Genomic DNA, 57,671 nt, shown 5'->3' with positions numbered 1-57,671 from the left:
CGCGCCCGCCGTTTGGGCCTGCCCCAGGACCAGCTGCGGGTCATGACCGAAACCTGCATCGAAAGCATCATCGCCACGGCGCGGATTGAAAAGCCCAAGGTCATGGTGATTGACTCGATCCAGACGATTTTCACCGAGCAACTGCAATCGGCGCCGGGCGGCGTGTCCCAGGTGCGCGAAAGTGCGGCGCTGTTGGTGCGCTACGCCAAGCAGAGCGGCACGGCGATCTTCCTGGTCGGCCACGTGACCAAGGAAGGCGCGCTGGCCGGGCCACGGGTGTTGGAGCACATGGTGGATACCGTGCTGTATTTCGAAGGTGAGTCCGATGGCCGCCTGCGTTTGCTGCGGGCGGTAAAAAACCGCTTTGGCGCCGTGAACGAGCTGGGTGTGTTCGCCATGACTGACCGTGGGCTGAAAGAAGTCTCCAACCCCTCGGCGATTTTTCTCACTCGCGCCCAGGAAGAAGTCCCGGGCAGTGTGGTGATGGCGACGTGGGAGGGTACCCGGCCCATGCTGGTGGAAGTCCAGGCGCTGGTGGATGACAGCCATTTGGCCAACCCGCGGCGGGTCACGCTTGGCCTGGACCAGAACCGTCTGGCGATGTTGCTGGCGGTATTGCACCGTCACGGCGGCATTCCGACCCATGACCAGGATGTTTTCCTTAACGTAGTGGGCGGCGTCAAGGTGCTGGAGACCGCCTCCGACCTGGCTCTGATGGCGGCGGTGATGTCCAGCCTGCGCAATCGGCCGCTGCCCCATGATCTGCTGGTGTTTGGTGAGGTCGGCCTGTCGGGTGAAGTCCGCCCGGTGCCCAGTGGGCAGGAGCGGTTGAAGGAGGCGGCCAAGCATGGGTTCAAGCGGGCGATCGTGCCCAAGGGCAATGCGCCGAAGGAAATGCCGGCAGGTTTGCAGGTGATTGGGGTGACGCGCCTGGAGCAGGCGCTGGATGCACTGTTCGAATAATCACCAGCATTGCAAATCCAATGTGGGAGGGGGCTTGCTCCCGATTGCGGTGAATCAGTAACAGATAGGCTGACTGACCCACCGCAATCGGGAGCAAGTCGAATCGTCGCACCGCCCCTCCCACATTTGAGTTGTGTTGGCTTCTAGATTTCCAGCAATGCCGCCAGCTCTCTGTGTAGCTCTTCCTCATCACCCAGGTTCAATTCAATCAAGCGCCGCAAATGGCTGATCGAATCCAGGTCGATATGTTGGCACACGAAGCCCAACTGCCCCTGATCCTCGTGGCTCAGCTTCACTTGCATCTTTATATGCGCTTTCGGATCCAGGCGTATGTCTACGTCGAACGGCAGCGCCTTGTTCCCCTTCCAGTCTTCGGGGCGCTCGACCAGTAGACCCTTTAGCGAGAGATCCACCAGTTTCACCGGAAAATCCCATCCGTTTTGCCGAATTTCGGTTTTGGCATCAAAAGCAATCCGGCGAAAACGGCGGCGATCAGACGGTTGCTCAGTCATGGTGAAGTCCTCGGTGGATAGGGGGATTGTAGCCTTGCGCCATCATTTGGCATTTATTTCGTTTTTTTGCCGCATAGAAGGCTCTAGACCAACGTAGGGGGCTGGTCTTTGAGGCCAACAGCGCTAAACTCGGGCTGGCTGTCCTTTCTGTCCACCCTGGCTGGAATACAAAAATGAAAAATAATAATAGCCTGCTACGCCACCTACCCTGGCTGGTGCTGGCAATCGTAGGAGCGTGCGCCCTGGGCGTAGTGGCCTTGCGCCGCGGCGAGGCGATCAACGCCTTGTGGATTGTGGTCGCTGCTGTGGCCATCTATCTGGTTGCGTACCGTTACTACAGTCTGTTCATCGCCAATAACGTGATGCAACTCGACCCTCGGCGGGCCACCCCCGCAGTGGTCAATAACGACGGTCTGGACTATGTGCCGACCAACAAACATATTCTTTTCGGTCACCACTTTGCGGCGATTGCCGGTGCAGGCCCGTTGGTCGGTCCGGTGCTGGCGGCGCAGATGGGCTACCTGCCCGGCACCCTGTGGCTGATTGCCGGTGTGGTGCTGGCGGGTGCGGTGCAGGACTTCATGATCCTGTTCCTGTCCACTCGTCGCAACGGGCGTTCCCTGGGTGACATGGTTCGCGAAGAGATGGGCCGCATTCCCGGGACCATCGCCCTGTTTGGCTGCTTCCTGATCATGATCATCATCCTCGCGGTGCTGGCACTGATCGTGGTCAAGGCCCTGGCCGAGAGCCCGTGGGGCATCTTTACGGTGATGGCGACCATCCCGATTGCGATGTTCATGGGCATCTACATGCGCTACATCCGCCCGGGCCGCATTGGTGAAATTTCGATCATCGGCGTGCTGTTGCTGCTGGGTTCGATCTGGCTGGGCGGGCAGATTGCCGCTGACCCGGTCTGGGCCAAAGCCTTCACCTTCACCGGGATCCAGATCACCTGGATGCTGATCGGCTACGGCTTCGTTGCCGCTGTTCTGCCGGTATGGCTGATCCTGGCGCCGCGTGACTACCTGTCTACCTTCCTGAAAATCGGCACCATCATCGCTCTGGCGATCGGCATCCTGGTCACCATGCCTGACCTGAAAATGCCGGCACTGACCCAGTTCATCGACGGCACTGGCCCGGTATGGAAGGGCGGCCTGTTCCCGTTCCTGTTCATCACCATTGCCTGTGGCGCGGTCTCGGGCTTCCACGCGCTGATCTCTTCGGGCACCACGCCCAAGTTGCTCGCCAGTGAAAGCCACGCCCGTTACATCGGATACGGCGGCATGTTGATGGAGTCGTTTGTGGCCATCATGGCAATGGTTGCCGCTTCGGTGATCGAGCCAGGCGTGTACTTCGCCATGAACAGCCCGGCGGCGATTGTCGGTACTGACGTGGTCACCGTGGCGCAAACCGTCAGCAGCTGGGGTTTTGCAATTACCCCTGAAGCGCTGTCGGCTGTTGCCCACGATATCGGTGAAACCACCATCCTGGCGCGTGCCGGCGGTGCGCCGACGCTGGCGGTCGGTATCGCACAGATCCTGCACAGTGTGCTGCCAGGTGAAAACACCATGGCGTTCTGGTACCACTTTGCGATCCTGTTCGAAGCGCTGTTCATCCTCACGGCGGTCGATGCCGGTACCCGTGCCGGTCGCTTCATGCTGCAGGACCTGCTGGGTTCGTTCGTGCCTGCGCTCAAACGCACCGAGTCCTGGACCGCCAACCTGATCGCGACGGCCGGTTGCGTGGCGATGTGGGGTTACCTGTTGTATCAGGGCGTGATCGACCCACTGGGAGGCATCAACACCTTGTGGCCGCTGTTCGGTATCTCCAACCAGATGCTGGCGGGTATCGCGCTGATGCTGGCGACCGTTGTGCTGATCAAGATGAAGCGCCAGCGCTACATCTGGGTGACCATGTTGCCGGCCGTCTGGCTGCTGATCTGCACCACCACCGCAGGCTTCATCAAGCTGTTCGACGCCAACCCGGCGATCGGCTTCCTGTCGCTGGCCAAGAAATACAGCGATGCCCTGGCCAACGGTCAGATCCTCGCCCCGGCCAAGAGTATCGACCAGATGCAGCATGTGATCTGGAACGCCTACACCAACGCAACGCTGACGGCGCTGTTCCTGTTCGTGGTATTCAGCATCCTGTTCTATGCGCTCAAAGTCGGCGTAGCCGCCTGGGGCAACAAAGAGCGTACGGATAAAGAAGCGCCATTCCAGGCCGTACCGGACGCATAAGCGAGGATTGCCACTATGTTCAATGACATCAGTCGCCTCGGTAAATACCTCGGTCAGGCCGCGCGCCTGATGGTCGGCATGCCCGACTACGACACCTACGTCGAGCATATGCAAACCAAACACCCGGACAAGCCGGTGATGGACTACAAGGCGTTCTTCCGCGAACGCCAGGAGGCCCGTTACGGCGGCAAGGGTGGGCCCAAGTGCTGTTGACCCGGTAACGCGGGCCAATGCGATACCCCTGTGGGAGCAGGGCTTTCTGTGGGAGCTGGCTTGCCTGCGATAGCATCACCTCGGTCTGACTGAAGCACCGAGTTGTCTGCATCGCAGGCAAGCCAGCTCCCACAGGGGCCTTTGCTCCCACATTTGTTTTGTGTTTATTCAGTTATCAGGAGAATAGTTTTGTCCTCTCCCATCCCCGTCACCATCCTCAGCGGCTTCCTCGGTGCCGGCAAGACCACCTTGCTGCGCCATCTGCTCAAGGCCGAGCACGGCTTGAAAATCGCCGTGATCGAAAACGAATTCAGTGACGCCGGCATCGACACCCAGCTCTTGGGCGACGAGCCGGTACAAGTCATGACCCTGTCCAACGGCTGCGTGTGCTGCACCATCCACACCGACTTGACCAAGGCCCTGTACCTGCTGCTTGAGCGTCTGGACAGTGGCGAAATCGCCTTCGACCGACTGGTGATCGAATGCACCGGCCTTGCCGACCCGGCACCAGTAGCCCAGACTTTTTTCATCGACGAAGAACTGCGCGAGCGCTACATCCTCGACGGCATCATTACCCTGGTGGACGCCGCCCACGCCGAGCATCACCTGACCCAGACCATCGCCCAGGCCCAGATCGGCTTTGCCGACCGCCTGCTGGTGAGTAAGCGCGACCTGGTGGACAACGCCACCTTCGACGCCCTCAGTCAGCGCCTGACCCGTATCAACCGGCGTGCGCCGATCCGTGTGGTGGATCACGGCAAGATCGACTTGGCTGAGCTGCTGGATGTGCGCGGCTTCAACCTCAATGCCGGCATGAGCCTGCGCCCGGTCAGCGCTGCGCCATCGGTCGACCGTATTTCCAGCCTGGTGCTGCGCACCGACCAACCGCTGGATATCGACCGCCTCAGTGAGTTCATGAACGAACTGCTGGAAGACCACGGCAAGCAGCTGCTGCGCTACAAGGGCGTGCTGAATATTGCCGGGGAGGATCGACGCATGGTGTTCCAGGGCGTGCTGAAACTCTATGGTTTTGACTGGGACACCGAATGGGCCGAGGGCGAGGCGCGGGAGAGTGTGATTGTGTTTATTGCCGATGAGCTGCCGGAGGACAAGATCCGCGAAGGTTTTGCCAAGGTCTACCAAGCCTGACTTGAAATGCGATCAACTGTGGGAGGGGGCTTGCTCCCGATTGCGGTGGGTCAGTAAACATATAAGTGACTGACACACTGCTATCGGGAGCAAGCCCCCTCCCACAATTGAATGCATTTCAAATTGAAATAAAAAAGCCCGGCTCAAGAGCCGGGCTTTTCATTCAAGCAACTGCAATCAAGCGCCGTAAACCGGCAGCTTCTTGCAGATGGCCTTGACCTTCTCACGTACCGCGTCGATCACGGCTTCGTTGTTCAGGTCAGCCAGGATGTCGCAGATCCAGCCGGCCAGTTCCTTGCACTCTGCTTCCTTGAAGCCACGGGTGGTCACTGCCGGGGTGCCGAAGCGCAGGCCGGAGGTGACGAACGGCGAACGTGGGTCGTTCGGCACGGAGTTCTTGTTCACGGTGATGAAGGCTTTGCCCAGGGCGGCGTCAGCGTCTTTACCGGAAATGTCCTGTTTGATCAGCGACAGCAGGAACAGGTGGTTTTCAGTACCGCCGGACACCACGTCAAAACCGCGCTCGATGAACACAGATGCCATGGCCTGGGCGTTCTTCACCACTTGTTGCTGGTAGGTCTTGAACTCAGGCTGCAGTGCTTCCTTGAAGCAGATCGCCTTGGCGGCAATCACGTGCTCCAGCGGGCCACCCTGGGCGCCGGGGAATACCGCGGAGTTGAGCTTCTTCTCGATCTCGGCGTTGGCGCGAGCCAGGATCAGGCCGCCACGTGGACCGCGCAGGGTCTTGTGGGTAGTGGTGGTCACCACGTCAGCGTAAGGCACTGGGTTCGGGTACACGCCCGCTGCCACCAGACCGGCCACGTGGGCCATGTCGACGAACAGGTAGGCACCGACCTTGTCGGCGATTTCACGGAAGCGTGGGAAATCCAGGATCTGCGAGTAGGCAGAGAACCCAGCCACGATCATTTTTGGCTTGTGCTCGACCGCCAGGCGCTCGACTTCGTCGTAGTCGATCAGGCCGTTGGCATCGATACCGTACTGGACGGCGTTGTACAGCTTGCCGGAGGAAGAAACGCTGGCGCCGTGGGTCAGGTGACCGCCGTGGGCCAGGCTCATGCCCAGGATAGTGTCGCCGCCTTGCAGCAGGGCCAGGTACACGGCGCTGTTGGCCTGGGAGCCGGCGTGTGGCTGGACGTTGGCGTAATCGGCGCCGAACAGCTCCTTGGCACGGTCGATGGCCAACTGCTCAACCACGTCGACGTACTCGCAACCACCGTAGTAGCGCTTGCCCGGGTAGCCTTCGGCGTACTTGTTGGTCAAAACCGAACCTTGAGCCTCCATCACCGCAGGGCTGGTGTAGTTTTCCGAAGCGATCAGCTCAATGTGCTCTTCCTGGCGCACGGCTTCTTGCTCCATGGCGGCGAAGAGATCGGCGTCGTACTTGGCAATAGTCAAATCACGGCTGAACATGGCGGTCCTCAAGGATCGGGGGCAGAAAAGGAGGGCATTCTAACCCAATGGGTTTTAGATGGCATATGAAAGGACATCATGTCGCGGACAAGTGGGGCTCATCTGGAGATGAGTGGTGACTGTGCTGGCCTCATCGGGAGCAAGCCCCCTCCCACATTCGAAGGTATTCACAGTTCAAAGGTGGGAGGGGGCTTGCTCCCGATGGAGCCATAAGCCTCACAACAGCAGGTCAGTCGAACATGAAGAGAGCATCATTGCTGAACTGCGCCTCGAACCGATTCGCCGGCATCGGCCGCCCGAACAGGTAACCCTGTACCTCATCACAGCCATGCTCGCGCAAAAAGTCCAATTGCTCGTGGGTTTCCACACCTTCGGCGATCACCGCCAGGTTCAGGCTGTGGGCCATGGCAATGATCGCCCGGGCGATCTGTGCGTCCTGCTCACCGGAGGGCAGGCCATCGACGAAGGTGCGGTCGATCTTCAGCACGTCGATGGGGAATTGCTTGAGGTAGTTAAGCGATGAATAGCCAGTGCCAAAGTCGTCTACCGCGATGCTCAGGCCCAGGTTCTTCAAGCTGGCGAGGATTTGCAGCGCTTCGTTGACTTCGCGCATCAGGATACTTTCGGTCAGCTCCAGCTCCAGGCACGCCGGCGGCAGGCCGGTGTCCTTGAGGATGGTGGCGATGCGTGTGCCCAACTGGCCGTCGGAGAACTGTCGCGCCGAGATGTTTACCGAGACTTTGGGCACCCGCACCTTGTTCTGGTGCCAGGTCTTGAGTTGGCGACAGGCTTCGCTGATCACCCAATCGCCCACGTCCACCACCAGCCCGAGTTCTTCCAATACCGGAATGAAATCCCCCGGCGGCACCAGCCCGCGACGCGGGTGGCGCCAGCGCAGCAGGGCCTCGGCGCCGGTCAGGCGTTTGCCGTCGCCGCTGAATTGCGGTTGGTAATACAGCACGAATTCGTTCTGGTCCAGGGCGTGGCGCAGGTCGCTCTCCAGCTCCAGGCGCTCCAGGGCGCTGGCGTTCATGTCGGCCTGGTAGAACTGGAAGTTGTTCTTGCCGCGCTCTTTGGCGTGATACATCGCCGTATCCGCGTTTTTCATCAGTTGGCTCAGCTCGTTGCCGTCTTGGGGACTGAGGGCGATGCCGATACTGGCGGTCACGAAGAACTCGCGGCCTTCGAGCACGAATGGCTTCACCAGGCTGGCCAGAATCTGTTCGGCCACATGAATCGCGCGGTTCAGCGCCATTTCGCGGCTGACCCGTGGTTGCAACAGCAGGGTGAACTCGTCGCCGCCCATGCGCGCCACGGTGTCGTCTTCGGCCACGCAACCGAGCAGGCGCGTCGCCATTTCCTTGAGCATACGGTCGCCGGCGGCGTGGCCGAGGGAGTCGTTGATCGGCTTGAAGCGGTCGAGGTCGAGGAACATCAACACCACCCACGACTTCTGCCGTTCTGCCGATTGCAACGCCGTGTGCAGACGGTCCTGGAACAGCGTGCGGTTGGGCAGGTGGGTCAGGGCGTCGTAGTAGGCCAGGCGGTGGATGCGCTGTTCGCTGGCCTTGCGCTCGCTGATATCGCTGAAGAAGCACACATAGCTGGCCAGGTCGCCTTCATCGTCGAACACCGCCGTAATGCCGACCCAGGCCGGGTAATGCTCGCCGTTGCGGCGCTTGAGCCACACTTCGCCTTCCCAGGTACTGTGCTGGTGCAGTTGCTTGAGCACATAACGCAGGTGGGCTTCCTGCTGCTCGTCGACGGTGAGCATGTTCGGCAATTGGTCGAGCACGTCCGCCACTTCATACCCGCTGACCCGGCTGAACGCCTCGTTGGCTTGCACGATATAGCCGGCCGGATCGGTGATCAGGATCGCCGAGGTGGAGTGCTCGAAGACCGTGGCCGCCATGCGCAGGTCTTTTTCGGCGCGGCGTTGCTGGCTGATATCGCGGCCCACGCCGAGGATGCCCTCAAAGGCGCCATGTTCATCCCACACCAGCACCAGGCGCAGTTCGATCGGTACTTTGCGCCCGTCGGCGCGCAGGCAGTCGAACAGGAACAGTTGGGTCTGGACTTCATCGCGCAAGGTGTTCAACGCCTCGGGGTTGCCGAGGGCGCGACTGACCTGTTCCATCAGGCTATAAATGCCGGTCAACTGTTGCGGGTTGGCAACGATCGACTGCCAGCCATGCTTGAACACCCAATCCACGTCATAGCCCAGCACGGTGTTGACCGATGGGCTGATGTAATTCAGAGCCAGTTGGCTGTCGGTAGAGCAGATCACGTCGCTGATGCTTTCAGCCAACATGCGGTAGCGCTGTTCGCTGTCGCGCAGGGATTCGCTGGCTTCGATCTGGTCGGTAATGTCCTTGGCCACACCGATGATCCGAGTGACCACCGTGGACGTATCCCGGGCCAGGGCCTGTTCGCGAATATCGAAGCGGCGCCATTGGTTATTGCGGTGGCGAAAGCGCAGTTGGCAGTGCAACTGGGTCGTGTAAGCGGCCTGGCGTTGCTGTTCACGCGAGTCGTGGTAGTGCTCGGCGTCTTCGGGGTGCAGCAGGATCTCCCAGAAGTACTCACCCATTTGCTGCAGTTCGGCTTTGTTGTAGCCCAGGGTGTGGCCCAGATGATGGTTGCTGAAAATCATGCGCTGGCTGATCACGTCCTGCACATACAGGTGATCGGGCACGGTGCGCACCACATCCGACCAGAAGCTCTCGCGCTCCACCAGCGACAACTCGATCAGTTTGCGGCTGGTGATGTCGCTGATGCTGAGGATCACGGCGTTGACGTCATCCTGCTGCTCCGGCAAACGCATCACCAGCCACAGGTACTGTTCGTTGCCGGCCACGTCGTTGAGCTGGATTTCCAGCTCCAGCTGTTTTTGCCGGGTCAATACGGCTTCCAGCACCTGATAGCCGATGGACGTGGCATTGCGCGGGCAATCATCGATCAGGCGCTCCCACGCCTGCTCGCAGGACACGACGTTGAGCAGGCGCACGGCCATCTGGTTGACCTCGGTGACGCGCAACTCCTTGAGCAGTTGCTTGCGCTCGGCGGGGTTGGCCTGCAACCAGGCGTGCAACTGCTCGCGGCTTTGCACCTGGGTCTTGTTGCAAAACGCCTTGAGCCCGGACAGGTCAAGCACGCACAAGGCCACGCCTGTGCCTTCGAAGATGTCCTGATAGCGTCGCCGGCCTTCATGCACCTGGCGTTGGCGGCGGCGCATGTTGAGCAGCACGATCACCGGGACCAGTGAAAACGCCAGGCCCAGCAGGCACTTGCCGATAAAGGCAGGCAGCAGTTGTTCCAGCACCGCGCTGCGGTCAAACAGGCCGCGCAGTTGCCAGTCGCTTTTGCTCAAGGGCGTGACCAGCACACTGCGGTTCAATTCTTCCGGCGTCAGGGCGCTGGGCCACTGCGCGGGCATCCCGCTGTCACGGCTGACCACACGATGGTTCAGGCTGTTCTCGATCGCCCACATCGGGCGCTGGCCCTGAATGTCCTGCCGTGTGAGGTTGGCCAGGTAATTGGGGGCCAGGCGCAAGGCCCAGTACACCTTGGAGCCACCGCTGGGTTGGTGCAGCAACAGATAGATGACCGTGCCGTCATTGTCGTTGCTCAGGTAGTAAGACTGGGCGTGACTGCGCTTGACCAGGTCTTCGAGCAGGGCATTGTCTTGGCTGCCTTCGGCAGTGTCGCTGATCAGTGCGCCGTTGGGGGTGAGCAGGGCGAAGCTGCGTAGGTCCGGCAACGAGCGCTGCAACGTGCGCATCAAGGCCTGCTGCTGTTCGGCATTGCGCGGCGGCTCGACAATGGGCAGCAGGTTCAGGGCGATCTGCGCGCTCAGTGCCATGCTCTGGCTGATCTGCTCGGCCAAGTCAGCACTGTAGTCGATGGTGTATTGCTGCTGGTTTTTCTGGTTTTGCTGCAACTGGTCAAGCAGTTGCCAGAACAATAACGCGAGCAACATCAGCACAAGCGTCGCCAATGCGCCCTTCAAGGTACCGTGCAGGGGCGCTCCCGGCGCAATATGAGCGGCGCGCAAGGGAGTGGGCGGCGTGACTTTGGACAAGCTGTGATCCTGCGGTTGGCTGGACTGGCGCGCGACGTGCACTATAAGCCGGACGCCCGGAGGGCGGCTAGCATGCCTTGAGTTGTGGCAAAGTGCCAGTCCTGCCTGGCTGGACTGCCCCAGCGCATTCAGGTAGCTTTGCCGGTTACGCGGGGGCGTTCCAGCCCCAGACATTCAGGCTTTTTCCCCACGCAGGCATTGATGATAGTCAAAGGCCCGCGCGGCGCATGGCCTGGCACGGGCTTCGTCCGCTTAATTCATCAGTCACTGACGCTAGGTTCACCATGGCTCAATACGTCTTCACCATGCATCGGCTGGGAAAAGTTGTTCCGCCGAAGCGGGAAATCCTGAAAAACATTTCGTTGTCCTTCTTCCCAGGCGCCAAGATCGGCGTGCTCGGCCTCAACGGCTCGGGTAAATCCACGCTGCTGAAAATCATGGCCGGCGTCGATACCGAGTTCGAAGGCGAAGCCCGCCCGATGCCGGACCTGAATATCGGTTACCTGCCGCAAGAGCCGATCCTGGATCCGACCAAGACCGTGCGCGAAGTGGTTGAAGAGGCCGTCAGCGTGATCAAGGACGCCCAAGCGCGCCTCGACGAGGTGTATGCCGCCTACGCCGAACCGGATGCCGACTTCGACAAGCTGGCCGCCGAGCAGGCCAAGCTCGAAGCCATCCTGCAGGCTGGCGACGGTCACAACCTGGAGCGCCAACTGGAAGTCGCCGCCGATGCGCTGCGCCTGCCGGCGTGGGACGCCAAGGTCGAGCACCTGTCTGGTGGTGAAAAACGTCGTGTGGCCCTGTGCCGCCTGCTGCTGTCGGCTCCCGATATGCTGCTGCTCGACGAACCGACCAACCACCTGGACGCCGATTCCGTCGCCTGGCTGGAGCACTTCCTGCACGATTTCCCGGGCACCGTGGTTGCAATCACGCACGACCGGTACTTCCTGGACAACGTTGCCGGCTGGATCCTCGAGCTCGACCGCGGCGCCGGTATCCCTTACGAGGGCAACTACTCCGGTTGGCTGGAAGCCAAGTCCGACCGTCTGGCCGCCGAATCCAAGCAGCAATCGGCTCACGAAAAAGCCATGAAGGAAGAGCTGGAGTGGGTGCGCAAAGGCGCCAAGGCCCGCCAGTCCAAATCCAAGGCCCGTCTGCAACGCTTTGAAGAAATGCAGTCGCAGGAATTCCAGAAGCGCAGCGAAACCAACGAGATCTACATCCCGGCCGGTCCGCGCCTGGGTGACAAGGTCATCGAGTTCAAGAACGTATCCAAGGGCTATGGCGACCGCGTGCTGATCGACAACCTGTCGTTCTCCATGCCAAAAGGCGCGATCGTCGGCGTCATTGGTGGTAACGGTGCGGGTAAGTCCACGCTGTTCCGCATGTTGATGGGCAAGGAAACGCCGGACTCCGGCAGCATCGAGATCGGCGACACCGTGCAACTGGCCTGTGTAGACCAGAGCCGCGACGACCTCGACGGCAGCAAGACTGTATTCCAGCAGATCTCCGACGGCTCCGACCAGATCCGTATCGGCAACTATGAAATCCCGTCGCGCACCTATGTCGGCCGTTTCAACTTCAAGGGCGGCGATCAGCAGAAGTTCGTCAAGGACCTGTCCGGTGGTGAGCGTGGTCGCTTGCACCTGGCCCTGACCTTGAAAGAGGGCGGCAACGTGTTGCTGCTCGACGAACCGTCCAACGACCTCGACGTTGAAACCCTGCGTTCCCTGGAAGAAGCCCTGCTGGACTTCCCGGGCGCCGCCATTGTGATCTCTCACGATCGGTGGTTCCTTGACCGCGTCGCGACCCACATCCTGGCGTACGAAGATGACTCCCAGGCGGTGTTCTTCGAAGGTAACTACACCGAGTACGAAGCCGACCGTAAAAAGCGCTTGGGCGAAGCAGCTGCCCAGCCGCACCGTGTGCGTCACAAAAAACTGGCCTGATTCGGGCTGGTTTGAAAAAAGCGGAGCCTTCGGGCTCCGTTTTTTTTGGGGCGCTGTTCAGGTGGACCGAGGCGACTTCATCGCAGGCAAGCCAGCTCCCACATTAGATCGAGTACCTCTGCTACGACACGGTCCAATGTGGGAGCTGGCTTGCCTGCGATAGCGGTTTAACTATTGGTGCATATCTCGCGTTGAAATCCCTGTTAGAGGGCAAAAATCCTGATTATTTATATCCAATGCACCATTTAAATTCACAAAAGCGACATTTTGCCCTGTCACGGTGCGAAATGAATTGATAAAGTCCGGCTCATTCTCTGTTTAACAACAATCAATTTGCCGAGACTTTTCATGATCGAATCCGTCGAATCCTTCCTGGCCCGCCTCAAGAAACGCGACCCCGACCAGCCGGAATTCCACCAGGCTGTAGAAGAAGTCCTGCGCAGCCTGTGGCCCTTTCTTGAAGCCAACCCCCACTACCTGACCTCGGGCATTCTGGAGCGCATTTGCGAACCGGAACGCGCCATCACCTTCCGGGTATCGTGGGTGGATGATCACGGCAAGGTTCAGGTAAATCGCGGTTTCCGTATCCAGATGAACAGCGCCATCGGCCCGTACAAAGGTGGCTTGCGCTTTCACCCTTCGGTCAACCTGGGCGTGCTGAAATTCCTCGCCTTCGAGCAGACCTTCAAAAACTCCCTGACCTCGCTGCCCATGGGCGGCGGTAAAGGCGGCTCGGACTTCGACCCCAAGGGCAAGAGCGATGCCGAAGTGATGCGCTTCTGCCAGGCGTTCATGAGCGAGTTGTACCGCCACATCGGTGCGGACGTCGACGTGCCGGCCGGCGATATCGGTGTGGGCGCACGGGAAATCGGCTTTCTGTTCGGCCAGTACAAGCGCCTGAGCAATCAATTCACTTCAGTGCTGACCGGCAAAGGCATGACTTATGGCGGCAGCCTGATTCGTCCGGAAGCCACCGGTTTCGGCTGTGTGTATTTCGCCGAGGAAATGCTCAAGCGCCAAGGTCAGCGGGTCGAAGGCAAGCGGGTGGCGGTGTCCGGCTCCGGCAACGTGGCGCAATACGCGGCGCGCAAGGTCATGGACTTGGGGGGCAAGGTGGTTTCCCTGTCGGACTCCGAAGGCACCCTGTACGCCGAAAGTGGTTTGACCGAAGAACAATGGTCGGCCCTGCTGGAGCTGAAAAACGTACAACGCGGGCGTATCAGTGAATTGGCTGAACGTTTCGGCCTGGAATTCCGCAAAGGCCAAACCCCTTGGGAGCTGGCGTGCGATATCGCGCTGCCATGCGCCACCCAGAACGAACTCGACGCCCAAGCCGCACGCACGCTGTTGCGCAACGGCTGCATCTGCGTGGCCGAAGGCGCCAACATGCCGACCACCCTGGAGGCTGTGGATATCTTCATCGACGCGGGCATCCTGTTTGCGCCTGGCAAGGCGTCCAACGCCGGCGGTGTGGCAGTGAGCGGCCTGGAAATGTCGCAGAACGCCATGCGCCTGCTGTGGACCGCCGGGGAAGTGGACAGCAAACTGCACAACATCATGCAGTCGATCCACCATGCCTGCGTGCATTACGGTGAGGAAAACGGCCGGGTCAACTACGTCAAGGGCGCCAACATCGCAGGCTTCGTGAAAGTGGCTGACGCGATGCTGGCCCAGGGCATCGTCTAAACCTCGGGTTCGATGCTCAGCACTTCGATCAACTGATCGCCGACGGGGCGCTTCCACAGCACCTCGTCGCCCACCTGGGCCCCCAACAAGGCGCGGCCCAGAGGCGAGCCCCAGTTGATCAAACCGGCGTTGGCGTCGGCTTGATCCTCACCTACCAATTGAATGCGCTGTTGCTCGTCCTGCTCATTGGCGAACGTGACCCAGCTGCCGATCTGCACCTTGTCGGTGGCTGTCGCCGGCGCGACCACCTGAGCGCTTTGCACCCGCTGGTTGAAGTAACGCAGGTCCCGCTCAAGATCCGCCTGGCGCTGCTTATCGGCCTGCTCACCTTTGGCGGACTCGGCGCTGTACTCAAGCTGCAATTGCGCCACCTTGGCTTGCAACTGCGCCAACCCTTGCGCGGTCAGGCGGTTGGGCTGTTCGCTGACCTGACGCTCCACCGGCTGGTCGGCCTGGGCGGCGGCGTTGTCTTCATTTACAAAAGCTCGGCTCATGGTGTTCTCCCTCTATGGCATTTGGGCCATGTTCGCCGTGCTTTAGTTTCGATGGATGTCTGCAAACGACCTATTGCGAGCGATACGCCTTGGCCGCATCGCGGTCTTTTTCCTGCTGCCACTCGCGCTCGCGGTCGTTGTTGCGGTTTTCCTGGTAGTCGCGCAGCTCTTCGTTCTCACGCATGGCTTTGCACTGGCGAAACCCGTCTTCCCAGCCTTCGGCGTATTGCCGGTCTTTCAAATAGCGTGGAACGTTCTTGCGAAACTCCCCGGTAATCACCCCAGCGGCCTGGCGACCGCTGCTGCAACCATCGTCAAAGCCGTCAGCGAAGGCGGGTGGATAACCCTTGGCCAGTAAATCCTGATGGGTTGTTTGGCAACCCACCAGCCACACCACTGCACACAGCATTAGCGCATACCGCCACATGGCGTACTCCCTGGCCGGTTAACGGCTGATAAGGAGAGTCTAGAAGGGGATTTGTCAGCTGTATGTGAAAGAGGTGTCAGAGGGATGTGCAGGACTTTTGGCCAAGCACAAAATCAAATGTGGGAGGGGCGGTGCGACGATTCGACTTGCCCCCGATTGCAGGGTGTCAGTCAATCTATTTGTTACTGACCCACCGCTATCGGGGGCAAGTCGAATCGTCGCACCGCCCCTCCCACAGTTTTATCCATAACTCCGGTCTCCCGGTGCAGCCTTTATTCGTAGTAACCCACTGTCTTTTTTAGCTGATCGGCGTATTCGTAAATTTCATCAATGGATGAAATAGCGTGTCGGGTCTCATTCTTTTCCTCGTCGAATACCCCGAGGTACTTTTGGCTACGATTGAAGTGGAGTCGGCAGATGGGCTTACGATTGTTGTCGTCCAGTAATATCCCAAAATAGCTTTGGGTATCACGTTGAACGATTCGTTTGGCATCGACAACGGACCGGACGACAGCACGGACGATGTGGTAACCCTCCATTTCTTCAAGGGTTGTCAGGATTTTATCTTCTGCCTCGTCTCGATCCTGCATGTCTACATTTGTACTATTCGCGACAGTCAATGACGTTATCGCCGGCTGAATTGCACCGCTCATGGCAGACTTCAGTCGCTCATTAATTTGGTCATTCAAAAATTGAGCTAGCGCTTTGCGTGTTAGTTCGAAAAATTGCTCCCGCACTTTCTGCGTGATCACTCCTTCGTAAACGCGGGATGCGAAAAATTTTACGAAGTCGTCTTCTGGTTTACTGACTTGTGCGCCAATGAGCTTCTTGAGTTGGCTGACGTATTTCAGCTCTCCCGCTGCGCTTATGATCGAGTCCACATCGAAGGCTGATTTGGTAAGTTTTATCAGCTCTGGTACGGAGTATTCATCAATGTCCAGCAGATCCAGCTCTAAAAATGGCTTTTCGTCCATTTTGTTAGGGGCGTCCAGATCGGTGAAAAATCTGTAGACCTGGCCGTTGGTAAGAATTGAGATTCTTGCGCTTGTAACGTGAAAGTACCGAAAGAGCTGCGACGCGTGGTTAATGCTCAATGACTCGCCAATCTTTTTGCATTCAATGAGTATCTGAACCTCGCCATCTTTCATGATTGCGTAGTCGATTTTTTCACCTTTTTTCGTTCCGACATCGCAGACAAATTCGGGCGTCACCTCTTGCGGGTCAAACACGTCATAACCCAACACGGTGTTGATAAAAGGCATTACAAAAGCATTTTTTGTAGCTTCTTCTGTTTGGATGGCGGGGCCTTGCAGACGGACTTTTGCTGCCAGGCTGGTGAGTTTTTCAAGAAATTCCATATAAGCCTCTTACCCTATTCGGATCCGTGTATAGAAGTGGTGGCAAATTGATTGCCACTCGATACTAGACACAAAACCTCACAAAGAGAATGAGGTAAGAGGCGGTTTGTTTCGACTGAAAAAAGCTAAAAAGACGTCCGAAATTTCTTGCCTATTTTTCAATGGGTTGCAAGAGCGCCAATAATTTGTGCCTGGCGGCGAAAGACTGGTAATCCTGAGCAGATAATATGGATGGATCAGGCTTGTGGCTTGCCGACTTTGTCCAGCACAGCATATTCAGCCAATTCCTGTCGGATAAACGCCGCAATCATCGCGCGATATACCTGCTCAGTGACCTCAGGATTAGCCCCCGCCGCCAGGGATAGATCCCGCACTTTCGCAATCACCTGTTCAACCCGTTGCGGCGCCTTGACGCCATCGGTGTCTTTTTTGAAGCGTGCGGCTTGGGATACGTAGTGCCCGCGTTCGGCGATCAGAGTGACGATTTGCTGGTCAAGTAGGTCGATGTTAGTGCGGACTTCTTCAAGGGTAGTACAGTAAACGGCCATATTAAGTGGGCTCCTGATTAGGCGAGCAATGCTAACAAAGTGTGGGAGGGGCTTGCCCCGATGACTATGGGTACCTACACAATTTTGTAGGTTGTAGCAGCCGACGGTAACTACGATGCGGAGCGAGTCGCTTTGGATCTGCTTTTGATCTTAGGCGCCCCGTTAAACCACGCTGGCCGGAATTCGACAGGGATTTGGGGGGTAAACCGGCAGGGATGCCGGTTTAGCCGCCCCGCGCCATGGATGGCGCGTGGCGGCGGCCCCCCAAATCCATGGCGGATTACGGGCACACCGAGCCTAAGCGAGGTGCCGAGTGGTGGGGCAAGAGCGTTTTGCTTACTTTGCCGCTTTTGCAAAGTGAGCCGCCGTCAGGGCGGAACCCTAAGTAGCCGTTACCGCAAGAATGGATATGTACTCGGTATAACGGTGTCGGCTGTCAGGCCGCCATCGCAGCGATGCGGCGACCCGACAAGCCAGCCACAGTTTGATCGTGGGGTGTCAGGTAGATAAGCGTCGGCTGTCCGTCGTCACGGGAGCAAGCTCCCTCGCCACAGGCTTAGCGTCGTACCGAAGGTGTGTAGATACCTATGCCCCGATGCCAAAGTGTCAGTCACTGAATGCTGGACTGAAACACCGCAATCGGGAGCAAGTCGAATCGTCGCACCGCCCCTCCCACATTTTGATTTTCATCAGGCTTTGGTTAGTAGTGGTACCACTTCAATTCAAGCATCACTTCATTCACCGGCGTGGACAGGTGGCTGAACTCACGCTGGGCGCTCAAGCGCAGGCCCAGGTTGCGCGACAGTTCCCATTGCTGGTTGAGGCTGATGCTGCGCCGCACTTCGCCGTTGGTGAAGAAGTCGCCCTTGGCTTCCAGGCTCAGGTTGCCCAGTGGGTTCTTCCACAGTACGCCAGTGTTGAAGCCGGCGGCGGGGGAGATGGCTTCGCTGAAGTCATTGTTGTGCTCCACACGCACGGTGCCGAGGGCGAAGCCGAGCATGTCGTCGGAGAGCTGCCAGGTGCCGCCGGCGCCGCCGTTGACGTGGGCGACCAGGGTTTCGTCGTCGTGCTTGCCCGGTACCCGTTCCAGGCCGCCAGTCACTTGCCATGACCAGGGTTGCAGCAGCGCGTTACGCGGCGTCAGCGAGCGGATGGTGGCCAGGTCCAGTTGCTGCAACTGCCAGTGATTGCCTTCGTACTGGCGCAGTTTCATTTGCAGGATTTCGATCTGGGCGCCGAGGGGGAAGCCTTCGGCGTTGTCGTTAAGGTCGTGATAGGCCATGCGCAGGCCATATTCACCAAAGGCTTTGTCGCCACGGGTGCCGATGCCGGCTTGCCAGGTGCGTGACTGGTGGCCGTTCTCCGGCAAACCAGGCGGTGTGATCTTGAGGTCTGGCGCAGGGTTCTGATTGATCGCCCGCAGCAGTTCGAAGCTGCGCTGGGAGCGTTCGGTGTCGCGTTCCAGCCCATTGGCGCGGTAGCGGCCGAGGCGGTAGGCGGCGTCGATGATCAGCGCCTGGCGCTCGCGGGGCAGGGCCTTGAATGCGGGCTCTTGCAGTTGCTTCTGGTCATCGCTGACTTTCAACACCCACTGTTGCTCATCGCTGTCCAGCGGCTTGGCGCGTTCGAGCAGTTCGCGTTCACGCGAGGGGCGATAGTCGATCTTCTCCACCAAGCCCGCTTCCTTGACGGCCTTGACCGTGTCGGTAGGGATCGCAGTGAGGGGGAATTGCTCGGTCAGGCGCAGGCCGGGGCGTGCCACTTGCAGCAGTTCCAGCAGGCGATAGGAGCAGTTTTCGTCGAAGAAGAAATAGTCGAACTGGATCTGCTTGAGCTCCCACACGTGCTCGACCATGCGCTTGGTCTCGACCTCGGTGAGGTTCAGGCGGTATTCCCATAGGTCGCGGTTTTCCAGGCTGCGGTATTCGGAGAGTTTCTCCTGATAGGGCACAAGCGCGAACAGGCCGGGGTAGCCGCCCATCAGGCCCTTCCAGGCATACAGGATGCTGTTGTCGGAGCCTTCGATATAGGCACCGAAGTTGATGGCATAGCTGAGCAGCGCAGTGTTGTTGCTTTGCACGTCGGCCTGGTCGATCCGCAGCAGGGTGTGGCCGAACATCGACGACGGGCTATTGAGATAGGCCGCGGGGAAGATCATCACCGCGCTATGGGGCGCGACGTCCTTGAACCATTGGGTGAATTCCTTGCAGTCCAGGGCGGGCAGGTCAGTCAGGTGCAACTGATCCTTGAGCCAGCGGGTACGTGCGGGGTACACACACTGGGCGTGCTTCTCACCCAGGCTGGCCGGTGCATACAGCGCTTGCACGGTGGCCTTGAGTTCGGCGTCCGGGTGATGGGCGCCGTCGGCGGCGAGGAAGAATTTCTTGTCGCTGACATAGCTGCGCCAGCCACTGATCTTGCCGGCTTCGTAATGCCCCAGCGACAGCCAGAACGGATCATTGGCCAGTTGCTGCAAACGTTGATCGTCGAGGTGCGGTGCCGCATGCAGCGGGGCGCAGGCGAAGAGAGCCAGGCAAGCGAGGCGTTTGAGCATGGGGGCTACTTAAGTCGGACTGAAAAAAAGACCCAAGGGGGGCAGGTCGAAAAAATAAAACCCGCGCCTCGAAAGACGCGGGCGGGTCGAGCTTAAGCCTGGGTAGCGTATTTCGCCAGACGGGCATCGCTTTTCAGTACAGCAATGGTGTTGTTGTGCACGTCGTCAGCGGTCACGTCAGCCTTGCTGAAGATCTGCTGGAAGTGCTCGTGGGTCACGGCCGCGAAGTGATCGCGATCTTCCGGGGCAACACCCAGTACCACGGCATAGGTGGTCAGTGCTTCGCCGTTGCCTTTGGCCATGTCTTCGGACAGCTCGTTCATCATGCCATTCATGGCAATCCAGGACTTGCCGCCGTAGGTCAGGGCGCTGTTGGTGCTGCAACCGTTGGTGCCCGAGGTCATGCCGAAGGTGGCGTTACCCGAGGTGCCGTTGGTGGTGGAAGCGAGGAAGTGAGCCGGAGTACCGCGCTGGCCTTCGAACAACATGTTGCCCCAACCGCAGTTCGGGCCACCTGGTGCTTCTGCCATTGCATTGAGGGAGACGACGGTGAAGAGAGTACCAAGAAGGATCCGTTTCATAGCTTTGTTCTCTTTGTGTGCAAACCAATGGACAAGGGTTCAGGTGCTTCTCAGCACCCTAGGGGCCAGTTATTAGTCCAACCCGCGCAGTTTGGAGTTTAGGCACGTTCCTAGGGTTCCGTGTTTTTTTATAAACATTAAGTCTCAGGCGATTTTTTTGTAGGACGCGTGCGGTGGCTATGCTTTCCCGAAAGCGCGCCTTGCCAGAGCGCTCAACCCGGAGCCAGAATGCCCCCATCTGCCCCGCCTGATGTAAGGAAGCCCGATGCCTGATCCTGTTGCTGCCAGCTTGCGTCTAGCGCCCGAAGCGCTGACTCGCCCTTTCTCCGCTGAACAGTTCAGCTTCTCGACCACCAATGATTTGGAGCCCTTTCGCGGTGTGCTTGGCCAGGAACGTGCGGTTGAAGCCTTGCAGTTCGGCGTGGCCATGCCACGCCCCGGTTACAACGTGTTTGTGATGGGCGAGCCCGGCACCGGCCGCTTTTCGTTCGTCAAACGCTACCTCAAAGCCGAAGGTAAACGCCTGCAGACCCCGGCGGACTGGGTCTATGTGAATAATTTCGATGAGCCCCGCGAGCCCCGCGCCCTGGAATTGCCGGGGGGCGGCGCCGCGGCGTTTATCGCCGATATCAACGGGTTGGTCGACAACCTCGTAGCCACCTTTCCGGCAGTGTTTGAACACCCCACTTATCAACAGCGCAAAAGCGCCATCGACCGGGCCTTCAACCAGCGCTACGACAAGGCGCTGGATGTGATCGAACGCCTGGCGCTGGAAAAAGACGTGGCGTTGTACCGCGACAGCTCCAACATCGCCTTTACGCCGATGCTCGACGGCAAGGCGCTGGACGAAGCCGAGTTTTCGCAGTTGCCGGAAGCCGATCGCGAGCGTTTCCATAACGATATTTCCGAGCTGGAAGAGCGCCTCAACGAAGAGTTGGCCAGCCTGCCGCAGTGGAAGCGCGAGTCCAACAACCAGCTGCGCCAGTTCAACGAAGAAACCATCACCCTGGCCCTGCAGCCGTTGCTGGCACCGTTGTCGGAAAAGTATGCAGAAAACGCCGGCGTTTGCGGCTACCTGCAAGCGATGCAGGTGTACCTGCTTAAAACCGTGGTCGAGCAACTGGTGGACGACGCCAAGACCGACGCCCAGGCGCGCAAGCTGCTTGAAGAGCAGTACTGCCCGAGCCTGGTGGTGGGTCACCCGGTCAACGGTGGTGCGCCAGTGGTGTTTGAACCGCACCCGACCTACGACAACCTGTTCGGCCGTATCGAATACAGCACCGACCAGGGCGCGCTTTACACCACCTATCGCCAGTTGCGTCCGGGCGCCTTGCACCGCGCCAATGGCGGCTTCCTGATTCTGGAAGCCGAAAAAATGCTCAGCGAGCCGTTTGTATGGGATGCCCTCAAGCGTTCCCTGCAATCGCGCAAGCTGAAGATGGAGTCGCCCCTGGGCGAACTGGGCCGCCTGGCCACCGTGACCCTCAACCCGCAAATGATCCCCTTGCAGGTCAAGGTGATCATCATCGGCTCGCGCCAGTTGTATTACGCGCTGCAAGACGCCGACCCGGACTTCCAGGAGATGTTCCGCGTACTGGTGGACTTCGACGAAGACATCCCGATGGTCGACGAGAGCCTGGAGCAGTTCGCCCAGTTGCTCAAAACTCGTACTTCGGAAGAAGGCATGGCGCCGCTGACCTCGGATGCGGTAGCACGCCTGGCGACTTACAGCGCACGTCTGGCGGAACATCAGGGCCGCTTGTCGGCGCGTATTGGCGACCTGTTCCAGTTGGTCAGCGAGGCGGACTTCATTCGCCACCTGGCCGGCGACGAAATGACCGATGCCGGGCATATCGAGCGCGCCCTCAAGGCCAAGGCCACGCGTACCGGCCGCGTGTCGGCGCGGATTCTCGACGACATGCTCGCCGGCGTCATCCTGATCGACACCGCCGGCGCCGCTGTGGGCAAGTGCAACGGCCTGACGGTGCTGGAGGTCGGCGACTCGGCATTCGGCGTACCGGCGCGGATTTCCGCCACGGTGTACCCGGGGGGCAGCGGCATTGTCGACATCGAGCGTGAAGTTAACCTCGGCCAGCCGATTCACTCCAAGGGCGTGATGATCCTCACCGGTTACCTGGGCAGTCGTTATGCCCAGGAATTCCCGCTGGCGATCTCTGCGAGTATCGCCCTGGAGCAATCCTACGGTTATGTGGACGGCGACAGTGCGTCCCTGGGCGAGGCGTGCACCTTGATTTCGGCCTTGTCGAAGACGCCACTCAAGCAGTGCTTTGCCATCACCGGCTCGATCAACCAGTTTGGTGAAGTGCAGGCGGTGGGCGGGGTCAACGAGAAGATCGAAGGTTTCTTCCGCCTTTGCGAAGCACGCGGGCTGACCGGTGAGCAGGGTGCGATCATCCCTCAGGCCAACGTCGCGACGTTGATGCTCGACGAGAAGGTGCTGCAGGCCGTGCGCGCCGGGCAATTCCACATCTATGCGGTACGCCAGGCCGATGAGGCGCTGAGCCTGTTGGTGGGCGAGGATGCCGGTGAGCCGGACGCCGAGGGGCAATTTCCGGAAGGCACCGTGAATGCGCGGGTGGTGGAGCGTTTGCGCGCGATTGCCGAGATGATCAGCGAGGAAGATCTGAAGGAGGCGGAGAAAGAGCTGGCGCAGCAGGCGTTGGCAGAAGCCAAGCCAAGCTGATTGCTGTCATCACTCGGTTAAGGTGGGAGCTGGCTTGCCTGCGATAGCGGTGTATCAGCCAACTGGCAGGTTGGCTATGAGTCCGTCATCGCAGGCAAGCCAGCTCCCACACTGGTCGGTGATGTCTTTAGGGACGTTTAGCGTGCCACAAAATTGACTCCATTCTCGGGGACCAACGCCCGTTGGTCCCTACAACCTTGGTTTGTCGCGTTTTTATTCTATTCTCAGACTCAGGGATATCCACAGGAGTCGCAGGATAGAAACAGCCTCGCCGTGCGCTGGGGCTGAACACCGATCTACCGAGGGGCGCCGCCATGTCGCGCAACCTTTGCCTTACCCGCCAGTGCCTGGGCCTGGTCACCCGTATCGAATGCTCCATTCGCCCCCTGGCCGGGGATAACGGGATGTGGACGCTGTTGTTTGCCGCCGGCATGTCGGGCGAGCAGCCTTCCACTGTCAAATCCCAGGGCCCGTTTCATGGGCCCTTTGTGGCCGAAAGAATGCTGGGCACCATCGTTGATAGCCTGACCTTGCATGGCTACGAGCAAATGGACGAGCCGCAGATCTGGTGCCTGCACCTGCAAGCCCATCTGCGCCAACTCAATGGCGGCCAGGAGCAGTTGGCCCTTTAGCGCCGGCTATTTGCTCTCTGGTTTGTCCAGCTTGACCTCGAAGCCGTACTGCACGGTGCCCAGGTCGGTGCGCTGGTAACTCTCCAGCGTAGTCGGCTGGCCGTAGAAGTAATGCACGTCGAACAGCGCGGTGCCGTACTCCTCGGCGCGGTGGCTGACATTGAGGATTTCCTTGAGGTAATTGCCGCTGGCGTCCTTGGCGTAGAAGCGCCAGCTGTCGGAGGGGAAGTCCTTTTGATCGACGATCAGCGCGTTGTCCTTCAGCGACAGGCCCTTGGGCAGCTTGGCGACATCAATCACGGCTTTCTCGATAGTCGCCAGGAACAGCGGCACCGAGCCCACCACAAACGCCGGGGTCTCCGGGAACAGATTAAGGTCGTAAGTCAGTGTGCCGTTTACTGCGTTCAGCTCGAAAGCCTCGGTCGGCAGCTCAATGGGCTCGCCGCGCTCGCCCTTGTCGTCGGCGGTGAAGAAGGTGATAGGCGCATCACTGTTGTTACGCTCGGCGCCGACCAGGTCGTCGTTGAAGGTGAAAGGGTGGTCAAACACGATTTTCGCGGCGCTGGCGTCTTCGGTCGATTGGCTGATGGTCACGCTGCTTTTAAGTTGGTCCTCGGTCATCGAGGCATCTTTGAGCCAGCTGGCGGCGCCGTCGTCATACACCGTGACCGGCATCGGCAGGGCCTGCACCGTGGTTTGCAGGCTGTTCCTGTCGAAGCGTAATACCGGCAGATCCAGGTCTTTGTGGGTAACCGTGGCCTGGGAGAAATCCAGGACATTGACCTGCAGGTTGTCGATCAGCCCGTTGAAATACACCTTGGCGTAATGGCTGGTTTGCTTGTGTTCGAAGGCTTTTTGCTCATCGGTGAGCTGTTTCTCGAAGGCGTCGGACCAGGCTTTTTGCTTGTGCATTTCAGCCAGTTGCTTCTCGTAGAACGCCACTTGCGCGGCACTCTCGTTGATCGAGCCCGAGCGGGTCAGAAATTGCCCGGTAGTGTCCCGCGCTTGCACCAGCAAAGGGTTCGGTGATTCGTCGCCCACGTCTGCGGCCAGGGGGGCGCTGTTGGTCAGTTCGATCTCGGCGTAGTTCTTTTCCAGCAACAGCAGATTGAGGGTGATGTTGCCCTCGGTGCGTTTATGGCCCACGTCCTTTTTGCTCAGGTCGAAGGTCAGCACTTTGCCCGGCGTGATCACTTCAACCGCGCCCTTGAGGCTGACGGGCTGCGGCTGGCTTTTGTTTTCCGTCTCGATGCCTTCGATAAACGGGTAGGTCACCGTCAGGTCATCGGGGTTGGTGAGGTTGGAGCTGCTGGGGCTCAATTGGATGCCCGGGTCGGTTTCCGACCATTCCGGCTGGAAGGGAATGACTTTGTTGTTGCTCAGGGTCACCGACTGCCATTCCAGGCCATGGGGGAAGGGGAACTGGTCAGGGGCGTTGAAATTGAACGGGAAGACCGGTTGTAAATCCGTCAGATAGTCCGAATGAGAGCTTTTGCGCAGCACGAACAGGCCATTGATATAGGTGTCCACCAAGGCCTGGGGCGTGGGGTAGTGCTTGAGCAAGGCCAGGGTGTCTTCGCCGTACTCGGCCTCGATGGGCTTAGTGGCGAGCTTGAGGCGCGCACGTTCCAGTAACAGCAGCGAGCCGCCCAGATCCGCGATGGCATCGCGCAGCTTGGGGTCCTGGATGGTGTCCAGGGACTGTTCGAACTTCGTGGTTTTCTCTTCGAGGGTCGCCTGCTTCTGCTCTTCTTTGGGGGAGCAGCCGTTGGCCATCAGCAACGCCGCACACAGGCCGAGAGTGGCCAAAGGGGATCGCACATCCATCATCTGAGTTTTCCTGTCCGACATCATCGAGCCGAGTTAATGGCCTCGACACTAGCAGAAAAATTCTCTTACAGATGCCACTTGGGTCAGTTTTCTCGCGGTGACAGGGGCCGGGTGGCGGCTGGTATACTCGGCGCCATTTTTAGCCAAGCTGTGTGAGATTCAATGGAACGCTTTATCGAAAATACGATGTACGCCTCGCGTTGGCTGCTGGCGCCGATCTACCTGGGGCTGTCCCTGGGCTTGCTGATCCTGGCGCTGAAATTCTTCCAGGAAATCATTCACGTGATTCCCAACATCTTCACCATGTTGGAAGCGGAAGTGATCCTGCTGCTGCTGTCGTTGATCGACATGGCCCTGGTTGGCGGCTTGCTGGTGATGGTGATGATTTCCGGCTACGAGAACTTCGTCTCGCAACTGGATATCGATGAAAACAAGGAAAAGCTCAACTGGCTGGGCACCATGGACTCTTCGTCGCTGAAGATGAAAGTGGCGGCTTCCATCGTGGCGATTTCCTCCATCCACCTGCTGCGCATCTTCATGGACGCCAAGAACGTCGATCCGCAACACCTGATGTGGTACGTGATCATTCACATGACCTTCGTGGTCTCGGCGTTCGCCATGGGCTACCTGGACAAGCTCACCAAGCACTGATGCCCCGCGCCGGCCTTACTGCTCGACGAAGTAGTAAGGCTGGCGGTTGATCGCCATTTGCTTGATCACCGTGACCGGCTCTTTCAGTCGGTCGGTGTGGTCCGTCAGCGCAACGTTGCCGGGCTTGGCGGTGAGGAAGGCGCGCAACTCGGGTTCGGTCTTGAGGATCGGCAGGTAGGCTTGCAGGTAGAACACGCTGGCGCCGGCGATCCGCTCGTTGGGCTGAAACATCGCCACCGTTCGGCCTTCGTCTTGCAGGGTCTGGACCTGGCTGATCACCGGCACGAATGATTGGCGCACATCGGCTTTTGGTGCAAACCAGAACGCTGCGCTCAGGTAGCAGGCGATGGCCAGGGTGAAAACCCCGCCGATGATCTGGCGGTGGTAGCGGTACAGCGCCGGCTTGCGGTTTTTGGCCCACTCCAGCAGCACCCGCGCATATTCGGCGGCCAACACCGCCGCGGCTGGCGTCAGCGCCATCAAATACACCGTGCGTTTGCTGGAAGCCAGGGTCAGCAGGGTGAACTGCGCCACCAGCCACACGCTGAAAAACAGGCGATAGCGGTTGCGCACCAGGCTTTTGCGGAAATGCCACAGGCCCAGGTACACCAGAATATTCCAGGGCAGGAAGGCCTCGGGCAGTTTCGCGAGGTAATAGTAGAAAGGTTCGTAATGCCCGGCTTCGACGAACGAACCGCTGAAGCGCCCGACGCTATTGGTCCACAACACCTCGCCCACCGCCTGCATCCCACCGCGCTGAAACAGAAACCCCAGCCAGATCAGCAACGGCACCAAGGCCAGCAGCGTGAACAGTGCCGGCTTGAGCCAGTCGCCGATGCGCAGGTGTTTATCCATCAGGCTGGTGCTGAGCAGGTACACAAAGATCACGATCCCCGGCAGCGCCAGGCCCAACACCCCCTTGCTCAGCGTGGCGATGACCATGCCAGCGGTAAACAACGCCCACGCCCACACACTGGAGCCGTCGCGCTCGGGCCGCACAGCCTGGTAAAACGCCAGTAAGGCCGTGGTTACGCCGAGGCTGAGCAACGAATCCTCACCCACCCCCCGCACATTGCCCCAGTAACTGGCCATGGTCGCCAGAATCAGTGCGGCACTGAACGCCAGCGTCTGCGGCCGACCGAAGCGACGCAGCATCCCATACAACAGCATCACGCTGAACAACCCGGCAAACGCCGACGCCAGGCGCACCGCCCCGGTGCTGGCGCCGAACAAGCGAATCGCACCGGCATCCAGCCACAGGCTCAGGGGCGGTTTCTCCAGGAAGGGCTCGCGAAACAGGCGCGGCACCACCCAGTCATTGTCCAAGTGCATCGCCATGGCGATCCCGGACACCCTGGCCTCGGTGGAGCCTTGCAGCTCGTGGTTGCCAAGGGCGAAGAAGAACAACAGACCAGCAAGCAGGAGCAGCAGGGGAGCGGGACGCGTCATGGAATCTGGCTACCGGGGCATGAGACCGATCGGACGATCGGTCATGGGTAGTCAGGGAGTATACGAGCGCGATTCTTAACCTTTGGTGAACGGCTACGGGGTTTTTCTCGGGCGCGTCAGGGCAGTTTCAAGCTGGGCACTGCCGCTTTGCCTTGTGCGGTCAGCACCGGCTCCAACTGCTCCCAGGTGAAGACCAAGTCGTTGTCGCAGCCGTCACCATTGGCCGGTGTCGAGAGTTGCAGGCCCTGGGTGTTGAAGCTGAGGTGAAAGTTGGAGTAATCGGTGATCGCCGGGCAGCCCTCGTCGGTGGTGGTTTGCTTGGCCAGCCAGGTACTGAAGGCGGCCGGCAGCTTCAAGTGGCCGGAATAGGCGTCATACCATTGCTGATGGCCGCCGATCCAGGTCCAGGGGTCAACCGATTCACCGGTTTGCAGGTTCCAGGAGTGCAGGCCCCAACTGATGCCCATGGCGCCTTGGCCTGCGGCCCAGCGGTAGAACCGCACGGTGAGAAATTGCGATGACCAATAGGCGGGCTCAACCTCGATCTCACTGGTATAGACCGAGCCGTTTCGACCCAGGTATTCACGCCGCTCATAAAAATAGTCGGTTAGATCTTCGTCATTGACGGCCAGAGCGGCGAGTTGCTGGTTGATCTTCTGCACCGCCGGGCTGTCTCCCTCCAGCTTGAGCGTGACGCGGGGGCCTTGGGTCTTGAGTTGGTAGGTGTGGTTGTGGAAAGTCTTCTTCTCGGTCTTGATCGGCAGCGGCGCGGCTTCCATGGGCGCGTTATAGGCATCGCTGCCGCAGCCGTCCGTGCCAATGCGGCGTAAAGCCAGTGGCAGCGGCGTACCGCCATCGGTTTTGCTCCAGGCACCAGAAAGGGTATCGCCCTGAGGTTTTTGCAGAGTCCAGAAACCGGTGTTTCCTTCCTCTACCCAAGGGGCGTTGTCGTTGGCCTGGGTCAGCTGAATCGGGGTACGGATGCGCTGGTAGTAATAACTGCCATGCTCCCCGTCGGCGCCGTTGAAACAGACGGTGATAGCGGATTTGCCCAAGGTGCCTTGCCAGACCCCGTCCAGCTCGGCAGCGGTTGCGAGTAAGGGCATGACGGTAAGAGCGATAACGGCGAGGGGCTTGAGCACGGGTATCTGACTTCCGATTGTCTGATAAAGGCCGTCAGGGTAATGGGAAGTGCTAGGGGATTCCAGCGGGCGAGGTGGGCGTTGAGGCTTCTCGCCCTTTTTATAGGGTGGCGACCGTGCGCGGGTTAGCAGACCAGGAATCAAGGAACCCGGCGCACCCGAAAGTGCCCCACGCACAGCCGCCATGATACGAACCAGCGGATGCTGAAAGCATCGCTCGAACGGATGGTGGCTTTGCAGGCCTTGATATCAACCGAGCTGCTAAACCCGGTCGCTGATTTTGCAGCGACAGGGGAAGGCTAGGCTTGTTGGTTGGGGTGCGCCAGTTCACCGACAGCGCGGCATCTTGCAGGAAAGTTCCGAAGCCCGGCCCTGTTGACCTCCCCGTCGTCAGGCTCTGTTAAAAGCTCCAGTCCTCAGCCTGAACCAACTGGCAGAACGGCCCGTTGAGCGTGGCATTGTGATGAGCCACGATGGCCTCGGCTTTCATCAAGGGCGTATCAGAACAGGTATGACCGTCGGCGATAAGCACCGCATCGAAGCCAAGATCACGTGCGGCACGGCAGGTGCTGTCGACGCAGTATTGCGTTTTCATCCCAGTGACTACCACGCCGGTGGCGCCGCTGGAGCGCAGATGGTCAGCCAGGTCAGTCATTGCAAAAGCGTTAGGCCGGCGCTTTTCGAACACCACTTCTTCACCCTGCAACTTCAGTTCCTCTGCAATCAGCGTAAGCGGGCTGCCTGGTTCGATTGGCGAGCCAACGGGGCCGATGTGGCGAGCGAGAAAAATCGGCGCGCCTGCGCTGCGAGCCTTGTCCATCAGGGCATTCAGCGTCTCCAACAGTTCGTCGCAGCGCCAGGGTTTTTCCGGGCCGTGGATGAGTCCGACTTGGATATCCAGTATCAACAGGGCGTACATAGGTGCATCTCCTTGCGTGTGAACCAGCGACACAAGGGCATAAAAAAGGCCCTGTCCATCGCTGGCGGGCCTTTGAAGTGTTCGTTTGTTTTGGCTCACGACACCTCGCACGCTCCGCTTGATGCGGTCGTGGTGGTGGTGGTGGTGGTGGTGGTGGTGGTGGTGGTCGAGGTGAGGTAATGGGTAGTCATGGGTTGACACTAGCATTGAGGTTGAGGAAATGCCAAGTTCAAAAAAGAGTTCTGACGGCGATGGAAAGCATCCGCGCAATAGCAGACTCGCAATTCAAGACCGCTTGGTGACAGGGTTTTGTAAGGTGGCTAGCTCTGTGCCACTATCTCCGCTCCTGACTTGGATGTGGGCGATGTTCCTGCTTCGAGTTGTCTTCCGAATACAGTAGGGATGCTATGGCTGATTACAGTATCAACCCAGCGTACGACAAATGCCGCGCGTTCATTGATGGTTGGCGTCTGAAAGGCAGGAGCTGGGAAGATATTGCCAGGCTCGGCCGGATGGGGGAGTCGCTTGAGAAAGTCAATGACTGGTTCCTATCGCAGGAGGAAATGGACGACTGGCCTTCGCTAGGCAATAGCCCAGAAGAGCGATTTGAACGCTGGAAGGAGGTCGTTCGGCGCAAGGAGCAGGCGGAACAGCAATCTGTCGCCGCAACGAGACCCTTGATCTTTTTAGGAGCGGAAGAGGCCGAGCCGGGCATGGCTGTGCCGCAAGACGCGCGAAGTGCATGGCAGCTCTACAAAAAACACCTGATCGCACAAGGCTGGAAAGAAGACTCGGTCGATAATATTCAAAGGTCTGCGGTGCGCGTCCTCCAGAGCCTTCGGCAGGTCACAAAAGATCGCATGGCTGTAAAAGGGTTGGTGGTCGGGCATGTACAGTCCGGCAAGACAGCCAATATGGCTGGCTTGATTTCCATGTCAGCCGACTATGGATGGAACCTTTTCGTCGTGCTGACCGGGACGCTCGAGAACCTGCGGGTGCAGACCAGTAAACGTCTGGTCGGCGACCTGTTCCAGCATGATGGTAACGTCAGTTGGAAGTCGATCGAGCATCCGTCGAGAAACAGCCCCTACGGTGCCCGTGCGCAGGACATGCAGTTCGACGCTGGTCGAAGAGACCGCCATCTTGTTGTTTGTCTGAAGAACCCGGCCCGGCTGAGGCATCTCATTGACTGGGTCAAGGCACACCCGTTGGGGATGTCGCAGATGCGGCTCGTTGTTATTGATGACGAAGCGGATCAGGCGGGTATCAATTCGAATGACGTTTCGAAGGCTGAGCGTACCGTCATCAATGGACTCATCCTGCAGTTGATCAGTATGCCGCTGAAATGCGTGAATTACGTAGCGTTCACTGCCACACCCGCCGCTAACTTTCTCAATGAAGGACCTGGCGACACCCTGTACCCATCGGATTTCATAGCCGCGCTGCCCCAGGCGGACGAACATTTCGGGCCCGTGCAGATTTTCGGTTACGCCGAGAATGAGAAGGAGCCGCTTGGAATCGTTCGTGAAGTTTCCAAAGAGGATCTGGAGCAGGTTGGTAGCCTTCACCGGGGGGAAGACCTGGCACTGCCTCATGCGCTGGAAGAAAGCCTGATCTGGTATGTGTGCTGTGTAGCAGTAATGCGACTGTCCGGAGCGGTAAAACCCGTGAGCATGTTGATCCATACCAGCGCAAGGCAACTTCATCATGATTTTATGAGCAAAGCGGTGCAGGCAGCTCTCGAAAAGTGGTCGGAGTATGATGACGATCAATTGACCGCCACTTTCAGGCCTGTGTGGGATAGGGTCTCGTCGGGCTTAGATGTAGCACAGTTTGCCGAGCGTTTCCCTGACTACGGACGGCTCTCCGAACTTTTGGAGCTGCCAACGTTTGTCAGTTTTTTTGCAGAAGTCCGGACACTTCTGAATATGGTGACGGCTATCCAGTTGGATGCGGACTCTGAACGGATCTACCATCGTGGTATTCATGTGTGCGTCGATAACTGCGCCAATAATGGGGTGACCGATGAGAACGAGGTTCGGCGGCTCTTCTACCCAGACGCGGCGCAAGGCCTGAATTTCTGTACGGCGTTCATCGTTATCGGCGGCGGCACGCTTTCTCGGGGACTGACAATCGAAAATCTTGTCAGCACGTTTTTCCTGCGCGGGTCGGCGCAAGCAGATTCCCTCATGCAGATGGGGCGCTGGTTTGGGTACCGCAAAGGCTATGAGCTGTTGCCTCGCATCTGGATGACCGATGATACGAGAGGAAAGTACGAGTTCTTGACGGTCGCGGAGGAGGAGCTTCGTGACGATCTGCAGCGCTTCATGCACGGTGGCGCCAAGCCTGAGGAGTTCGGTCCTCGCGTCCGTGTGCATGCGAGGCTCTCCTGGATTCGCCCGACAGGTGCGAATAGGATGCAGCGGGCGATCAAGGCAACCTTCGACTTTTCGGGAATCAATCGGCAAACAACCGTTTTTCATGACGGCGATGATGCTGCCGCAGTGCTCGATGCCAATTTATCGTTAACGGAGAAATTTCTGAGCTCTGCAGGTGCTCACCTCGAAAAATCCGAGTTGAAGGGCGCCAACAGCCTTGTCTGGCGTAACGTTAAAGTAAATCGAGTAGCCGATTATCTGGCAGGCCTGTCGTTCCATCCCGGAAACCAGTTCTTTTCGGATATGAAAGCCTTTCAGAAGTGGCTCAACGAGCACGCTGAAAAGGCCGGCTACATGAATTGGAACGTCGTGGTGGCGGGTAGCGCACCGAATCAAAAAAACAGCTGGGAGATTTCTGGCAAAACTGTTGGTCGGGTCAACCGTAGTCGCTTCGCCGATAAACGTTCGGATGGCGGCGTGTCCATTGGTGCGCTGAGAGATCCGAAAGATCTGTTGGCGGATGCCCGCGACCTTGAAGAGCGTGATCTTTCCACGGCGAGTTTCCGTAATTCCGACGTGGCAAAGCTTCGTGGCAAAGGTGGTGTCGGAACAGTACCTCAACTGCTGATCTATCTCATTGATAAAGACAGCGGTGTACGTCCTCCAAAGGTCGCTGCTGCGCCGCGTCGCGAGAGGCAACCCCTCAAAGCCAAGGCGCACATCATAGGTATCAGTCTTTATCTGCCCGGTTCGCAAGGCAAGCAGAAAAGCTACGTCACTCACGTGACGGTCAATATTCCCGAAATTTTCATGACATCGGAAGATGATCTTGAAGAGACGGTAGGCGTGATCTGACCTATGAAGTATTACAGCCTCCAACTGCAGCCCATGCAGGAATCCGGCGCATTCCTGCTTCGTGCGTTGCAGAACGAACAAACGCCTTTGCTGGATCTACTGGTACGCGAGTCCGTTCAGAACGCGCTCGACGCAGGGCGCAACGGTAATCAGGCTCTACCGGTTTCGGTGGACTTTCATATTCGTGAGCATTCGCTGGACGCTATCGCCTCCACGTTCACTGAAGGGCTGAACCTGCAGACGCTTGGGGAACGCTATCCGCGTACTCCGAAACTGCTCGAAATTCGCGATTCAGGTACCGAGGGGTTAACGGGACCGATGACCTTCGACAGCGTGGAGGCTAACGGTCAGCATGGGAACTTCCTGAAGCTGGTGTTCGAAATCGGGCGGACTCGCACGGATGATAGTGCGGGCGGTTCGTGGGGGTTGGGCAAGACCTGTTACTTCCGCATGGGAGCTGGCTTGGTCATCTACTATAGTCGGATCAAGACGGCCGGCGGATATGAAGAGCGGTTGGTGGCTTCGCTAGTCGAAGATGAAAATCGTGTCGACCGGCTGCAGCTCATGACGCAAACCGGCATTGCCTGGTGGGGTGCGAATGACAGCTTGCGAGCGATCACGACACCGGAGCACATTCACGAAATCCTAAAGGGATTGGGTGTCCGGCCGTTCACCGGTAACACAACTGGAACGGCAATCATCATTCCATTGCTCAAGGACAATCTACTACCCGTGTTCGACGAAGAAGGCGGGCCGGCACCATGGTGGTACAGCAGTTACGAAGATTACGTGAATGTTGCGATCCAGCGCTGGTTCAGTGCACGGCTGGATAACCCCTTCTTCGCCAGTGGTAGATATCTAAGTGCATCGGTGAACGGCAAGGAGATAGCCAGCGCGGACATGCTGCCGACATTCCGGGTAAGCCAATGCCTGTATGACCGCGCGGTAGGAGAGGCTCCAGAGGAGGAAGATTATCTGACCGCCAGAGGTGTCAAGAGTAATGATGTGCTCTGCAGAGCTATTCAACTACGCGGTGAGTTCGTGGGTAGTGGTCAGGCGGGCTGGGTGCTTGCTGTGGCGATAAGCTCACGCCAGTTGCAAATGGATGCGCCAGACAATGCGCCCAGCCCGGAAACCTGCATCTTTTCTAAGACAGACAGCAGCGCGCCCCATCGACCGATAGTGACGTTCATGCGCTCGCCTGGAATGAATATCTGTTGGGACGACAGTATCGATTCGCGAGGCTGGGCCGGTGGTTTTGCCGGTTTTGCGGATGGCCGATACGTTGTGGCGCTGTTTCTGCCAGATTCGGATCAGGAGCTCCTGCCATCTAAAGCCCGAGGGCTCCGCTCAACCATACAGAATTTGGAAGGGTATCTGAGGAGTTGTGAGCGTGCGGATCATGCCGCTTGGATAGACGTAAACGGAGGGCGAGTGGTTGAGAAAATTCGTGCTCAGTGTGGCCGCGCGATGAAGGATTTCGGCATACCGCCCCAGCCCAGCGTGACCGTCAAACCTTTGATGCGGATGTCACGCAAACTTGCCGAGCTCGTGCTGCCCAGTCGTGGGTTTGGCGGCGATGGGCGGTTTGGCAAAGTGCCGCCGCGTGTGGCCATCGGACATGGGGCCAGAAGAGGTGCGGTGCTTTCGCCCGAGCTGGAGATAATGGAAGTCAGGTATGCAACATCCGCCATCGTCATGAAGTGGTGTTTAAGATGGGGGATGGTGCAGCCAAGCATTCCGAGGGAAATCACTGTTTCTGTAGATTCCGAAGCCGGGCCGATCACCTTTGATACATGGGTTGATAGCGGGCTCGGCGCGTTCCCCTTTCGACTGGAGTCACCCCGCATCAGCAGCGCCGCCTCTTCTGTAAAAAGCATGGTAGTTGCAGATGGAACAGGTGTCAGGCTCACGGTTAGTACCGCGTCTGTTCAACCGGGACTCATGCTGGAAGGGGAGCTTCACGTCAGGATGACTGAATCCGGTGGCAAGTTGTTGCGGCCAGTGATCGGTGTCCAAATTTCGGATGCAAATGGAGTCGCGGAATGAGTACTCGATTGCCGCTATATCGAATGCTGAATGCGCCGCTCGGCGACGGAAGCGAGTCTGAAGTGACCTATATCTTCCGGTCAGATGACGGTATTGATCCGGGCGCGACGGCGGTGAGTGGCGATCAATATGCCTTGGGCAAGGACAGTGACTGGAACCCGGCCGAACATCCCTTGGTGGTTCAATGTTTGATCGAGCGGGCTCCGCTTTTGGAGGCCGTCTTCGGTCCCCACGGTGTGGTGAGCAGGGACGCTGAGGTTTTGCTGGCGCTGGAGTGGGCCTCTGCGGACTCCTGCTGGCGAACGCTTGGACCTATTCATGGCCTACGGCACGAAGCAGATGACGAGGACGTGCTGCTCGACATCGAACTGGAGCCCGGGACGGTCAGAGGTAGCGGTCTACTATCGGTTCAAGCGTTTCTAGGCCGATACGCAGTAGAGTTCGTTCCCGGATTTGCGCATCAGCCAGGTGCACGGCTGGGCCTCTTGGCACAGCCAATCGAAATCGTCATCGATGGTGACGGCTCCCTTTTTCCTGTGCTGGAGGAGTCTCTGGGCGCAGAAGGACCGTTGTGGGAATTGAAAGCTTGTTGGAGCGATCCGCAGGATGAACCATTCTCCAGCGACTACGTCGCGCTTGTACTTAACAACGCCCACCCGCATTTCGAACAGCTGCGCGACCGCCGGGCTCTGAATATCGAGCAGTCGCCGTTGATGCGTCAGGTGTTCGCAGCCTGGCTTGCGCTAGTCATTGCTCAGGTCCAGGAAGACATGGGCGCACAGTTTGATACGTATCTGAGCGCGCCCGATGCCGATGAAGGCATCGCGAGTATTGCTGACGCAGTTCGTTCATTCATTCGACTGGGTGATCTGAAAACAGGCTCACTTCCAGAGTTGTTCATATCTACCCAATGCTGGCTTGATCACCGGGTCCGGGAATTGGAGAGCGCAGCATGAGTTTCCCGACACTGAACCTCAAACTGTCGCAGCGCCACTTTGACGAGATGGTCAAAAGCGATGTGTTTCTCCCCGACATGTCCAGTCCCACAATGGACGAGATACGCCGTCAATTCCTCGCCATCGTGCCGCTGTATGACGCCACCGCGAGAAGCAATGCGTCAGGCCCTGGCGCATATGACATGAAAGTTGGCCTTGCCCTGTACCGGGTATTGTCAGAAGCAGGGATGGACATTCGCACTGCCGCAGATGATGGTTGGTGGCGCTTTCTTTCCCTGAGGGTGCTGCCGGATCTGGTGAGAAGTCGTTGGGACAGCGCACCACCTGTGCGGTACTGGAAGGGCCGAAGCCGCATCTGGTTGCGGGCAATGTGGTGGACCGTCCACCTTACGTGGCAGGGCTCCGAGGAAAGTACCCGAAAGGTACTGGAGAGTGTGACCACGGATACGGTAGTGCAACTGGTCGAGCGACCTGGTAAGGGCGGTTTCAGGATTGATCTGACGCGGCTGATTTTCAAAATGCGTCGGTTGCGCAAACCTTCCCAAGATCAGTTCAGGGCAATCATGAAGCTCAATACGGCTCAGATCGTGCTGAAGGAACCTCTGTTTTGCGAGGGCGGTTTGTTCGGCTACGTGGATGCGCTATTTGCCGATGTGGGATGCGCGCCCATCGATTTGGATAGTGACCATGACTGATCTTCTGAAAGAGATTCAAGAAGGCTTTGCCAACCTTGACGAGAGCGGCCGAATGTTGCCCATCAAGGCGATGCCAGTAGCGTGCCCGGCGTGGGTCTTTCGAGAAGGTGACAGGTTTGGTGTTGCTGTCGAATGCTCTGCCCCCCTACAGATTTCAGAAGGGTTTGCCGGAGCCAGCCTCCGGACAGTGGAGCGGGTTGTCGGGGGGCATCATCGGCATTTTCTGCGGCTGGAGTCGTCCATTGAATGGCTCCGCAACGAGTTCGGGGTGATCTGCGAGCATATGGTCAGCGTCGAGTCCGGAACCGCGGTGCGACAGGCGTTGCTGGCTGATCCTCTGGTTTGGTGGGAAAGGTGGCGGCACCTGCTGGGGAATGCGCTGGTCGACAAGCATGGCTATGACGTGCTCGCTGAGCTGCTGACTCTGGAGACGCTGGTTATGGGAGGGGGCACCTATGAGTGGAGCGGCCCTTTCGGCGGCGTAGTTGACATCAGAACTCCAGCGACCGACTACGAAGTCAAGTCGACGATCAGCCGTTACGGAAGCGTTATCAACATTTCCGGGCAGTTCCAGTTGGCCGCTTCATCGGGTAAGCCGCTACAGCTGATTCATTTCAGGTTTGAGCCTGTCGATGATGAAGGTGTGTCGATTGATCTCGTTTGCGATCGTCTCGTTGCGCTCGGCATCGATGCCGCCGTGCTGGAAATAGCACTGCAGCGTCTCGGCATGGAGGCAGGATGTTCGGCGCGAAAAGAAGCATATAACCTGCTCGAGGCAAGATCCTATACGGTTGATGACAGTTTTCCCCGAGTAACGCCTGCATGCTTCATAGGTGGAGTAATACCCGCAGGCGTTGTTCAGTTCGAGTACAGCGTTGATCTTTCGGGTCTAAAGTCCAGCCTGCTATAGAGATTGACTCAGGTTGAGTAACGGTTCGATTGAGACTCAGTTGTCTGTTTGGTAGCCCGAGCGCCCCGGTCAGTTGGACGGCTCGGTATGGAAAGCGGGCCAGGAAATATAGCGTTGTTCGCAATCCGGCACGGCCTTTAGAAGCCATTGGATCTCTGCTTCCGGCCTGCGAATTCCGCACTCCCAGAGTTCGAAGACGCGCCACCCCTGTTGCAGCAGTTCGTTCCTGTTTCTTATATCTCGCTTCACGTTCTGCTCGAACTTCGCGCGCCAGAAATCTTCGCGAGACTTGGGATTGGTCGCATACGGGCATCCGGGGTGCCTATGCCAGAAGCAGCCATGTATGAATAAGCAGAGGCGGTAGCGAGGTAGCACCACGTCGGGGCGGCCTGGAAGCTGTCGTAGGTGCAATCGATACCTGAAACCATGACTGTGCAGCAGCTTTCGAACCTTCATCTCCGGCATCGTATTGCTGCCGCGGATGCCGGCCATCATGCGAGATCTGACTTCTTTGCTGACTACGTCCACCTATTACCCTCTAAATGTGGCTGCGCTTGCTGAAGTTACGACCTTTGAACTGCGCTTCCGCTCCCGAGGCCTATATAAATGGTTGGTATTTCTCGCTCGGCTCGGTGGGACAACAGTTTTGCTGTTTATGGTCCATAATTTAAAGATTGTCATTTCCGCGAAGAAACTTTTAGTGGCAATCGTCGTGAGCGTGGCTAAAGCTGCGCTGGTGTGCCAATCCTGGTAAAGTATCGCTGCTCGGCTACCTACGCTGTTGCCATTCCTGTTTTCTTGACTGATGAGCCCATGACTCAATACCAGAACTCTCTTTTCCCGCCGAGGGCGACCGCCGAGCCAGCTGTTGCAATTGAGGACGCTATCCAGATCGTCGATCTTTTCGCTGGCCCTGGCGGACTGGGTGAGGGTTTTTCATCCTCCGGTGATGGCAAGCGGTTCGACATCATCGTTTCCGCCGAAATGGATCCTGTGGCTAGGAAGACACTTAAGCTGCGTGCCTTCTATCGCTTGCTCAAGCGCGAGTATCCCCGAGGGCTTCAGGACTACTATCGGTACTGCAATGGTGAGGCCGAAGAGCCTAGCACCCCTGAAACGACAGAGTTCTGGATCCGAGCCGAGGAGGAAGCACGGCAGATCACCCTAGGATCGGAGGAGGGCGACTCCGAGCTAAACGGACTCATCGATGCCAGATTAAATAAGGATGGACGTCCTTGGGTCCTTATAGGCGGCCCTCCATGCCAAGCGTATTCGATAGTTGGTCGGGCCAGAAACCAAGGCAAGCAGGGTTACGTCGCTGAGAATGATCATCGACATTTTCTCTATAAAGACTATCTGCGCATCATCAAGAACTATCGCCCTACTGTTTTTGTCATGGAAAATGTAAAAGGGATATTGTCCTCCAAGGTTGGAGGTGAAGGGATCTTTGCGCAGATTCTCCGAGACCTAGTGGACCCTACCCAAGCATTGGATCAGGTAGAGGGCGGGCAGAAATACAAGATCTGTTCTCTGGTTTCCGAAGAGTCGATCAGCTCTGCTGATTGCATCGGCAGGGTAAACCCGAAGTCTTTTATCATCGAAGCAGAAAAATACGGGATTCCGCAAGCTCGCCATCGAGTCATTCTTCTGGGAATAGCGCTCGACGAGCACGGTAATACTCCATTTCATGACCTCCTGAAAACAGCCGACCCGGTATCGGTCAGGCAAGCGATCGGTGGCCTGCCCAAGCTTAGAAGCAAGCTGTCGCGGCGTTCGGACTCCCAAGAAGACTGGTACCGTGCGGTTGCCGACGAAGTAGACGATTTACTGCGTCACGCGGAAAGGGAAAATGGAAAACTGATTGCGCCTCTGCGAGCTACTCGTCAAGCGCTTTTCAATGCGCCTCAGAGTTCTGGCGGTCTGCGAGTGCCTAAGGAGCAAGGTCTAGGCAACACGGGTATACCTTCCCTTGATGCTTGGTACCAAGACGTCAACATTAAATACTGGATGAGCCACGATGCCCGCGGACATATGAAGTCAGACCTACGGCGATACGCGTTTGCGAGCACCTTTGCTGAGCACAACAAGTATTCTCCAAAGGGCCATCAGCAATTTTCACTGCCTGGCCTTGCTCCCGCTCACAAAAACTGGGAAAGCGGTAAGTTCAGTGACCGTTTCAGAGTGCAGCTCGCAGAGCTTCCGGCAACGACTATCACCAGCCATATCTCGAAGGATGGCCACTACTTTATTCACTACGACCCTGCGCAATGTCGTAGTTTGACCGTTCGAGAGGCAGCGCGACTTCAAACCTTCCCAGATAACTATTATTTTGAAGGGAATCGAACCCAGCAGTACCACCAAGTGGGCAATGCGGTACCGCCTTTATTGGCAAACAAAATTGCGAAAATTGTTTATGACGTTGTGTGCCGGCGGGTAGCCGAGCGTCAAGATATTATGAAGCGCCCTGCACAAAATGAATCGCCACTGCTGCCGTAGGCGCTTACTGGCCCCTTTTTGGTGGGGCTACCTCCAGCACCGTTTTGGTATCCTGAAAATAGAATTTGGCAGTCCGGGATGCCAAAGCGGCAGGAACTCAAAAAATCTCCAAAGCTCCCATAAGCACTGAAGCCCGTGTATTTACTGGATTCCAGACACAAAAAAAGACGTCCAAAGACGTCTTTTTTCGTTGATTTGGTGGAGCCGGGGGGATTTGAACCCCCGTCCGCCAGTACTCCGCTGTCGGTACTACATGCGTAGCCGTTTCTATTAAGTTAACCCTCAGCGACCCGAAGGGCAGGGTGCTTTGGGCGAGTTGTGTAAGTTTTAGCCGCTTCGTCCACAACGTACTGCACGGCGATTCTGTTCTATATGACAATCACTTTGGGTTTACAGACATCCCCTGGTGATTGCTGGACCCGAAGGTACCAGAAGCTCAGGGCTAAGGCTGCTTACGCAGCGAGAGCGAATTCCTGGCCGTAGTTTTCGTCATTGGCAACTATAAGAAGTTGCAACAGTGGATTTACGAGTTCTGTTACCAACTCGGCATGCACCTAAAGTTTCGCGACCGGCGTCGAATCCTAAACGGCCCCGTGCTTGTAACTCGTTGTTTCTTAGTGAGTGACAAGCCTGTGCAGTGTACGCCAAAAGCTCAGCGAAGGCCAACCCGAAGGTTGGCCCTATCGCTTACTGACCGCCTTTCTCGCTGTTCTGCAGGTCTTGCAGGGCCTTGGAGGTGATTTCGATGCACTTCTTCTCATCACCTGCGTCGTGGGCGGCCTTGGCCTGGGAGACGGCGGTGTCTATTTCGCCACTTTTGCCACTGGTATCGGTGGACAGCAGGGCTTTGCCGTTGTTGATTTTGTCCAGGTTGATCTGGCACAGGTCTTTGTCACCGGCAGCGAAGGCGGGGGAGGCGAGCATCGCAGCGGTCATGAACAAGCCAGCAAGAGCGGAACGCTTCATAGGGTGTCTCCTTGCGCAAAAGGGCTCGACGCTGCTGGCGTGCAACCGCTGCCAGCGACATCACTGATGGGCCTCGTTTGTCGAGGCCTATGCAGATGACTGCGCTGGTGCGCCAGGGTTCGGTTTTTTTGCCGGGTCAGTGGGCGCGGGCGCGGGTGACGCGGTCTACCAGGTAGACCAGGCCGTGGTAGTCGATGCCGCCATGCTGGCTCAGGCCGATCTCGCAGGTGCGGCTGGTGGAGATGCCTTCGCTGCAATGTTGCACGGCGTGCTTGAGCGAGCGCAGGGCGTGGGCGTTGAGTTGCGGGGTGGTGAAGCCTTTGTCGCCGGCAAAGCCACAGCAGTGAATGCCTTCGGGGATGACGACGGTTTTTGCACAGCGTCGGGCCAGTTCGATCAGGGCCTGGCTTTCGCCCAAGTGCTGGGTGCTGCACGTGACGTGTACGGCGATGGGGGCTTCCTGCGGCGTGAAGTCGAGGCGGTCCAGCAGGTGGGTGCGGATAAAGCGTACCGGGTCGTAGAGGTCCAGGCGGGTTTCGCCCAGGTCTTGTACCAGGCGCAGGGTGCAGGGGCTGGTGTCGCAATAGATCGGGTCGAGGCCGCCTCGGCTGGCGTGGAGCAGGGCGCCGATCAGTTCCTGGCGCTTGTGTTCGGCCTGCTCGGCATAGCCTTTGGAGGCGAAGGGCTGGCCGCAGCACAGGTTGTCTTGATTGTCGGGGAATACGACTTGGTAACCGGCTTTTTCCAGGAGGTTGCGGGTTTTGTCGTACAGCGACATCTGTTCTTTATCCCCGGCTGCCGGGCCCATGGCGCGTGAGACGCAGGCAGCCAGGTAGACCACCCGCGGGCGCTCATCTGTAACTGGCGGGCTGAAGCGAATGGCTTTTTCCGGTTGTGGCATGGCATTGGTCCACTGCGGGATTTGCCCTTTGGACAGTCTGTTCACGGTGGCCGACCACTTTGTCAGGCGCGGGGCACCCAATAACATGCGTGCACCATTGGCGACGTGCAGGGTGAAGCGCGCGCCTTGCAGTGCGGTGGCGAAATGGCTGGCGAGCCATTCGGCGGTTTTCGTACGGTCTGCTTCGCGGCTGCGCAGCTTTTTCACCAGGTCGCCGGTATTGATGCCTACAGGGCAGCGTTGGGCGCATAGCCCGGTGGCGGCGCAGGTGTCGATGCCTTGATAGTGGTAGGCCGCTTCCAGTTCGGTGGTGTCTACGCCTGCGCGGCGTTTGGCCTGGATGTCGCGCCAGATCACAATGCGCTGGCGTGGGCTCAGGGTCAGGCCTTTCGAGGGGCACACGGGTTCGCAGAAGCCACACTCGATGCACTTGTCCACAAGCTCATCGGCGGCGGGCAGGGGCTTGAGGTGTTTGAGGTGGATTTGTGGGTCTTCGCTGAGCACCACATCCGGGTTGAGGATGCCGTTGGGGTCGAGCAGGCGCTTGAGTTGCCACATCAATTGATAGGCGTCGCTGCCCCATTCCAGTTCAACGAACGGCGCCATATTGCGACCGGTGCCGTGTTCGGCCTTCAGCGAGCCACCGAACTCCACCGCCACCAGTTGCGCGACGTCGTCCATGAACGCTTGATAGCGTGTGACTTCTTCGCTGCTGTTGAAGCCTTGGGTGAATACAAAGTGCAGATTGCCTTCCAGGGCGTGTCCGAAAAGGATGGCTTCGTCGTAGTGATGTTTGTCGAACAGTTCGATCAGGCGGTTTACGCCGATCGCCAGTTGTTCGACGGGGAAGGTGACGTCTTCGATGATCACGGTGGTGCCGGTTTTGCGTACGGCGCCTACGGCGGGGAAGGTGTCTTTGCGGATTGCCCACAGGCGGGCGTTTTCCACGGGGTCTTCGGTGAAGTCGACCTGTTTTTCTACGGGAAACGCCGCCAGAGAGGCCATGATCAGCGTTAGTTGTTCGTGCAGTAATGACGGCGAGGCCGCGCGGGATTCGATCAGCAGTGCGCAGGCATTTTCCGATAAGTGTTGTACGAATGCGGGCATACCCGGTTTGTCTTGCACCGAGCGCATACTGCGTCGGTCCAGCAGTTCAACGGCGGAAACCGGCTGGGTTTTCAGCACCGTTACTGCGTTGCAGCATGTCTCGACATCCGGGAACACGATCAGCGCCGAGGCTTTGTTCGGGTGATCGATTACCGTGTCGTAGGTGACCGCACTGATAAACCCCAGGGTGCCCTCGGAGCCGACCAGCAGGTGGCTGAGGATATCCAGCGGGTCGTCGAAATCCACCAAGGCGTTGAGTGACAGGCCGGTGGTGTTTTTCAAACGGTATTTGTGGCGAATCTTCGCAGCCAGTTCAGCGTTTGCGCGTGTCTCGCGGCCCAACGTGGCCAGGCGCTCAAGCAGTGCACTGTGGGTTTGGCGGAAGGCTTGCACGCTGGCGGCATCTTCGGTGTCCAGGCGGCTGCCATCGGCCAGTACCAAACGAATGCCCGCCAGGGTGTGATAGGTGTTTTGTGCCGTACCGCAGCACATGCCGCTGGCATTGTTGGCAACGATGCCGCCAATTTTGCAGGCGTTGATCGACGCCGGGTCCGGGCCGATCTTGCGCCCGAACGGCGCGAGCCAGGCGTTGGCCTGGGCGCCGATGACGCCGGGTTGCAGGCGGATCTGTGTGCCTTGCCCACGAATTTCGCGGTGGTTCCAATTGTCGCCGAGCACGATCAGCACCGAGTCGCTGATCGCCTGCCCGGACAGGCTGGTGCCCGCGGCCCGGAAGGTCACCGGCACGTGATCGCGCTGGGCCAGTTGCAGCAGTGCGACGACTTCGTCTTCTGACTCCACGCGGATCACCAGCTGTGGGATCAATCGGTAGAAGCTGGCGTCGGTGCCGAAGGCGAGGGTGGAAAGTGGGTCGTCGAAGCGGCGATCTTGCGGGATCAGTTGTGCGACGTCGCTGAGAAAAGCAGCAGGCAGGCTCATCGGTCCTCCAGAAATAGCAGACGCCGGCATCGTTGTCCGGCGTCGATTCTTACCCTATTACGTGCAGGTCTCAGTGCACCAGCATACCGGTGAACCAGTACGCCTGCGCCAGGGTGATCAGCCCGACGATGGTGGCAAAGAACAGACTGTGCTTGAGGGTAAAGCGGAACAGATCGGACTCCTTGCCCACCAGGCCCGTGGCTGCGCAGGCCACGGCGATCGATTGCGGCGAGATCATTTTGCCGGTCACGCCGCCGCTGGTGTTGGCGGCTACCAGCAAGGTGTCGTTGACGCCAATCTGGTGGGCGGTGGTGGCTTGCAGCGAGCTGAACAGGGCGTTGGATGAGGTGTCCGAGCCGGTCAGGAAAACCCCCAGCCAGCCGAGGAAGGGCGAGAAGAACGGGAAGGCGGCGCCGGTGCCAGCCAGTACCAGGGCCATGGTCGAGGACATGCCGGAGTAGTTGGTGACGAAGGCGAACGCCAGCACCATGCCGATGGACAGGATCGGCCAGCGCAGCTCAAAGAAGGTCTCTTTTAAAGTGGTAAGACCAGTCTTGATATCAATTTTCAGCACCAGCATCGAGACCAGTGCGGAGAAGAAGATCGCGGTGCCGGTGGCCGAAATCGGGTCCAGCTTGAAGACGGCGGGGATGGCGGTGGGGTTGGTGACGATGGGTGCGACTTTGATCACCAGTTGGTCCAGGTGGGGGATCGCGAAGTTGAACACCCAGCTGTACATCGAACCTCCGGCCGCGAACATGGCCTTGAAGGGTTTGAGGGTCCAGATGGTGACCAGTACGGTCAGGATCAGAAACGGCGACCAGGCCTTGAAAATTTGCCCCAGGCTGTAGGGTGAAACCACTGTGCTGCGTGGCAAACCGAAACCGCCGGCGCTGGAGGTGACCGCTACGCTGGAGGTGGCACCGGCAATCTGCGCGCCTGCGGTGCGCTTGGGTTGCCAGATTTTCAGGAACAGTGTCAGGGAGATCAGGCTGGCGAGGGCCGAGGTAATGTCTGGCAGTTCCGGGCCAATGAAGTTGGAGGTGAAGTACTGGGTGACGGCAAAGCTCAAGCCGGCCACCAAGGCTGCCGGCCAGGTTTCACGCACGCCGCGCAGGCCGTCCATCATGAACACCAGCCAGAAGGGCACAAACAGTGACAGCAGCGGCAGTTGGCGGCCGGTCATGGCGCCGATCTTGAACGCATCAATGCCGGTGACCTGGCCTGCGACGATGATCGGAATGCCCAGTGCGCCGAACGCCACCGGCGCGGTATTGGCAATCAGGCACAGGCCCGCGGCGTACAGGGGGTTGAAGCCCAAGCCCACCAGCAACGCGGCGGTGATTGCCACGGGTGCGCCGAACCCGGCCGCGCCTTCCAGGAAGGCGCCAAAGCAGAAGCCGATCAGCAGCACCTGCAAGCGCTGGTCATCGGTGATCGACAAGACGGAGCTGCGGATGATCTCGAACTGCCCGCTCTTGACCGTCAGCTTGTAGAGGAACACCGCCGCCACGATGATCCAGGCGATCGGCCACAAGCCATAGGCAAACCCGTAACCAGCCGCTGCCAGGGCCATGTCGACCGGCATCTGGAAGGCGAAGATGGCGACCAGGATCGACAATGCCAAGGTGATGCTGCCGGCCACATGGCCTTTGAGGCGGAATACGGCCAGGGCCAGGAAGAAGAACACGATTGGAATAACGGCGGCCAGTGCGGACAGGCCGAGGCTGCCGAGAGGGCTGTAGAGCTGTTGCCAGGTTTGCATATGGGGTGGCCCCTGATTGTTGTTGTTTGGTTAGCTTGGATAATTGGTAATACCAATTTACAGTCGCTGTGGGCTAGATTAAGAGCCTTGGCAGGGGTGTGTCAATTTGCCGCTCGTCAAACTTTGGTCTGAGAGTGAGTGTCGAGTGTTCTGATCGGGTAAATCGAAGGTGTTCTGATAGGTGCTGCCAGCGCGGCGATAGGCCAGAATAGGGGCCCCGGCGAGTGGTCGGGATGGTGGAGAGTGAGTTATGGGGTTTGATCAGGTGCGTCAGCGCCGTTTGTCTGACGATATTGTCGAGCAGCTTGAGGGCATGATCCTTGAGGGCACGTTGAAGTCGGGCGAGCGCTTGCCGGCCGAACGCGCTTTGGCTGAACAATTTGGTGTGTCACGCCCTTCATTGCGTGAGGCGATCCAGAAATTGGCGGCCAAGGGGTTGCTGGTCAGTCGGCAGGGCGGCGGCAACTATGTGGTGGATTCCCTGGGTTCGACCTTCAGTGATCCGCTGCTGCATCTGCTGGAAAACAATCCCGAGGCGCAGCGCGACCTTCTGGAGTTTCGTCAGACTCTGGAGGCTTCGTGTGCTTATTACGCGGCATTGCGTGCTACCGAGGTCGACCGTGAGCGACTGACGGCGGCGTTCGAAGCGCTGCAGGACTGCTATGCGCGAGCCGACGAGGTGAGCCGAGTGGAGGAGGGCGCTGCGGATGCAAGGTTTCACTTGGCGATCGCCGAGGCCAGTCATAACGCAGTGCTGCTGCACACCATTCGCGGGTTGTTCGACCTGCTCAAGCGCAACGTGGTGACCAATATTGGCGGTATGTATCAGCAGCGCACCGAGACCCGCGACATGCTGATCAGTCAGCACCGGGACTTGTACCTGGCGATTATCGAGGGGCGGGCCGAGCAGGCGCGCGACGTTTCAACACGTCACCTGTTGTACGTGCAGGAAGTGTTGGAGGAAGTGCGGCAGGAGGTTCAGCGAGTAGCGCGGGCGGAGCGACGTAAGGGCATGTAGCCACGGGGGTTGCCCGCGGCTACATCATTACAAGGGTTAGTCTTCCTTGCCCTTGTTGCGCACGGCGCGATGCAGTTCGCGATTGGAGTCGCGCTCGCGTTCGGTGTCGCGCTTGTCGTATTCCTTCTTGCCCTTGCCCAGTGCGATTTCGCACTTGACCAGGTGCTTGCTCCAGTACCACGACAGGCAGACGCACGCGTAGCCTTTTTGCTGCACGGCCGCGGCGAGCTTTTCGAGTTCGCGGGCATTGAGCAACAGCTTGCGCGTGCGCACCGGGTCGGCAATCACGTGGGTGCTCGCGGTGGTCAGCGGGGTAATATGACTGCCGAGCAGCCACGCCTCGCCATCCTTGAGCAGCACATAGCTGTCGACCAGCTGCAGTTTGCTGGCACGCAGACTTTTTACTTCCCAGCCGGCCAGGACCAGACCAGCCTCGAACCGATGTTCGATGAAGTAATCGTGTCGCGCCTTTTTATTTTGCGCGATGGTCCCTGTGGGGTGTTTCTTTTGTTTAGCCATAGGGGCGGCATTATAGGGAGTTGCGAGCGTGTCGGCTACGGTCAACCTGCGTGCTTGAGCGTGTTGGACGAATCCCGGACAATACGGGCAGTTCTTTGGTTTTTTTCTCTCGCGGATCGGGCTGTACTTTCGCGACGTTTGCCTTAAGCAGTGGAAGTAACGCTCACATGACGACGCATATTCAACGTTCGGCCCTGCTGCCCTATCCGGCACAGGCGCTCTATGACCTGGTCAACGACGTGGCGCGTTACCCGGAATTCCTGCCTTGGTGTTCGACTGCCGAGGTGTTGGAGAGCAGTGATGAGCACATGGTCGCCAGTGTTGGTGTGGCCAAGGGTGGCCTCAGCCAGCATTTTGTTACGCGCAATGTGCTGGTGCCGGGCAAATCCATTGAAATGAATTTGCAGGAAGGGCCGTTCACCCAGCTGCACGGCGTGTGGGTGTTCAAGGCGCTGACAGATAAGGCCTGCAAGATCAGTCTGGATCTTTCATTTGATTACGCCGGCCCCATTGTGCGGGCGACTTTGGGGCCACTGTTCAATCAGGCGGCAAATACTTTGGTGGACGCTTTCTGTCAGCGAGCCAAGCAATTGCATGGTTGATATTGAAGTGGTGTATGCCGACGTGGATCGCCAGGTTCTGCTGGCGGTGGCGATACCGGTGGGCACAAGCCTGAGGGCGGCAGTGCTGGCGTCGGGCATTGCAGAGCATTTTCCGCAGTTGGCGTTGGCGGACTGCCCGTTGGGTATCTTCGGTAAGGTGGTGCCGGACGCTGATGTGCGTGCCGTGCAGGCGGGAGATCGGATCGAGATCTACCGGCCATTGCTGGCAGACCCCAAGGAAATACGCAGGCTGCGTGCGGCCAAGGCGGCGATGCTCAAGCGACAGAACGCCTAGGCTTGCCAACCGGCAGGCAACAAAAAGCCCGGCATGCCGGGCTTTTTATCGAGCGTCGCAAAATTATTGCGGGCTGGTGTCCAGAGGCTGTGGTGTCGGGACGGGTACAGTTTCGACACCGTCGACGTCTTTCTGGATCTGGTCCAGCAAGGAGCCTGGCTTGGCCGGCACCTCGGATTTCGGCTTTTCGGCTTCCTGCGCAGGTGCGGTCACGTTGGTGCCGCTGTCCTTGCCCAGCAAGGCTTCATCGCGGCTTACGCCAGGCATGAAGTCACCGGACAGGCTCACGAGCTGGTCATTGCCATTGAAGATGACACTGACGCGCTCCTGTTGGCGTTCACCGCCACCAGGCTGCAGGCTGTAGAGATAATCCCAGCGATCGGCATGGAATGTGTCGGTCAGCAGGGGGTTACCCATGATAAACCGTACTTGCCGTCGGGTCATTCCCGGGCGTAACTGGTCTATCATGTCCTGCGTGACGACATTGCCCTGCTGGATGTCGATTTTGTAAACCCCGGGGAATGAACAACCGGCGAGTGCGAGCAGTCCCACAAAGGTGAAACTGGTTAGCAAGAGCTTGGTGTTTTGCATCGGTGGGCGACTTCCACTATCTTGGCTGGGACAACGTAAACGCCGATCATACCCGTATTAAGAGAAGCTGCGAAGCAGCATCCGCGAGAAAGCTAACCATGGTTGAAAATAGCGAACTACGCAAAGCCGGTCTCAAAGTGACTCTGCCACGAGTCAAGATTCTACAAATGCTCGATTCTGCTGAGCAACGCCACATGAGTGCCGAGGATGTTTACAAGGCGCTGATGGAGTCTAACGAGGACGTCGGCCTGGCCACGGTTTACCGTGTACTGACCCAGTTTGAAGCCGCAGGGCTGGTGGTTCGCCATAATTTCGACGGCGGTCATGCAGTATTCGAACTGGCTGACGGTGGTCACCATGACCACATGGTTGATCTGGATACCAATGAGGTTATCGAGTTCACCAGCCCTGAAATCGAAGCGCTGCAGCATAAGATTGCTGAGGAGCACGGTTTCGATTTGGTCGACCATAATCTGGTGCTGTACATCCGTAAGAAAAAGTAAAAATCGACGCAGTTTTGCTCTGCGAAACGATTGAAGGCGACCCTAGGGTCGCCTTCGTGCTTTCTATAAAGAGGAAAAGTACCCGTTCAAGCCTTCGCGGCCACGACCATTTTTTTCGCGTGAGCCAGCGACTCCTTGGTCAGGTCGATACCGCCGAGCATCCGCGCAACTTCTTCTACCCGTTCGGACTTGTTCAGCTTGGAGACGGCCGTGTGCGTCGCGTCGCTGCCGCGCACCTTGTGCACAAATAGATGTTGATGCCCTTGAGCCGCCACTTGCGGCAAGTGAGTCACCGTAAGTACCTGGCCGCGATCCCCCAGGCGACGCAACAATTGGCCAACAATTTCTGCGGTTGGCCCGCCGATGCCAACGTCTACTTCATCGAATACCAGCGTTGGTACCCGTGAGGTCTGCGCGGTGATTACCTGGATCGCCAGGCTGATCCGCGACAACTCGCCGCCTGAGGCCACTTTGGCCAGGGCCTTGAGTGGCTGACCGGGGTTGGCGCTGACCAGCAGTTCTACCTGCTCCAGCCCATGGGGCTGCAGTTCGTGGCTGGCGTTGGCACGCAGTTCGATGGTGAAGCGCCCGCCCGGCATACCCAGGCGCTGGATTTCCTGCTCGACGGCGCTGGCCAGGCTGGTGGCGGCCTGTTGGCGCAGGTCGCTCAGCTCCTGGGCCTTTTCCTGATAATGGCGGGCAAACGAAGCGAGTTCCTCGCCCAGTCGCTCGATGGACTCGTCGTTGGCGTTCAGTGTGTCGATTTCATCCAGCAGCTTCTGTTGCATGGCAGCCAGTTCAGTGGGCTGGATTCGATGCTTGCGCGCCAGGGTATAGATGGTGTCCAGGCGCTCTTCTATTTCCTGCAGGCGTGCCGGATCGGCATCGAAGTGGTCCAGGAAGCGGTTGAGTTCACCGACGGCTTCTTCAACCTGGATCTGTGCGCTGGTGAGCAGGGTAGTGGCCTCATTCAACGAGCCGGAAGCATTGTTCACGCTGGAGAGGCGATTGAGGCTGGCTGTCAGTGCGTTGAGCACATTGCCCGAGTCGCTCTCGCTGCATTGCTCGACGACCTGGCGGCAGATACCCAGCAAGGTCTCTGCATTGGTCAGGTTCTTGTGTTCCTGCTCAAGCTGCTCCAGTTCGGTCTCGCCCAGGCCCAGGCTTTCAAGCTCTTCGAGTTGATAGCTGAGCAGTTGGTGGCGGGCGCGTTGTTCATCGCCGGAGTTGGAGAGGCGCTCCAGTTCCTGGCGTGTCTGGCGCCAGCGTTGGGCGGCCAGTTGAACCTGGCGGGCAAGGTCGGTGGCGCCGGCGTATTCGTCGAGCAGTCGGCGGTGAGTATCGGTTTTGAGCAGGGACTGGTGTTCATGCTGGCTGTGGATATCGATCAGCAGCTCACCCAGGGCTTTCAAGTCGCCAAGTGGGCACGGCGTGCCGTTGATATAGCCGCGGGAGCGACCTTCGGCAGTGATCACCCGGCGCAGAATGCACGGGCCTTCATTGTTCAGGTCGCGCTCGACCAGCCATGCTTCGGCCTCGGGAATGTCGGCCAGGTCAAAGGTGGCCAGGATATCGGCTTTGTCGGAGCCTGGGCGTACCACGCCACTGTCGGCGCGGTCGCCGAGGGTCAGGCCGAGGGCGTCGAGCATGATCGACTTGCCGGCGCCGGTTTCGCCTGTGATTACGCTCATCCCGCGATCCAGTTCGAGATCCAGATGTTCAACGATTGCGTAGTTATGTACAGACAGGTGCACGAGCATGACGGCCGCTCCCAGGCTTGAGGTCTGGTTATTTATACAGTGTTTTGTTTGTGGCTGACAATCCTGGCGCTTAGCTCGATTTGCTTGATCAATAGCTTTTTTTAGCGCGATGAGGAATGTAGGGGCAGGAAATGATCCGAGTCATGCGAAAGACTTTTGGTAACGCCCGCGCCCTTGAACCTGGAAATTGTGGCCCCATATACCGGAACAGAAGCGCGAGTCGAGATCGCGCATGATTTTGAAAGGAGAAATCTATGGCTGACGAACAGACGCAGGATACGCAAACTCCAGACGCCAATGCGGCTGCCGGTGATGAGCTGGCCACCCGCGTGCAAGTGCTCGAAGAGCAATTGTCCGCTGCGCAGGATCAATCGTTGCGTGTTGCCGCCGATCTGCAGAACGTCCGCCGCCGTGCCGAGCAGGACGTAGAAAAGGCTCACAAATTCGCGCTGGAAAAATTCGCTGGCGATCTGCTGCCGATCATCGACAGTCTTGAACGTGGTCTTGAGTTGTCTGACCCGGCCGACGAAAACATCCGCCCAATGCGTGAAGGTATCGAGCTGACGCTGAAAATGTTCCAGGACACCCTGAAGCGTTATCAGCTGGAAGCGATCGATCCGCAAGGCGGCGAGCCGTTCAATGCTGAGCATCACCAGGCCATGGCCATGCAGGAAAGCCACGATCTGGAGCCTAACAGCGTGATGAAGGTGTTCCAGAAGGGTTACCAGCTCAATGGTCGCTTGATGCGCCCGGCAATGGTGGTGGTGAGCAAGGCTCCTGCACCCGCTGCACCTTCTATTGATGAGCAGGCTTGAAATCCGCCGCAAGGCCCCCCATCTATAAGTCAAGCGTTTAAGTGCTACCGCAGTTAGCCACAACTGCTGCGGCAACCAAATTCAAAGTTCGGGAGAGTAAATCATGGGCAAAATTATCGGTATTGACCTGGGGACCACCAACTCCTGCGTCTCCGTGCTGGAAAACGGCGTTGCAAAAGTTATCGAAAACGCCGAAGGCGCACGTACCACTCCGTCGATCATCGCTTACGCCAACGACGGTGAAATCCTCGTGGGTCAGTCGGCCAAGCGTCAGGCTGTGACCAACCCGCATAACACCCTGTATGCGGTAAAGCGTTTGATCGGTCGTAAGTTCGACGAAGAAGTCGTACAGAAAGACATCAAGATGGTCCCTTACAAAATCGCCAAGGCCGACAACGGTGACGCCTGGGTTGAAGTAAACGGCCAGAAAATGTCGCCGCCGCAAATCTCGGCTGAAATCTTGAAAAAGATGAAGAAGACCGCCGAAGACTACCTCGGTGAAGCAGTGACTGAAGCGGTGATCACCGTTCCGGCCTACTTCAACGACAGCCAGCGCCAGGCAACCAAAGACGCCGGCCGCATCGCGGGTCTGGACGTAAAACGTATCATCAACGAGCCAACCGCAGCCGCTCTGGCTTACGGCATGGACAAGGCCAAGGGCGACCACACTGTGATCGTCTACGACCTGGGTGGCGGTACTTTTGACGTGTCCGTGATCGAGATCGCAGAAGTTGACGGCGAGCACCAGTTCGAAGTGTTGGCCACCAACGGCGACACCTTCCTGGGTGGTGAAGACTTTGACATCCGTCTGATCGACTACCTCGTAGACGAATTCAAGAAAGAAAGCGGCATGAACCTCAAGGGTGACCCGCTGGCCATGCAGCGCCTGAAAGAAGCCGCTGAAAAGGCCAAGATCGAGCTGTCTTCCGCTCAGTCGACCGACGTCAACCTGCCGTACATCACTGCAGACGCTACCGGTCCTAAGCACTTGAACGTGAAGATCTCGCGCTCCAAGCTCGAAGCTCTGGTTGAAGACCTGGTTCAGCGCACCATCGAGCCTTGCCGTATTGCACTGAAAGACTCCGGTATCGACGTTGGCTCGATCAACGACGTGATCCTGGTCGGCGGTCAGACCCGTATGCCGCTGGTTCAGAAGCTGGTAACCGAGTTCTTCGGCAAAGAAGCACGTAAAGACGTGAACCCGGACGAAGCTGTTGCCATGGGTGCTGCCATCCAGGGTGCGGTATTGGCCGGTGACGTAAAAGACGTATTGCTGCTGGACGTGAGCCCGCTGACCCTGGGTATCGAAACCATGGGTGGCGTGATGACTGCGCTGATCGAGAAAAACACCACGATTCCTACCAAGAAATCCCAGGTGTTCTCGACTGCCGATGACAACCAGGGCGCCGTGACCATTCACGTGCTGCAAGGTGAGCGCAAGCAAGCCGCGCAGAACAAGTCCCTGGGCAAGTTCGACCTGGCTGAGATTCCACCAGCACCACGTGGTGTGCCGCAAATCGAAGTGACCTTCGACATCGACGCCAACGGCATCCTGCACGTCGGCGCGAAAGACAAGGCAACCGGCAAAGAGCAGAAGATCACCATCAAGGCCAACTCCGGTCTGTCTGATGAAGAAATTCAACAGATGATTCGTGATGCAGAAGCCAACGCTGATGCGGATGCCAAGTTTGCTGAACTGGCTGGCGCCCGTAACCAGGGTGATGCGCTGGTTCACTCGACTCGCAAGATGATCGCTGATGCTGGCGACAAAGTGACCGAAGAAGAGAAAACCGCAATCGAAGCGGCCTTGGTTGCCCTGGAAGCCGCCATCAAAGGTGACGACAAGGCTGCCATCGAAGCCAAGATCGAGGAGCTGTCGAAAGTTTCCGCACCGGTCGCTCAGAAAATGTACGCCGAACAAGGCCAGCCGGCTGACGGTGCTGCGCAGCAGGCAGAGCCAGAAGCCAAGCACGACGATGTTGTCGATGCCGAGTTCGAAGAAGTCAAAGAAGACCAGAAGAAGTAACTTGGTCGCCCGGTTGACCGCTCACAAGCGGTGACTGGTAGGATGTCGCCGCGCGGGAGCTTGCTCCCGCGTTGGCGTGTCTGGGGTATGCGAATTTTTACAGCATGCGACAACGCTCGGATGCTGGCGGTGTGATCGGGAATGCTCCTGCTTTCCGAATGGCATTCACCGCGTTTTTGGCCGGGTCCCTGGCTGAAAGCAGTAATGACCAGGATCGTTGAATTGACGTGAGTTGGGTCCGGGCCTGTATTGGGGCTCAACGAGTTTGGCAGGGTTCAGGAGGGCCAGGCCGAACGTCCTTAAGAGTGCAAAGACTTATGGCAAAGCGTGACTATTACGAAGTATTGGGTGTGGAGCGAGGGGCCAGCGAGGCGGACCTGAAGAAGGCCTACCGTCGCTTGGCGATGAAGCACCACCCCGACCGTAATCCGGATAACAAAGAATCCGAAGAGATGTTCAAAGAGGCCAATGAGGCCTACGAATGCCTGTGTGATCCCAATAAGCGTGCGGCCTACGACCAGTACGGTCATGCCGGCGTCGACCCGAGCATGGGTGGCGGCGGCGCCGGTTTCGGCGGTCAGAACTTCTCCGATATTTTCGGCGACGTGTTCAGCGATTTCTTCGGCGGTGGCCGTGGCGGTCAACGTGGCGGCGCGCAGCGTGGCAGTGACTTGCGCTACACGCTGGAGTTGAATCTGGAAGAAGCCGTGCGCGGCACCAGCGTCAATATTCGCGTGCCGACGCTGGTCAACTGCAAGCCGTGCGATGGTTCAGGTGCCAAGAAAGGCTCCTCGCCGATCACGTGCCCGACCTGTGGTGGCATTGGTCAGGTGCGCATGCAGCAGGGCTTCTTCTCGGTGCAGCAAACCTGCCCGCGTTGCCATGGCCAGGGCAAGATCATTTCCGACCCGTGCGATTCCTGCCACGGCGAAGGTCGTGTTGAAGAGTACAAGACCCTCTCGGTGAAAGTGCCGGCGGGTGTGGATACCGGTGATCGTATCCGCTTGTCGGGCGAAGGCGAGGCGGGGACCCAGGGCGGTCCGACTGGCGACCTGTACGTGGTGATCAATGTGCGTGAGCACTCGATCTTCCAGCGCGATGGCAAACACCTGTTCTGCGAAGTGCCGATCAGCTTTGTCGATGCGGCCCTGGGCGGTGAGTTGGAGATTCCGACCCTTGATGGTCGAGTCAAACTCAAGATTCCCGAGGGGACACAGACTGGCAAGCAGTTCCGCATCCGTGGCAAAGGCGTTGCGCCGGTGCGCGGTGGCGGTGCGGGTGACCTGATGTGTCGTGTGGCGGTGGAAACCCCGGTCAACCTGGGCCGTCGTCAGCGCGAACTGCTCGAAGAGTTCCGCAGCTCGCTGGAAGGCGATGACTCCCATTCGCCGAAAACCACTGGCTTCTTCGATGGCGTGAAACGCTTCTTCGGCGACCTGTAAGGACGTGAATATGCGACGTATAGCCGTAATGGGCGCTGCCGGGCGCATGGGCAAGACGCTGGTCGAGGCGGTGCAGCAACGCTCGCCGGCCTCCGGGCTGACGGCGGCGATTGTTCGCCCGGGCAGCACGTTGATCGGTGCGGATGCCGGTGAGTTGGCGTCGTTGGGCCGCATCGGTGTCTCGTTGACGGGCAGCCTTGAGCAGGTGGCTGACGAGTTTGACGTGCTCATCGATTTCACCTTGCCTGACGTGATGCTGAAAAACCTGGCCTTCTGCCGCAAGGCAGGCAAGGCCATGGTGATCGGTACGACTGGTTTGAGTGCTGAGCAGAAGCAGTTGCTGGTGGAGGCGGGCAAGGATATTCCGATCGTCTTTGCTGCCAACTTCAGCGTTGGCGTGAACCTGTCGCTGAAATTGTTGGACCTGGCAGCGCGTGTGCTGGGTGACGAAGCCGACATCGAGATTATCGAGACTCATCACCGTCACAAGATCGATGCGCCGTCGGGCACTGCGTTGCGCATGGGTGAAGCTATCGCTGATGCGCTGGGCCGCGATCTATCGAAAGTGGCGGTATACGGGCGTGAAGGCCATACCGGTGAGCGCGCGCGCGACACCATCGGCTTTGCAACCGTGCGCGGTGGTGATGTGGTTGGCGATCACACGGTGCTGTTCGCCACCGAAGGCGAGCGCCTGGAGATCACGCACAAGGCTTCAAGCCGCATGACGTTCGCCAAGGGTGCAGTGCGAGCTGCGCTCTGGTTGGAAGGCCGCGAGCCGGGCCTGTATGACATGCGCGACGTGCTGGATCTGCACTAATCAGTAGCTTAAATGGGGCCTCGGGATTATCCTGAGGCCCCGTTTTTACCCGCTAAGCGACGTCCTGTCGCATTCTCCTGCCTTTAAGGCTCATTAGCGGTGGACCCAAAAAGCCTTTTTCTGTAAGCTACAGCTTTAGTGTGTCCACTAAAAGCGCGCAGAATAATTCGATGAAGAAGCGGGGTGACGTGTCCATACGTCACTCCGCTTTTTTACAACCTGCGATCGCCCTTTCAGGCTTTATTTACGGGAGGTCTTCTTGACTAAGCCAGCCATACTCGCCCTTGCTGATGGCAGCATTTTTCGCGGCGAAGCCATTGGAGCCGACGGTCAAACCGTTGGAGAGGTGGTGTTCAACACCGCCATGACCGGCTATCAGGAAATCCTTACCGATCCTTCCTACGCCCAACAGATCGTTACCCTGACCTATCCGCACATCGGCAACACCGGTACTACACCGGAAGATGTCGAGTCTGATCGTGTCTGGTCGGCCGGTCTGGTGATTCGTGACCTGCCACTGGTTGCGAGCAACTGGCGTAACACGATGTCGCTGTCCGATTACCTGAAAGCCAACAATGTTGTGGCGATCGCCGGTATCGATACGCGCCGCCTCACGCGCATCCTGCGTGAAAAAGGCTCGCAGAATGGCTGCATCATGGTCGGTGACAATATTTCCGACGAGGCGGCGATTGCCGCAGCACAAGGCTTCCCTGGCCTGAAAGGCATGGACCTGGCGAAAGTCGTCAGCGTCAAAGAGAAGTACGAGTGGCGTTCCACTGTGTGGGATCTGAAGACCGACAGCCACGCGACTATCGAGGCTGCCGATCTGCCTTACCACGTGGTCGCCTATGACTACGGCGTCAAGTACAACATCCTGCGCATGTTGGTCGAGCGTGGCTGCCGCGTGACCGTGGTGCCCGCGCAAACACCTGCCAGCGATGTGCTCGCGATGCAGCCGGACGGCGTGTTCCTGTCCAACGGCCCGGGTGACCCCGAGCCATGCGACTACGCTATCCAGGCCATCAAGGACGTGCTGGAAACCGACATTCCGGTGTTCGGTATCTGCCTTGGTCACCAGCTGCTGGCTTTGGCCTCCGGCGCCAAGACCCTGAAAATGGGCCACGGCCACCATGGTGCCAACCACCCGGTACAAGACCTGGACACCGGCGTTGTGATGATCACCAGCCAGAACCACGGTTTTGCGGTGGATGAAGCCAGCTTGCCGAGTAATGTGCGCGCCATTCACAAGTCGCTGTTCGACGGTTCCCTGCAGGGCATCGAGCGCACCGACAAGAGCGCGTTCAGCTTCCAGGGCCACCCTGAAGCCAGCCCGGGCCCGAACGACGTAGCGCCGCTGTTCGACCGTTTCATCAATGAGATGGCCAAGCGACGCTGACTGAGTGCTCTGCGGGCGGCCCCGAACCACGGTGGCCCCCGCAGGCTCTTCAAGGATTGTTCTAGACGGCTTGCCGACTGACCTGCGGATTTGAGTGACAAACCCATGCCAAAACGTACAGACATAAAAAGCATCCTGATTCTCGGCGCTGGCCCGATCGTGATCGGCCAGGCCTGCGAATTCGACTACTCCGGCGCCCAGGCCTGTAAGGCCCTGCGTGAGGAGGGCTACCGCGTCATCCTGGTGAACTCCAACCCGGCCACCATCATGACCGACCCGGCCATGGCCGACGCGACGTACATCGAGCCGATCAAATGGCAGACCGTTGCCAAGATCATCGAGAAAGAGCGTCCGGAC

Annotated in this window: 45 protein-coding genes and 1 other RNA gene (2 of these 46 cut by a window edge); 25 read left to right on the top strand and 21 right to left on the bottom strand. The window is 58.4% G+C overall.

Going from position 1 to position 57,671, the window contains the following annotated elements:
* Positions 1 to 963: the 3' portion of a DNA repair protein RadA gene (gene radA, locus E3O56_RS00480; RefSeq protein ID WP_005791613.1), read on the top strand. Its footprint begins 405 nt before the window's first position; the window shows 963 of its 1,368 coding nt (coding positions 406–1,368); the start codon falls outside the window, past its left edge; the stop codon is at positions 961 to 963.
* Positions 964 to 1,106: 143 nt separating this feature from the next.
* Here radA and E3O56_RS00475 read toward each other — a convergent pair whose 3' ends face one another.
* A complete protein-coding gene (locus tag E3O56_RS00475) occupies positions 1,107 to 1,475 on the bottom strand; it encodes a PilZ domain-containing protein (RefSeq protein WP_216092128.1) in 369 nt (122 codons plus the stop codon).
* A gap of 173 nt (positions 1,476 to 1,648) precedes the next feature.
* Between E3O56_RS00475 and E3O56_RS00470 the strand changes: the two genes are divergently transcribed.
* The 3 genes from E3O56_RS00470 to yjiA all read left to right on the top strand — a co-directional run bounded on the left by E3O56_RS00470 (position 1,649) and on the right by yjiA (position 5,077).
* Positions 1,649 to 3,715 carry a carbon starvation CstA family protein gene (locus tag E3O56_RS00470; protein ID WP_005791609.1) on the top strand — a complete coding sequence of 689 codons (2,067 nt, stop codon included), beginning with the start codon at positions 1,649 to 1,651 and terminating at the stop codon, positions 3,713 to 3,715.
* Positions 3,716 to 3,730: 15 nt separating this feature from the next.
* A complete protein-coding gene (locus tag E3O56_RS00465; RefSeq protein ID WP_003194308.1) occupies positions 3,731 to 3,928 on the top strand; it encodes a YbdD/YjiX family protein in 198 nt (65 codons plus the stop codon).
* 189 nt (positions 3,929 to 4,117) lie between these two features.
* Positions 4,118 to 5,077: a GTPase gene (yjiA, locus tag E3O56_RS00460; RefSeq protein WP_032879403.1), complete on the top strand. Its 960-nt coding sequence runs from the start codon at positions 4,118 to 4,120 to the stop codon at positions 5,075 to 5,077.
* 177 nt (positions 5,078 to 5,254) lie between these two features.
* Here yjiA and glyA read toward each other — a convergent pair whose 3' ends face one another.
* Both glyA and E3O56_RS00450 read right to left on the bottom strand, forming a co-directional pair.
* Entirely contained in the window at positions 5,255 to 6,508 is a 1,254-nt protein-coding gene (gene glyA, locus E3O56_RS00455; RefSeq protein ID WP_078822372.1) for a serine hydroxymethyltransferase, read from the bottom strand.
* Between the two features lie 229 nt (positions 6,509 to 6,737).
* Entirely contained in the window at positions 6,738 to 10,589 is a 3,852-nt protein-coding gene (locus E3O56_RS00450; RefSeq protein WP_282446813.1) for a bifunctional diguanylate cyclase/phosphodiesterase, read from the bottom strand.
* 284 nt (positions 10,590 to 10,873) lie between these two features.
* Here E3O56_RS00450 and ettA point away from each other — a divergent pair, with 284 nt between their 5' ends.
* Positions 10,874 to 12,538, top strand: coding sequence for an energy-dependent translational throttle protein EttA (gene ettA / locus E3O56_RS00445; RefSeq protein ID WP_005791601.1), 1,665 nt, complete (start codon positions 10,874 to 10,876; stop codon positions 12,536 to 12,538).
* A gap of 348 nt (positions 12,539 to 12,886) precedes the next feature.
* The gene (gdhA, locus tag E3O56_RS00440) at positions 12,887 to 14,224 is read left to right on the top strand and encodes an NADP-specific glutamate dehydrogenase (protein ID WP_032879406.1); all 1,338 of its coding nucleotides are present in this window, start codon (positions 12,887 to 12,889) and stop codon (positions 14,222 to 14,224) included.
* Here the strand turns inward: gdhA and E3O56_RS00435 are convergent.
* From E3O56_RS00435 to E3O56_RS00410, 6 genes are all read right to left on the bottom strand, one after another.
* Complete coding sequence (locus E3O56_RS00435) at positions 14,221 to 14,718, bottom strand: GreA/GreB family elongation factor (protein WP_032879409.1); 498 nt, start codon at positions 14,716 to 14,718, stop codon at positions 14,221 to 14,223. The genes gdhA and E3O56_RS00435 overlap by 4 nt on opposite strands.
* 70 nt (positions 14,719 to 14,788) lie before the next feature.
* The gene (locus E3O56_RS00430) at positions 14,789 to 15,145 is read right to left on the bottom strand and encodes a hypothetical protein (RefSeq protein WP_248127590.1); all 357 of its coding nucleotides are present in this window, start codon (positions 15,143 to 15,145) and stop codon (positions 14,789 to 14,791) included.
* A 272-nt stretch (positions 15,146 to 15,417) separates the two neighbouring features.
* Positions 15,418 to 16,503 carry a type I restriction endonuclease gene (locus E3O56_RS00425; RefSeq protein ID WP_248127588.1) on the bottom strand — a complete coding sequence of 362 codons (1,086 nt, stop codon included), beginning with the start codon at positions 16,501 to 16,503 and terminating at the stop codon, positions 15,418 to 15,420.
* 236 nt (positions 16,504 to 16,739) lie between these two features.
* Positions 16,740 to 17,051, bottom strand: a complete 312-nt coding sequence (locus tag E3O56_RS00420; RefSeq protein WP_248127586.1) for a chorismate mutase — start codon at positions 17,049 to 17,051, stop codon at positions 16,740 to 16,742.
* Between the two features lie 700 nt (positions 17,052 to 17,751).
* Positions 17,752 to 19,605 carry a DUF4105 domain-containing protein gene (locus E3O56_RS00415; protein ID WP_248127584.1) on the bottom strand — a complete coding sequence of 618 codons (1,854 nt, stop codon included), beginning with the start codon at positions 19,603 to 19,605 and terminating at the stop codon, positions 17,752 to 17,754.
* 92 nt (positions 19,606 to 19,697) lie between these two features.
* Positions 19,698 to 20,186, bottom strand: coding sequence for a DUF3015 domain-containing protein (locus tag E3O56_RS00410; RefSeq protein ID WP_003194274.1), 489 nt, complete (start codon positions 20,184 to 20,186; stop codon positions 19,698 to 19,700).
* Positions 20,187 to 20,451: 265 nt separating this feature from the next.
* On the opposite strand from E3O56_RS00410, the gene E3O56_RS00405 reads away from it, so the two are divergent.
* Positions 20,452 to 22,890: an ATP-binding protein gene (locus E3O56_RS00405; RefSeq protein ID WP_032879413.1), complete on the top strand. Its 2,439-nt coding sequence runs from the start codon at positions 20,452 to 20,454 to the stop codon at positions 22,888 to 22,890.
* A gap of 314 nt (positions 22,891 to 23,204) precedes the next feature.
* Positions 23,205 to 23,522: a hypothetical protein gene (locus E3O56_RS00400; protein ID WP_161903998.1), complete on the top strand. Its 318-nt coding sequence runs from the start codon at positions 23,205 to 23,207 to the stop codon at positions 23,520 to 23,522.
* 6 nt (positions 23,523 to 23,528) lie between these two features.
* On the opposite strand, the gene E3O56_RS00395 is transcribed toward E3O56_RS00400, so the two are convergent.
* Positions 23,529 to 25,352: a hypothetical protein gene (locus E3O56_RS00395; RefSeq protein ID WP_248127582.1), complete on the bottom strand. Its 1,824-nt coding sequence runs from the start codon at positions 25,350 to 25,352 to the stop codon at positions 23,529 to 23,531.
* A gap of 162 nt (positions 25,353 to 25,514) precedes the next feature.
* Between E3O56_RS00395 and E3O56_RS00390 the strand changes: the two genes are divergently transcribed.
* Positions 25,515 to 26,003, top strand: a complete 489-nt coding sequence (locus E3O56_RS00390) for a TIGR00645 family protein (protein ID WP_005791582.1) — start codon at positions 25,515 to 25,517, stop codon at positions 26,001 to 26,003.
* 15 nt (positions 26,004 to 26,018) lie between these two features.
* Here E3O56_RS00390 and E3O56_RS00385 read toward each other — a convergent pair whose 3' ends face one another.
* The 3 genes from E3O56_RS00385 to E3O56_RS00375 all read right to left on the bottom strand — a co-directional run bounded on the left by E3O56_RS00385 (position 26,019) and on the right by E3O56_RS00375 (position 29,513).
* Positions 26,019 to 27,452 (bottom strand): glycosyltransferase family 39 protein, encoded by a 1,434-nt coding sequence (locus E3O56_RS00385; RefSeq protein WP_248127580.1) that lies wholly within the window; start codon positions 27,450 to 27,452, stop codon positions 26,019 to 26,021.
* Between the two features lie 116 nt (positions 27,453 to 27,568).
* Positions 27,569 to 28,594 (bottom strand): hypothetical protein, encoded by a 1,026-nt coding sequence (locus E3O56_RS00380; RefSeq protein WP_248127578.1) that lies wholly within the window; start codon positions 28,592 to 28,594, stop codon positions 27,569 to 27,571.
* Positions 28,595 to 28,994: 400 nt separating this feature from the next.
* Positions 28,995 to 29,513 carry a cysteine hydrolase family protein gene (locus tag E3O56_RS00375; RefSeq protein WP_248127576.1) on the bottom strand — a complete coding sequence of 173 codons (519 nt, stop codon included), beginning with the start codon at positions 29,511 to 29,513 and terminating at the stop codon, positions 28,995 to 28,997.
* 407 nt (positions 29,514 to 29,920) lie between these two features.
* Between E3O56_RS00375 and E3O56_RS00370 the strand changes: the two genes are divergently transcribed.
* The 5 genes from E3O56_RS00370 to E3O56_RS00350 are packed head-to-tail and all read left to right on the top strand — an operon-like array spanning position 29,921 to position 37,356.
* On the top strand, positions 29,921 to 32,746 hold the full coding sequence (locus tag E3O56_RS00370) for a Z1 domain-containing protein (RefSeq protein WP_051661118.1): 2,826 nt from the start codon (positions 29,921 to 29,923) through the stop codon (positions 32,744 to 32,746).
* Between the two features lie 3 nt (positions 32,747 to 32,749).
* Positions 32,750 to 34,795 carry a hypothetical protein gene (locus E3O56_RS00365; RefSeq protein ID WP_248127574.1) on the top strand — a complete coding sequence of 682 codons (2,046 nt, stop codon included), beginning with the start codon at positions 32,750 to 32,752 and terminating at the stop codon, positions 34,793 to 34,795.
* Positions 34,792 to 35,751, top strand: a complete 960-nt coding sequence (locus E3O56_RS00360; protein WP_223023195.1) for a hypothetical protein — start codon at positions 34,792 to 34,794, stop codon at positions 35,749 to 35,751. Before E3O56_RS00365 ends, E3O56_RS00360 begins: the two co-directional genes overlap by 4 nt.
* Positions 35,748 to 36,446, top strand: coding sequence for a hypothetical protein (locus E3O56_RS00355; RefSeq protein WP_051661116.1), 699 nt, complete (start codon positions 35,748 to 35,750; stop codon positions 36,444 to 36,446). The genes E3O56_RS00360 and E3O56_RS00355 overlap by 4 nt, the downstream gene beginning before the upstream one ends.
* Positions 36,439 to 37,356 carry a PD-(D/E)XK motif protein gene (locus E3O56_RS00350; protein ID WP_248127572.1) on the top strand — a complete coding sequence of 306 codons (918 nt, stop codon included), beginning with the start codon at positions 36,439 to 36,441 and terminating at the stop codon, positions 37,354 to 37,356. The genes E3O56_RS00355 and E3O56_RS00350 overlap by 8 nt, the downstream gene beginning before the upstream one ends.
* A gap of 69 nt (positions 37,357 to 37,425) precedes the next feature.
* Here the strand turns inward: E3O56_RS00350 and E3O56_RS00345 are convergent, their stop codons facing one another.
* Positions 37,426 to 37,884 carry a very short patch repair endonuclease gene (locus E3O56_RS00345; RefSeq protein ID WP_038451537.1) on the bottom strand — a complete coding sequence of 153 codons (459 nt, stop codon included), beginning with the start codon at positions 37,882 to 37,884 and terminating at the stop codon, positions 37,426 to 37,428.
* A 285-nt stretch (positions 37,885 to 38,169) separates the two neighbouring features.
* Here E3O56_RS00345 and E3O56_RS00340 point away from each other — a divergent pair, with 285 nt between their 5' ends.
* A complete protein-coding gene (locus tag E3O56_RS00340; protein ID WP_248127569.1) occupies positions 38,170 to 39,852 on the top strand; it encodes a DNA cytosine methyltransferase in 1,683 nt (560 codons plus the stop codon).
* A gap of 196 nt (positions 39,853 to 40,048) precedes the next feature.
* Here the strand turns inward: E3O56_RS00340 and ssrA are convergent.
* The 4 genes from ssrA to E3O56_RS00320 form a co-directional block, all read right to left on the bottom strand.
* Positions 40,049 to 40,445: a transfer-messenger RNA gene (gene ssrA, locus E3O56_RS00335) on the bottom strand.
* 94 nt (positions 40,446 to 40,539) lie between these two features.
* Positions 40,540 to 40,818: a hypothetical protein gene (locus E3O56_RS00330; protein ID WP_223018236.1), complete on the bottom strand. Its 279-nt coding sequence runs from the start codon at positions 40,816 to 40,818 to the stop codon at positions 40,540 to 40,542.
* A gap of 136 nt (positions 40,819 to 40,954) precedes the next feature.
* Complete coding sequence (locus E3O56_RS00325) at positions 40,955 to 43,765, bottom strand: FAD-binding and (Fe-S)-binding domain-containing protein (RefSeq protein WP_248127567.1); 2,811 nt, start codon at positions 43,763 to 43,765, stop codon at positions 40,955 to 40,957.
* A gap of 70 nt (positions 43,766 to 43,835) precedes the next feature.
* Entirely contained in the window at positions 43,836 to 45,530 is a 1,695-nt protein-coding gene (locus E3O56_RS00320) for a lactate permease LctP family transporter (protein ID WP_032879436.1), read from the bottom strand.
* Positions 45,531 to 45,780: 250 nt separating this feature from the next.
* On the opposite strand from E3O56_RS00320, the gene E3O56_RS00315 reads away from it, so the two are divergent.
* Positions 45,781 to 46,548, top strand: a complete 768-nt coding sequence (locus E3O56_RS00315) for a GntR family transcriptional regulator (RefSeq protein ID WP_005791515.1) — start codon at positions 45,781 to 45,783, stop codon at positions 46,546 to 46,548.
* Between the two features lie 36 nt (positions 46,549 to 46,584).
* On the opposite strand, the gene smpB is transcribed toward E3O56_RS00315, so the two are convergent.
* A complete protein-coding gene (gene smpB / locus E3O56_RS00310) occupies positions 46,585 to 47,067 on the bottom strand; it encodes an SsrA-binding protein SmpB (protein WP_005791513.1) in 483 nt (160 codons plus the stop codon).
* Positions 47,068 to 47,234: 167 nt separating this feature from the next.
* Here smpB and E3O56_RS00305 point away from each other — a divergent pair, with 167 nt between their 5' ends.
* Positions 47,235 to 47,669, top strand: a complete 435-nt coding sequence (locus E3O56_RS00305; protein ID WP_005791512.1) for a type II toxin-antitoxin system RatA family toxin — start codon at positions 47,235 to 47,237, stop codon at positions 47,667 to 47,669.
* Positions 47,662 to 47,964, top strand: a complete 303-nt coding sequence (locus tag E3O56_RS00300) for an RnfH family protein (RefSeq protein WP_078822325.1) — start codon at positions 47,662 to 47,664, stop codon at positions 47,962 to 47,964. Before E3O56_RS00305 ends, E3O56_RS00300 begins: the two co-directional genes overlap by 8 nt.
* A gap of 63 nt (positions 47,965 to 48,027) precedes the next feature.
* Here E3O56_RS00300 and E3O56_RS00295 read toward each other — a convergent pair whose 3' ends face one another.
* Positions 48,028 to 48,555, bottom strand: a complete 528-nt coding sequence (locus E3O56_RS00295) for an outer membrane protein assembly factor BamE (protein ID WP_005791510.1) — start codon at positions 48,553 to 48,555, stop codon at positions 48,028 to 48,030.
* Positions 48,556 to 48,653: 98 nt separating this feature from the next.
* Between E3O56_RS00295 and fur the strand changes: the two genes are divergently transcribed.
* Positions 48,654 to 49,058 carry a ferric iron uptake transcriptional regulator gene (fur, locus tag E3O56_RS00290; RefSeq protein WP_003194220.1) on the top strand — a complete coding sequence of 135 codons (405 nt, stop codon included), beginning with the start codon at positions 48,654 to 48,656 and terminating at the stop codon, positions 49,056 to 49,058.
* A gap of 86 nt (positions 49,059 to 49,144) precedes the next feature.
* Here fur and recN read toward each other — a convergent pair whose 3' ends face one another.
* The gene (recN, locus tag E3O56_RS00285; RefSeq protein ID WP_032879439.1) at positions 49,145 to 50,818 is read right to left on the bottom strand and encodes a DNA repair protein RecN; all 1,674 of its coding nucleotides are present in this window, start codon (positions 50,816 to 50,818) and stop codon (positions 49,145 to 49,147) included.
* Positions 50,819 to 51,072: 254 nt separating this feature from the next.
* Here recN and grpE point away from each other — a divergent pair, with 254 nt between their 5' ends.
* From grpE to carB, 6 genes are all read left to right on the top strand, one after another.
* Positions 51,073 to 51,633: a nucleotide exchange factor GrpE gene (grpE, locus tag E3O56_RS00280; RefSeq protein ID WP_005791505.1), complete on the top strand. Its 561-nt coding sequence runs from the start codon at positions 51,073 to 51,075 to the stop codon at positions 51,631 to 51,633.
* A 103-nt stretch (positions 51,634 to 51,736) separates the two neighbouring features.
* Positions 51,737 to 53,659, top strand: a complete 1,923-nt coding sequence (gene dnaK, locus E3O56_RS00275) for a molecular chaperone DnaK (protein ID WP_005791503.1) — start codon at positions 51,737 to 51,739, stop codon at positions 53,657 to 53,659.
* 317 nt (positions 53,660 to 53,976) lie between these two features.
* Entirely contained in the window at positions 53,977 to 55,101 is a 1,125-nt protein-coding gene (gene dnaJ, locus E3O56_RS00270; protein ID WP_005791501.1) for a molecular chaperone DnaJ, read from the top strand.
* A gap of 10 nt (positions 55,102 to 55,111) precedes the next feature.
* Positions 55,112 to 55,918 carry a 4-hydroxy-tetrahydrodipicolinate reductase gene (gene dapB / locus E3O56_RS00265; RefSeq protein WP_005791500.1) on the top strand — a complete coding sequence of 269 codons (807 nt, stop codon included), beginning with the start codon at positions 55,112 to 55,114 and terminating at the stop codon, positions 55,916 to 55,918.
* Between the two features lie 259 nt (positions 55,919 to 56,177).
* Complete coding sequence (gene carA / locus E3O56_RS00260) at positions 56,178 to 57,314, top strand: glutamine-hydrolyzing carbamoyl-phosphate synthase small subunit (RefSeq protein ID WP_005791498.1); 1,137 nt, start codon at positions 56,178 to 56,180, stop codon at positions 57,312 to 57,314.
* A 105-nt stretch (positions 57,315 to 57,419) separates the two neighbouring features.
* Positions 57,420 to 57,671: the 5' end (the start) of a carbamoyl-phosphate synthase large subunit gene (carB, locus tag E3O56_RS00255; protein ID WP_005791497.1), read on the top strand. Its footprint extends 2,970 nt past the window's final position; 252 of the gene's 3,222 nt are visible here — the first part of the coding sequence; its start codon is at positions 57,420 to 57,422; its stop codon lies off the right edge, out of view.

This window comes from Pseudomonas sp. W2Aug9 (genome assembly GCF_023127755.1).
In the GTDB taxonomy this organism is placed as follows: Bacteria; Pseudomonadota; Gammaproteobacteria; order Pseudomonadales; family Pseudomonadaceae; genus Aquipseudomonas; species Aquipseudomonas synxantha_A.
The sequence above is the reverse complement of the archived record's forward strand: the minus strand, read 5'-3'. Positions and strand labels throughout refer to the sequence as shown.

Coding starts and splice junctions, on each gene's coding strand:
- E3O56_RS00375 (WP_248127576.1), bottom strand. CDS start 29,513: ATGTACGCCCTGTTGATACTGGATATCCAAGTCGGACTCATCCACGGC.
- E3O56_RS00320 (WP_032879436.1), bottom strand. CDS start 45,530: ATGCAAACCTGGCAACAGCTCTACAGCCCTCTCGGCAGCCTCGGCCTG.
- E3O56_RS00435 (WP_032879409.1), bottom strand. CDS start 14,718: ATGAGCCGAGCTTTTGTAAATGAAGACAACGCCGCCGCCCAGGCCGAC.
- glyA (WP_078822372.1), bottom strand. CDS start 6,508: ATGTTCAGCCGTGATTTGACTATTGCCAAGTACGACGCCGATCTCTTC.
- E3O56_RS00410 (WP_003194274.1), bottom strand. CDS start 20,186: ATGAAACGGATCCTTCTTGGTACTCTCTTCACCGTCGTCTCCCTCAAT.
- E3O56_RS00385 (WP_248127580.1), bottom strand. CDS start 27,452: ATGACGCGTCCCGCTCCCCTGCTGCTCCTGCTTGCTGGTCTGTTGTTC.
- E3O56_RS00330 (WP_223018236.1), bottom strand. CDS start 40,818: ATGAAGCGTTCCGCTCTTGCTGGCTTGTTCATGACCGCTGCGATGCTC.
- E3O56_RS00360 (WP_223023195.1), top strand. CDS start 34,792: ATGAGTACTCGATTGCCGCTATATCGAATGCTGAATGCGCCGCTCGGC.
- dnaJ (WP_005791501.1), top strand. CDS start 53,977: ATGGCAAAGCGTGACTATTACGAAGTATTGGGTGTGGAGCGAGGGGCC.
- smpB (WP_005791513.1), bottom strand. CDS start 47,067: ATGGCTAAACAAAAGAAACACCCCACAGGGACCATCGCGCAAAATAAA.
- E3O56_RS00365 (WP_248127574.1), top strand. CDS start 32,750: ATGAAGTATTACAGCCTCCAACTGCAGCCCATGCAGGAATCCGGCGCA.
- E3O56_RS00420 (WP_248127586.1), bottom strand. CDS start 17,051: ATGGCCGTTTACTGTACTACCCTTGAAGAAGTCCGCACTAACATCGAC.
- E3O56_RS00465 (WP_003194308.1), top strand. CDS start 3,731: ATGTTCAATGACATCAGTCGCCTCGGTAAATACCTCGGTCAGGCCGCG.
- E3O56_RS00350 (WP_248127572.1), top strand. CDS start 36,439: ATGACTGATCTTCTGAAAGAGATTCAAGAAGGCTTTGCCAACCTTGAC.
- E3O56_RS00430 (WP_248127590.1), bottom strand. CDS start 15,145: ATGTGGCGGTATGCGCTAATGCTGTGTGCAGTGGTGTGGCTGGTGGGT.
- dnaK (WP_005791503.1), top strand. CDS start 51,737: ATGGGCAAAATTATCGGTATTGACCTGGGGACCACCAACTCCTGCGTC.
- E3O56_RS00395 (WP_248127582.1), bottom strand. CDS start 25,352: ATGATGGATGTGCGATCCCCTTTGGCCACTCTCGGCCTGTGTGCGGCG.
- E3O56_RS00340 (WP_248127569.1), top strand. CDS start 38,170: ATGACTCAATACCAGAACTCTCTTTTCCCGCCGAGGGCGACCGCCGAG.
- gdhA (WP_032879406.1), top strand. CDS start 12,887: ATGATCGAATCCGTCGAATCCTTCCTGGCCCGCCTCAAGAAACGCGAC.
- E3O56_RS00400 (WP_161903998.1), top strand. CDS start 23,205: ATGTCGCGCAACCTTTGCCTTACCCGCCAGTGCCTGGGCCTGGTCACC.
- E3O56_RS00305 (WP_005791512.1), top strand. CDS start 47,235: ATGACGACGCATATTCAACGTTCGGCCCTGCTGCCCTATCCGGCACAG.
- E3O56_RS00415 (WP_248127584.1), bottom strand. CDS start 19,605: ATGCTCAAACGCCTCGCTTGCCTGGCTCTCTTCGCCTGCGCCCCGCTG.
- grpE (WP_005791505.1), top strand. CDS start 51,073: ATGGCTGACGAACAGACGCAGGATACGCAAACTCCAGACGCCAATGCG.
- ettA (WP_005791601.1), top strand. CDS start 10,874: ATGGCTCAATACGTCTTCACCATGCATCGGCTGGGAAAAGTTGTTCCG.
- E3O56_RS00470 (WP_005791609.1), top strand. CDS start 1,649: ATGAAAAATAATAATAGCCTGCTACGCCACCTACCCTGGCTGGTGCTG.
- E3O56_RS00370 (WP_051661118.1), top strand. CDS start 29,921: ATGGCTGATTACAGTATCAACCCAGCGTACGACAAATGCCGCGCGTTC.
- E3O56_RS00425 (WP_248127588.1), bottom strand. CDS start 16,503: ATGGAATTTCTTGAAAAACTCACCAGCCTGGCAGCAAAAGTCCGTCTG.
- recN (WP_032879439.1), bottom strand. CDS start 50,818: ATGCTCGTGCACCTGTCTGTACATAACTACGCAATCGTTGAACATCTG.
- fur (WP_003194220.1), top strand. CDS start 48,654: ATGGTTGAAAATAGCGAACTACGCAAAGCCGGTCTCAAAGTGACTCTG.
- E3O56_RS00300 (WP_078822325.1), top strand. CDS start 47,662: ATGGTTGATATTGAAGTGGTGTATGCCGACGTGGATCGCCAGGTTCTG.
- E3O56_RS00295 (WP_005791510.1), bottom strand. CDS start 48,555: ATGCAAAACACCAAGCTCTTGCTAACCAGTTTCACCTTTGTGGGACTG.
- E3O56_RS00405 (WP_032879413.1), top strand. CDS start 20,452: ATGCCTGATCCTGTTGCTGCCAGCTTGCGTCTAGCGCCCGAAGCGCTG.
- E3O56_RS00475 (WP_216092128.1), bottom strand. CDS start 1,475: ATGACTGAGCAACCGTCTGATCGCCGCCGTTTTCGCCGGATTGCTTTT.
- E3O56_RS00315 (WP_005791515.1), top strand. CDS start 45,781: ATGGGGTTTGATCAGGTGCGTCAGCGCCGTTTGTCTGACGATATTGTC.
- E3O56_RS00355 (WP_051661116.1), top strand. CDS start 35,748: ATGAGTTTCCCGACACTGAACCTCAAACTGTCGCAGCGCCACTTTGAC.
- dapB (WP_005791500.1), top strand. CDS start 55,112: ATGCGACGTATAGCCGTAATGGGCGCTGCCGGGCGCATGGGCAAGACG.
- E3O56_RS00325 (WP_248127567.1), bottom strand. CDS start 43,765: ATGAGCCTGCCTGCTGCTTTTCTCAGCGACGTCGCACAACTGATCCCG.
- E3O56_RS00390 (WP_005791582.1), top strand. CDS start 25,515: ATGGAACGCTTTATCGAAAATACGATGTACGCCTCGCGTTGGCTGCTG.